The organism is Streptomyces sp. NPDC001852 (assembly GCF_042891825.1).
In the GTDB taxonomy this organism is placed as follows: Bacteria; Actinomycetota; Actinomycetes; order Streptomycetales; family Streptomycetaceae; genus Streptomyces.
Map to the genome: position 1 here is coordinate 57,508 of NZ_JBIATN010000027.1, position 55,227 is coordinate 112,734.

General features: G+C 72.0%; 38 protein-coding genes (1 of these 38 only partly in view). 16 read left to right on the forward strand and 22 right to left on the reverse strand.

Translation table 11 applies throughout. The features are described 5' to 3' along the window. Positions 1 to 1,296, reverse strand: the 5' portion of a protein-coding gene (locus ACFYZB_RS35300; RefSeq protein WP_351214253.1) for a sugar ABC transporter ATP-binding protein. It extends 294 nt beyond the left edge of the window; 1,296 of the gene's 1,590 nt are visible here — the first part of the coding sequence; it begins with the start codon at positions 1,294 to 1,296; its stop codon lies off the left edge, out of view. Between the two features lie 253 nt (positions 1,297 to 1,549). On the opposite strand from ACFYZB_RS35300, the gene ACFYZB_RS35305 reads away from it, so the two are divergent. After that, entirely contained in the window at positions 1,550 to 2,575 is a 1,026-nt protein-coding gene (locus tag ACFYZB_RS35305) for a LacI family DNA-binding transcriptional regulator (RefSeq protein WP_388765454.1), read from the forward strand. 282 nt (positions 2,576 to 2,857) lie between these two features. Here ACFYZB_RS35305 and ACFYZB_RS35310 read toward each other — a convergent pair whose 3' ends face one another. Beyond that, complete coding sequence (locus ACFYZB_RS35310) at positions 2,858 to 4,072, reverse strand: serine/threonine-protein kinase (RefSeq protein WP_388765456.1); 1,215 nt, start codon at positions 4,070 to 4,072, stop codon at positions 2,858 to 2,860. A gap of 285 nt (positions 4,073 to 4,357) precedes the next feature. After that, positions 4,358 to 5,830, reverse strand: a complete 1,473-nt coding sequence (locus tag ACFYZB_RS35315; RefSeq protein ID WP_388765458.1) for an MFS transporter — start codon at positions 5,828 to 5,830, stop codon at positions 4,358 to 4,360. 246 nt (positions 5,831 to 6,076) lie between these two features. Between ACFYZB_RS35315 and ACFYZB_RS35320 the strand changes: the two genes are divergently transcribed. The 5 genes from ACFYZB_RS35320 (at position 6,077) to ACFYZB_RS35340 (ending at position 9,989) form a co-directional block, all read left to right on the forward strand. Continuing rightward, a complete protein-coding gene (locus ACFYZB_RS35320) occupies positions 6,077 to 7,021 on the forward strand; it encodes a helix-turn-helix domain-containing protein (RefSeq protein ID WP_388765460.1) in 945 nt (314 codons plus the stop codon). 326 nt (positions 7,022 to 7,347) lie between these two features. Further along, entirely contained in the window at positions 7,348 to 7,836 is a 489-nt protein-coding gene (locus ACFYZB_RS35325) for a SpoIIE family protein phosphatase (RefSeq protein WP_388765463.1), read from the forward strand. Continuing rightward, entirely contained in the window at positions 7,770 to 8,951 is a 1,182-nt protein-coding gene (locus ACFYZB_RS35330; RefSeq protein WP_388765465.1) for a PP2C family protein-serine/threonine phosphatase, read from the forward strand. The genes ACFYZB_RS35325 and ACFYZB_RS35330 overlap by 67 nt, the downstream gene beginning before the upstream one ends. 27 nt (positions 8,952 to 8,978) lie before the next feature. Next, the gene (locus ACFYZB_RS35335; protein WP_351214335.1) at positions 8,979 to 9,053 is read left to right on the forward strand and encodes a cytochrome c3 family protein; all 75 of its coding nucleotides are present in this window, start codon (positions 8,979 to 8,981) and stop codon (positions 9,051 to 9,053) included. Between the two features lie 78 nt (positions 9,054 to 9,131). Next, a complete protein-coding gene (locus ACFYZB_RS35340) occupies positions 9,132 to 9,989 on the forward strand; it encodes a helix-turn-helix domain-containing protein (protein WP_388765467.1) in 858 nt (285 codons plus the stop codon). Positions 9,990 to 10,016: 27 nt separating this feature from the next. Here ACFYZB_RS35340 and ACFYZB_RS35345 read toward each other — a convergent pair whose 3' ends face one another. The 7 genes from ACFYZB_RS35345 to ACFYZB_RS35375 all read right to left on the reverse strand — a co-directional run bounded on the left by ACFYZB_RS35345 (position 10,017) and on the right by ACFYZB_RS35375 (position 16,969). Beyond that, positions 10,017 to 10,469 carry an NUDIX domain-containing protein gene (locus ACFYZB_RS35345; protein WP_388765469.1) on the reverse strand — a complete coding sequence of 151 codons (453 nt, stop codon included), beginning with the start codon at positions 10,467 to 10,469 and terminating at the stop codon, positions 10,017 to 10,019. Positions 10,470 to 10,501: 32 nt separating this feature from the next. Beyond that, on the reverse strand, positions 10,502 to 11,788 hold the full coding sequence (locus ACFYZB_RS35350) for an MAB_1171c family putative transporter (protein WP_388765471.1): 1,287 nt from the start codon (positions 11,786 to 11,788) through the stop codon (positions 10,502 to 10,504). 11 nt (positions 11,789 to 11,799) lie between these two features. Continuing rightward, the gene (locus tag ACFYZB_RS35355; RefSeq protein ID WP_388765472.1) at positions 11,800 to 12,276 is read right to left on the reverse strand and encodes a hypothetical protein; all 477 of its coding nucleotides are present in this window, start codon (positions 12,274 to 12,276) and stop codon (positions 11,800 to 11,802) included. Positions 12,277 to 12,560: 284 nt separating this feature from the next. After that, positions 12,561 to 13,577, reverse strand: a complete 1,017-nt coding sequence (locus ACFYZB_RS35360) for a 3-oxoacyl-ACP synthase III family protein (protein WP_388765474.1) — start codon at positions 13,575 to 13,577, stop codon at positions 12,561 to 12,563. Next, the gene (locus tag ACFYZB_RS35365; RefSeq protein WP_388765476.1) at positions 13,574 to 14,224 is read right to left on the reverse strand and encodes an SRPBCC family protein; all 651 of its coding nucleotides are present in this window, start codon (positions 14,222 to 14,224) and stop codon (positions 13,574 to 13,576) included. Before ACFYZB_RS35365 ends, ACFYZB_RS35360 begins: the two co-directional genes overlap by 4 nt. Further along, the gene (locus tag ACFYZB_RS35370) at positions 14,199 to 15,956 is read right to left on the reverse strand and encodes a thiamine pyrophosphate-binding protein (protein ID WP_388765477.1); all 1,758 of its coding nucleotides are present in this window, start codon (positions 15,954 to 15,956) and stop codon (positions 14,199 to 14,201) included. Before ACFYZB_RS35370 ends, ACFYZB_RS35365 begins: the two co-directional genes overlap by 26 nt. Next, positions 15,953 to 16,969, reverse strand: a complete 1,017-nt coding sequence (locus ACFYZB_RS35375; RefSeq protein ID WP_388765479.1) for a GlxA family transcriptional regulator — start codon at positions 16,967 to 16,969, stop codon at positions 15,953 to 15,955. Before ACFYZB_RS35375 ends, ACFYZB_RS35370 begins: the two co-directional genes overlap by 4 nt. Before the next feature lie 331 nt (positions 16,970 to 17,300). On the opposite strand from ACFYZB_RS35375, the gene ACFYZB_RS35380 reads away from it, so the two are divergent. Genes ACFYZB_RS35380 through ACFYZB_RS35405 form a run of 6 tightly spaced genes read left to right on the forward strand, consistent with a single transcriptional unit; the run spans position 17,301 to position 25,856 of the window. Continuing rightward, positions 17,301 to 18,563, forward strand: coding sequence for a phenylacetate--CoA ligase family protein (locus ACFYZB_RS35380; protein WP_388765480.1), 1,263 nt, complete (start codon positions 17,301 to 17,303; stop codon positions 18,561 to 18,563). After that, positions 18,560 to 19,849, forward strand: a complete 1,290-nt coding sequence (locus ACFYZB_RS35385) for an MFS transporter (RefSeq protein WP_388765482.1) — start codon at positions 18,560 to 18,562, stop codon at positions 19,847 to 19,849. Before ACFYZB_RS35380 ends, ACFYZB_RS35385 begins: the two co-directional genes overlap by 4 nt. After that, positions 19,846 to 20,982: a GNAT family N-acetyltransferase gene (locus ACFYZB_RS35390; protein WP_388765484.1), complete on the forward strand. Its 1,137-nt coding sequence runs from the start codon at positions 19,846 to 19,848 to the stop codon at positions 20,980 to 20,982. The genes ACFYZB_RS35385 and ACFYZB_RS35390 overlap by 4 nt, the downstream gene beginning before the upstream one ends. Then, positions 20,979 to 22,145, forward strand: a complete 1,167-nt coding sequence (locus ACFYZB_RS35395; protein WP_388765486.1) for an acyl-protein synthase — start codon at positions 20,979 to 20,981, stop codon at positions 22,143 to 22,145. Before ACFYZB_RS35390 ends, ACFYZB_RS35395 begins: the two co-directional genes overlap by 4 nt. Next, positions 22,142 to 24,694, forward strand: coding sequence for an acyl-CoA reductase (locus ACFYZB_RS35400; protein WP_388765488.1), 2,553 nt, complete (start codon positions 22,142 to 22,144; stop codon positions 24,692 to 24,694). Before ACFYZB_RS35395 ends, ACFYZB_RS35400 begins: the two co-directional genes overlap by 4 nt. A 58-nt stretch (positions 24,695 to 24,752) precedes the next feature. Continuing rightward, a complete protein-coding gene (locus ACFYZB_RS35405) occupies positions 24,753 to 25,856 on the forward strand; it encodes an alpha/beta fold hydrolase (RefSeq protein ID WP_388765489.1) in 1,104 nt (367 codons plus the stop codon). Positions 25,857 to 25,925: 69 nt separating this feature from the next. On the opposite strand, the gene ACFYZB_RS35410 is transcribed toward ACFYZB_RS35405, so the two are convergent. The 5 genes from ACFYZB_RS35410 to ACFYZB_RS35430 form a co-directional block, all read right to left on the reverse strand. Then, positions 25,926 to 28,859 carry a hypothetical protein gene (locus ACFYZB_RS35410; RefSeq protein ID WP_388765491.1) on the reverse strand — a complete coding sequence of 978 codons (2,934 nt, stop codon included), beginning with the start codon at positions 28,857 to 28,859 and terminating at the stop codon, positions 25,926 to 25,928. A gap of 12 nt (positions 28,860 to 28,871) precedes the next feature. Beyond that, positions 28,872 to 30,728 (reverse strand): HSP90 family protein, encoded by a 1,857-nt coding sequence (locus ACFYZB_RS35415; protein ID WP_388765494.1) that lies wholly within the window; start codon positions 30,726 to 30,728, stop codon positions 28,872 to 28,874. 49 nt (positions 30,729 to 30,777) lie between these two features. Further along, on the reverse strand, positions 30,778 to 31,764 hold the full coding sequence (locus tag ACFYZB_RS35420; protein WP_388765496.1) for a hypothetical protein: 987 nt from the start codon (positions 31,762 to 31,764) through the stop codon (positions 30,778 to 30,780). Between the two features lie 97 nt (positions 31,765 to 31,861). Beyond that, complete coding sequence (locus ACFYZB_RS35425; protein WP_388765498.1) at positions 31,862 to 33,199, reverse strand: phosphatase PAP2 family protein; 1,338 nt, start codon at positions 33,197 to 33,199, stop codon at positions 31,862 to 31,864. A 313-nt stretch (positions 33,200 to 33,512) separates the two neighbouring features. Beyond that, complete coding sequence (locus tag ACFYZB_RS35430; protein WP_388765500.1) at positions 33,513 to 36,131, reverse strand: LamG-like jellyroll fold domain-containing protein; 2,619 nt, start codon at positions 36,129 to 36,131, stop codon at positions 33,513 to 33,515. A gap of 396 nt (positions 36,132 to 36,527) precedes the next feature. Between ACFYZB_RS35430 and ACFYZB_RS35435 the strand changes: the two genes are divergently transcribed. After that, on the forward strand, positions 36,528 to 40,616 hold the full coding sequence (locus ACFYZB_RS35435) for a beta-galactosidase (RefSeq protein ID WP_388765502.1): 4,089 nt from the start codon (positions 36,528 to 36,530) through the stop codon (positions 40,614 to 40,616). A 62-nt stretch (positions 40,617 to 40,678) separates the two neighbouring features. Here the strand turns inward: ACFYZB_RS35435 and ACFYZB_RS35440 are convergent, their stop codons facing one another. The 5 genes from ACFYZB_RS35440 to ACFYZB_RS35460 all read right to left on the reverse strand — a co-directional run bounded on the left by ACFYZB_RS35440 (position 40,679) and on the right by ACFYZB_RS35460 (position 45,679). After that, entirely contained in the window at positions 40,679 to 41,116 is a 438-nt protein-coding gene (locus ACFYZB_RS35440) for a hypothetical protein (RefSeq protein ID WP_388765504.1), read from the reverse strand. Between the two features lie 52 nt (positions 41,117 to 41,168). Then, complete coding sequence (locus tag ACFYZB_RS35445; RefSeq protein WP_388765506.1) at positions 41,169 to 42,029, reverse strand: heavy metal-binding domain-containing protein; 861 nt, start codon at positions 42,027 to 42,029, stop codon at positions 41,169 to 41,171. Positions 42,030 to 42,042: 13 nt separating this feature from the next. Then, a complete protein-coding gene (locus ACFYZB_RS35450) occupies positions 42,043 to 42,984 on the reverse strand; it encodes a heavy metal-binding domain-containing protein (RefSeq protein WP_388765507.1) in 942 nt (313 codons plus the stop codon). Between the two features lie 124 nt (positions 42,985 to 43,108). After that, on the reverse strand, positions 43,109 to 44,650 hold the full coding sequence (locus tag ACFYZB_RS35455; protein ID WP_388765509.1) for an AMP-binding protein: 1,542 nt from the start codon (positions 44,648 to 44,650) through the stop codon (positions 43,109 to 43,111). A gap of 69 nt (positions 44,651 to 44,719) precedes the next feature. After that, positions 44,720 to 45,679 carry an alpha/beta fold hydrolase gene (locus ACFYZB_RS35460; RefSeq protein WP_388765511.1) on the reverse strand — a complete coding sequence of 320 codons (960 nt, stop codon included), beginning with the start codon at positions 45,677 to 45,679 and terminating at the stop codon, positions 44,720 to 44,722. A gap of 397 nt (positions 45,680 to 46,076) precedes the next feature. On the opposite strand from ACFYZB_RS35460, the gene ACFYZB_RS35465 reads away from it, so the two are divergent. Beyond that, complete coding sequence (locus ACFYZB_RS35465; protein ID WP_388765512.1) at positions 46,077 to 49,016, forward strand: SpoIIE family protein phosphatase; 2,940 nt, start codon at positions 46,077 to 46,079, stop codon at positions 49,014 to 49,016. Between the two features lie 53 nt (positions 49,017 to 49,069). Here ACFYZB_RS35465 and ACFYZB_RS35470 read toward each other — a convergent pair whose 3' ends face one another. Both ACFYZB_RS35470 and ACFYZB_RS35475 read right to left on the reverse strand, forming a co-directional pair. Continuing rightward, positions 49,070 to 50,656, reverse strand: a complete 1,587-nt coding sequence (locus ACFYZB_RS35470) for a Na+/H+ antiporter (protein WP_351214318.1) — start codon at positions 50,654 to 50,656, stop codon at positions 49,070 to 49,072. Between the two features lie 24 nt (positions 50,657 to 50,680). After that, a complete protein-coding gene (locus ACFYZB_RS35475; RefSeq protein ID WP_388765514.1) occupies positions 50,681 to 51,514 on the reverse strand; it encodes an SDR family NAD(P)-dependent oxidoreductase in 834 nt (277 codons plus the stop codon). Between the two features lie 372 nt (positions 51,515 to 51,886). On the opposite strand from ACFYZB_RS35475, the gene ACFYZB_RS35480 reads away from it, so the two are divergent. Both ACFYZB_RS35480 and ACFYZB_RS35485 read left to right on the forward strand, forming a co-directional pair. After that, on the forward strand, positions 51,887 to 53,602 hold the full coding sequence (locus tag ACFYZB_RS35480; protein ID WP_388765516.1) for an MFS transporter: 1,716 nt from the start codon (positions 51,887 to 51,889) through the stop codon (positions 53,600 to 53,602). 232 nt (positions 53,603 to 53,834) lie between these two features. Beyond that, positions 53,835 to 55,076, forward strand: coding sequence for an Ig-like domain-containing protein (locus tag ACFYZB_RS35485; RefSeq protein WP_388765518.1), 1,242 nt, complete (start codon positions 53,835 to 53,837; stop codon positions 55,074 to 55,076). Positions 55,077 to 55,227 lie beyond the last annotated feature (151 nt).

Genomic DNA, 55,227 nt, shown 5'->3' on the forward strand with positions numbered 1-55,227 from the left:
CAGCAGCACCGAGGGCTCGGTGAGCAGGCACTTGGCCAGCACCACCTTCTGCTGGTTGCCGCCGGAGAGGGTGCCGACCACGGCGTCCAGGCTGTGCGTCTTGGTGCGCAGCTCCGCGACCTTGCCGGCCGCTGCCGCCTTCTCCCGGCGGGCGTCCACGGTCCGCCACGGCCTGAGGTAGCGGTCGAGGGCGGCCAGGGTGGTGTTGAACCGTACGGTGTTGCCGATCACCAGGCTCTGCGCCTTGCGGTCCTCGGCGACCAGCGCGATGCCCCGGCGGATCGCCGTGCGGGGGGTGTGCGGGGTGTACGGGCGGTCGTTCAGCGTGATCTCGCCGTGCACGCGGTCGCCGGCCCCGAAGAGGGCCTCCAGCACCTCGCTGCGCCCGGCACCCATCAGCCCGGCGACGCCGAGGATCTCCCCGGCGCGGACCTCGAAGTGGACCGAGTGCAGCGGCGTACGGGTACCGCCGGGCGCGAGAGTCGTGGTCAGGCCCTTCACGCGCAGTCGCACCGGGCCGTCGGACCGCTGCTCCGCCGCCCTGGGGAACAGCTCGCCCAGGGGCCGTCCGACCATCAGCCGTACCAGCTCGGCACGGTCGGTGCCGGCGACCGGGCGGCGGCCGGCGAAGGTGCCGTCGCGCAGCACGGTCGCCGAGTCGGCGATCTCCTCCAGCTCCTCCAGCCGGTGCGAGATGTAGATCAGCCCGACGCCGCGGGCCGCCAGCCGGCGGATCACGGAGAACAGCCGCTCCACCTCCGCCTCGGCGAGCGCGGACGTCGGCTCGTCCAGCACCAGGATCCGCAGGGTGCCGTTCAGCGCCTTGGCCACCTCGACGAGTTGCTGCTCGGCGATGCGGCAGTCGCGGACCAGCCGGCCCGGGGGGACGGTGAGGCCGAGGTCGGCCAGCAGCTCCGCGGTGCGGGCGTGCATCGCCGTACGGTCCAACGTGCCGCGTGCGGTGCGCAGTTCGCGGCCGAGGAAGACGTTGTCGGACACGGACAGCTCGGGCACCAGGTTGAGCTCCTGGTGGATCATCGCGATGCCGTGCTGCTGGGCGTGTTTCGGTGAGTGGATCCGCACCGGCTCGCCGTCGATCTCGATGGTGCCCTCGTAGTCGGCGTGCACCCCGGCGAGGATGTTCATCAGCGTCGACTTGCCGGCGCCGTTCTCGCCGAGCAGGGCCACCACCTCGCCCGGATGGACGGTCAGTTCGACGTCGCTGAGCGCCCGGACGCCCGGGAACTCCTTGCTGATGCCCCGCATTCGCAGCAGGGCGGGCGGTGCGCCGCTCATGCCGCGCCGTCCGCGTTCATCCGCGCCATCGCGGACCTCCCATGGTGCACAGGTGACGTTCGTTGTGGGAAATCGATTTCAGAAGACCGCGCACCTCGCCCACTGCCACATGAGCATGCTGGTTCAGGAATGGCTGCTTCACAGCGGCGGAGAGGCCCGCGGATCCTTGAAATCCTTTTCAGAGGGAACGTAGGGTTTGCCGTCCGAGGGTGTCAAGAGTCCTGAACGGGTCGGGCAAGAGGTCGGAGGACCCATGACGACGATCAACGACGTGGCCCGGGCCGCCGGGGTCTCCCCCGCCACGGTCTCCCGGGTGCTGAACGGGGGCCGCGTCACCGCCGAGCGCGCCGAACGGGTGCGGCGCGCGGCGGCCGAGCTGGGCTTCGCCCCCAACCGGGTCGCCCGTTCGCTGCGGATGCGGCGCAGCAGCCTCATCGGACTGATCATCCCGGACATCGCGAACCCGTTCTTCACGGCGCTGGCCCGCGGCGTCGAGGACGCGGCCCAGCGCACCAGCTTCTCGGTGGTGCTGTGCAACACCGACGGGAACCTCGACAAGGAACGGCGTTATCTGGACATCGCCGTCGCCGAACGGATGGCCGGCGTCATCGTGGCCGCCGCGTCCCGCAGCCGCACCGACGTGTCCGCCCTGCAGAGCCGCGGCATACCGGTGGTCGCGGTGGACCGCCGCCCCCGCGGGGCCGGAGTGGACGCCGTACTGGTGGACAACGAGGACGGCAGCGCGGCCGCCACGGCCCACCTGCTGGCCCGCGGCTACCGGCGGATCGCCTGCATCACCGGCCCGCAGGGCGCCTCCACCGCGGAGGAACGGCTCGCCGGCTACCGCAGGGCGCTCCGCACGTTCCTGGACGACGGGCCGGGTGCTCCGGCCGGGGACGTGGACCGGCTGCGCGAGTACACCCGGCACGCCGACTTCAGGGCCGAGGGCGGGTACACGGCCATGGCCGGTCTGCTCGCCCTGCCGCTGCGGCCGGACGCGGTCTTCGCGGCCAACAACCTGATGGCCGCCGGGGCGTTGCAGGCGGTGCGCGAGGCAGGTCTGGAGCCACCCGAGATCGGTGTCCTGTCGTTCGGCGAGGTGCCCTGGGCGCCGCTGGTGCAGCCCGGCCTGACCACGGTCCGGGTGCCCTCGTACGACCTGGGCCGGACAGCGGCCGGCCTGCTGCTGGACCGGATCACCGGGACGGAACGGCCCCTGCGCACCGTGGTGTTGCGCACCTCCCTCCGGGTCGGACGGAGCACCGCGGGGCCGGTGTGATCCCGGATGTCGTACGGGCGCGCCGCGCCGGCCCTCCGGGCTCGCGGCGCCATGCTCCCGCCGGCGTCACCCGGCGAGAGGGCGTCGGCTCGGAACCGGGTGCCCGGAGTGCCGGCCCCTGGGCCAGGCCCTGTCGTCGAACCCCGTCGTCCGCCCGAAGGGCGGGCCCTGCGGCGTCAGGTGCGTGCTCTGGGGTCCCCCCGGCCGAAGGCTGGGAGAGGGAGATCGACGACGGGGCCCAGCAGCGCCCCCTGTCTGTTCCCCGCCGGCGAGACGCTCTGTTCAGTGGTGGGAGTGCGGTCCCCTGGCTTTCCCGGCGTTCCGTTCGGCCTTGCGCTCGTGGCCCCGGTCGTCACCGCGCCGGCGCGCAGGCGGCGCCGTGACGGTCGGGGGCGGTGTCCGGGGTGCGGGTGGGGAGGTGAGTGTTGCCGGGGCGGGGGAAGACGGCGACGACGGGGTGGGGTCGCCGGAATCGATCGACGCGCCCAGGGCTGCCGCGGCGGTGAAGAGGGCCAGGCCGACGCCGCAGAGTGTGGCTCGGGTGGCCAGTCCGCGGCGGCCCCGCGGACGGGAGTGCGCCGCATCCCGGGATGCACGGGGCTGCGGGCCGGGAGCGTGAGCGAAGGGCCGGGCAGGCAGGGTGGCGGGGCCGCCGCCCGGCTGGGCCGGGAGCGGGGTCCGGTGGCATGCGGCGAGCCAGTCGGCCGCCTGCTGGGCCGTGGGCCGGTGGGCCGGATCCTTGGCGAGCAGACGCAGCACGTAGTCGGACAGGGGCTGCGGTGTCCCGGGGCGCAGCCGGACGGGCGGCGGTGGGACGGCGTCGACGTGCTGCTGCACCACGGCCAGCGAGGTCGCACCGCGGAACGGGGGCCTGCCGGTGAGCAGTTCGTACAGCACGCAGCCGAGGGAGTAGACGTCGGAGGCGGGCTGGGCCGGGCGGCCGAGGGCGCGTTCGGGGGCGAGGTAGTCGGCGGTGCCGAGGATCTTGCCGGTGACGGTCAGGGAGCCGGCCGCCTCGTCGGCGAAGCGTGCGATCCCGAAGTCGGCGACCTTCGCCGTACGGTCGCCGGTCAGCATCACGTTGGCGGGCTTCACATCCCGGTGGACCACTCCCTGGCGATGCGCCGCGGCCAGACCGGCGGCCACCTGGGCGACGACGGCCGCCGCGTCCTGGGGTGCGAGGACACCGCGCAGGGACCGGTCCTGGGCGAGGCTCCAGCCCTCGACGAGCTCCATGACCAGGTAGAGCCGGCCTTGGTGGGAGCCGAAGTCGTACATGCCCACGACGTTGGGGTGGTTGAGCCGGCCCGCGGTCTGCGCCTCCAGGCGGAAGCGTTCGGCGTCCGCGGCGTCCTCGGCACACAGCAGCTTGACCGCCACGGGACGCCCGAGGAGCTGGTCCGCGGCCCGCCACACCTCCCCCATCGCGCCGCGCCCCAGCCGTTCCTGCAACTGATAGCGGTCCGCCAGCAGCGCCTGCACACCCACCTCGATCATCACGACGTTCTTGCTTCCGCAGACCCCCGGCCTCACGGGCTGGTGGCCGTTCGGCTGCGGGTGGCCGGGCGACCGCCGTACGGGGTGCCAGGGATCCCCTGGGTCCCGGGTCCACCCCCTACAGCGCACGGAAGCCCGGCGGCGTCACAGGTCGCAGGCCCGGCGGCGCGCTCGCGCCGGGTCTTCGCCCGGCCGGCCGGGCGATGCGACGGACTCCGCCCTGTGCTCGTAGTGCGCGTGGGTGTGATGCGGGGGCAGCCGCGGGGCGTGTGGAGTCGACGGGGATCAGCCGCGGCGCAGGAGGAGGCGGGAGAGGGCCGCGGTGGCGAGGAGAAGGGCGGCTACGGCGAGGAGGCCGGTGCGCATGCCCGGGAGGGAGAAGCCGCCGCCCGGGCCGGAGAGCAGGCTGCCGAAGAGGGCGACGGCAAGCGCACCGCCGGTCTGGCGGAAGGAGTTGAGCAGCCCCGACGCGGTCCCGGCCCGCTCCCGGGGGACGGCGTCCATCAGCAGCGCGGTCAGCGCGGGCACCACGAGCGCCCCGCCGATGCTCAGCGGCAGCAGCAGGACCAGCACGAGCCACACGGGAGTGTGTGCGGCCAGCGGCAGCATGGCCAGCATCGCCGTGATGAAGACCACCTGCCCGGCGACGATCACCGGGCGCCGCCCGATCCGCTCCGCCAGCCGCGGCGAGACCAGGTTGGTCGCGGTCACCACCGCCGACATCGGGACGAACATCAGCCCGGCCACGATCCCCGACATCCCGCGCAACTGCTGGTAGTACAGCCCCAGGAGGAAGATCCCGCCGTAGAAGGCGGCGTTGACGGCGAAACCGACCGCGAGCGGGACGGCCACCTCGCGGTCCCTCAACATGGCCAGCGGAACCATGGGTTGGCGGTGCCGGGCCTCCACCGCGCAGAAGGCGTAACCGGAGGCGACGGCGAGCGCGGCGGCGGCGAGTACCGGGCCGCTGGTCCAGCCCCGGTGCCCGCCCTCGATCACCGCGAAGGCCAGCCCGGCCAGGGCCAGTACGGCGGTGAGCTGGCCCACGCCGTCCAGGGCGGCGGGCCGGCGCGGGGAGCGCGGCACCCGGACCAGCAGGCCCAGGATCACCGCGCCCACCGGCAGGTTGAGCAGGAAGACGGCCCGCCAGCCGGCCCAGTCGGTGAGCAGCCCGCCCAGCACCGGGCCCGCGGCCATCGCCACCGAGCCACCGACCGTCCACAGCGCGATGGCGCGGGCGCGCGCCCGGGCGTCCTCGTACGCCTGCCGGACGAGCGCCAGCGAGGCCGGCATCACGACCGCGGCGGCGCCGCCCTGCGCCACGCGCGTGGTGACGAGCACGCCGATGCCGGGCGCGAGCGCGCAGCCGAGGGAGGCGAGGGTGAACAGGGCGACGCCCCAGGCGTAGGCGCGGCGGGCGCCGGCGCGGTCGGCGAGGGCACCTGCGGAGAGCATCAGGGCCGCGAACATCAGGGTGTACGCGTCCACCACCCACTGCAGCCCGGCCATCCCGCCGTCGAGGGAGCTCCGGATCGCGGGCAGCGCGATGTTCACGGCCGAGACGTCGATGGTGATCACGGTGAACCCGAGCAGAGAAGCGACCAGCGCGAGACCGCTGCGCCGCGGTGCGGCGGGGGCGGCGGTGGGTGGTGCGGCTGGTCGGGGCTGGTCCGGGTGTCGTCGCCAGGGTGTGTGTGCCGATGACCCGGGGGTGTGCCCGTGAGCGAGGGCGGCGGACCGGGAAGGAGTGCTCGGCATCGTGAATTCCTCACTTCTGCTGGTAATTGACGGCTGGTCGGCTCGTGTGGTGGCGGGCGGCACGGTCCGCCGGGGCCGCGGTCCGGTGTCGTGCACCCCCTGGGCCCCGGCGGACGGGCCGCCCGCTCCGGATCAACTCTGCGCCCGCGCACGGCCGTCCGGCAGACCGGGCGCTGCCCGGGGTGCCGCGTTCCAGGCCCTGACACGGCCCCCCAGGCTCCCCGCCCCACCTGCCACAATGGTCGGATGACAGCAGCAGCGGACGCGCGGGGCACCGAACTGGGCAGGTACCTGAAGGCCCGCAGGGCACAGGTGCGCCCGGAGGACGTCGGGCTCCCGAGCGGTGCGGGCGTGCGCCGCACTCCCGGACTGCGCCGGGAGGAGCTGGCCGCACTGGCGGGGGTGAGCGTCGACTACTACATCCGCCTGGAGCGCGGTCGGGAGACCAACCCGTCCCCCGCCGTCGTGGACGCCCTCGGCCGTGCCCTGCGGCTGCGCGGCGATGCGTACGAACGTCTGCACGAACTCGCGGAGCTGGCCTCGGGCCGGGTCTCGGAGCTGTCCGCCTGTTCGGACAACACCGTGCGCGACTCGGTTCTGCGCATGCTGGAGTCGGTGCGGCCGCTGCCCGCCTATGTGGTGAGCCGCTACAACCGCGTGCTGGCCGCGAACCCGCCCGGCCGGCGGCTGCTGCCCGGGCTCTGGGACTGGCCCGAGGAGCGGCGCAACGTGACCCGCTACGTCTTCCTCCACCCGGTCGGCCGGAAACTCTACGAGCCGTGGTTGGAGAACGTCGCCCTCTCGGTGGCCCATCTGCGAGCAGTCGCCGGGGCCGACCCGGACGACCCCGAGCTGACCGCGCTCGTCGGCGAACTCGTCTTGAAGTCACCGGAGTTCGCGCGCCTGTGGGAGCGCTACGACGTCTGTGAGCGCGGCGGCGGGCAGAAGACCTTCCGTCATCCGGTGGTCGGTCCGATGACCCTGACGTACGAGGTCATGCGACTTGCCCGGACGGGCGGCCAGCGGATGGTGGTCTACCAGGCGGTCCCCGGTACCCCGGACGAGGAGGCCATGTTCCGCCTGGAGTCCCCGGACGCCCGGCCGGAGTCCGCGCCCTCGGACGGTGCGGAGCCCGCCACCGAGCCGTGCCACGCCGACGTGGCGCCCCCGGCCCACGCCGCCGCCGGCTGAGCCCGTGGTGGCCCCGGCCACCAGGTGTCGGCCGGGCTGGGCGACCGGACCAGGCGCCAGTTCTTCGACACGCCATTGCCGGTCCTGCTGTCGACGAACGAGACGTGCATCGGCGCGCACCTGCGCGAGGAACTCACCACGGTCACCGTGCCCGCCCTGGTCGTCCAGGGCGACGCCGACCGCTCGGCGCCGATCGAGCAGACCGGCCGCAGGCCCCATGCCCTGCTGCCCGACTCCCGGCTCGTCGTGATCGAGGGCACGGGACACAGCCTCTGCATGAGCGACCCGGACCGCTACAACAGGGAACTGCTCGCCTTCGCGAACGCGTGGTCGATCTGCCGGCCGGGCCGCCGCTCGGCCTGGGCAGCCTGCCCTTCGAGGCGACGGAGCTCACCTTGCCCGAAAAGAGCCTGCTCGCCCTGTTCACCGACGGTCTCGTCACGGCCGGTGGCCGCGACTTCGACGACGGTGTGGCCGCGCTGCGGAGCGCTCTCGCCCGGCCCGCCGCCTCACTCGAAGCACTGGCCGACACCGTCCTGGACACGGTGTGTCCCGGACCGCACGACGACGACATCGCCCTGCTGCTCGCCCGCACGCAGGTTGGTCGCCCGGCTCACCCGGCGCTGGGGCACCCGCCACACACACGCGGGCAGGACGATCCGGGTCGAACAGTCGATCGGTGGGCCGCGACCGGCCCGTCGGCGGTGTGCGGTCGTGAGCGTGGCGTGACGGGTGCACTGTGGAAGATGTGGATGCCCGGCGACCCCTTGCCGGTCTGCGGCAGCCGTGGCGGTCGAGCCATGCGCTGCTGCTGATCCCGATCGTGCTCATCCTGGTGATCGCGGTGGTGGACCAACTGGTCCCGGCCGACATCCATCTCGGCCCGCTGCTGGTCATCGCCCCCGCGATCACCGTCTCGTTCGCCGGCCCCTGGCCGACGGGGCTGATCGGACTCCTGGCCGTGGGCGCGCAGGCGTACATCGGCTGGCACTTCGGCGTGCTGTTCAGCCGCAACGTACTCGTCCAGATCCTCGCCCTTGCCGTGCTGTCGGCCCTGACCGTGTTCTACTGCGTGATACGCGAGCGCCGCCGACGCCAGCTGGCGCAGGTCCGCATGATCGCCGAGGCGGCGCAGCACGTCCTGCTGTGGCCGCTGCCGGAGCAGATCGGCCCGATGAAGGTCGCCTGTCTGTATCTGGCCGCCGAGGCCGAGGCCCAGATCGGCGGCGACCTGTACGCGGCGACCCCCACCGACAACGGCGTCCGGGTCATGATCGGTGACGTGCGCGGGAAGGGCCTGTCCGCCATCGGCGAGGCCGCACTGATCATCGGGGCGTTCCGCGAGGCCGCCCACCACCACACCGCGCTGCCCGCACTGGCCTTCGCCCTGGAAGAGAGCGTGGCCCGCAACCTGCCCACGCTGGAGTCCGAGGAGGAGAGGGGCGAGCGGTTCGCCACCCTGATGCTCATGGAGATCCCCGACGAGGGTCACATCATCCGGATACTGAGCTGCGGCCACCCCCCGCCCCTGCTCCTCAGCCACGGCAGCGCCGTCGCGGTCCCGGTGCACCCGGCGCCCCCGCTCGGCATCCACGGGCCGGCGGCCAGGGACGACTACACGGTCGACGTGTTCTCCTTCGAGCCCGGCGACACCCTCCTGCTCTACACCGACGGGGTCATCGAGGCCCGTGATGCCGACGGCGTCTTCTACCCCCTCGCCGAGCGAGCCACCCGGTGGGCCGGCAGCAGCCCCGAGAAGCTGCTCCACCACATCCGCCGCGATCTCCTCGACCACGTCGGGGGAAGCCTCGGCGACGACGCCGCGCTCATCGCACTGTGCCGCACGCCGACCGGCACTCAGGGCCGTCGCCACGGGCACGGCTTCGATGTCGGCAGGTTCGGTCACGCCCGGGACCGGTCCGCTCGCTGAGCCGTACGAACGCGCAGGCCAGGCCTTGTGCCGGTCCGGGAGGGTGGGTGCGGTCGTTGCCACCACCCCCGTGGGCGGCAACGACCACACCTCGATCACTAGAAGGTGAAACTATCCTCTTCTGGTGATCTGATCAAGTGGCTAGAGTGGGCTCGCCCGCCGATCTGATGGAGTACCTGCATGCCCGAGCGCGCCTTCGACGGCCGTGAACTGCGCAACCGCCGTGTGCTCCTGCGCAGGTCCCAGTCCGAGTTGGGTGCGGCCCTGGGCGTGGGGACCAACGCCGTGTCGCGCTGGGAGACCGGTCAGGCCACTCCCCCGCCCGAGCGGCTTCCCGCCATCGCCGCGGCACTCGATGCGGGCCTCGACGACCTGTTTCCGCGCCTGGGACCGCCCAACCTCGCCGACCTGCGCTGTGACGCGGGCATGACGCAGGCCGACACCGTGACGGTCACGAGGACCCGGTCACCGATGTCGGTGCGGGCCGCCGAGCGTGGCAAGCGGCCACTGCCCGAGGCGTTTCACGAGGCACTCGCCCATGCGTACGGCGTCACCGTGCCGGAACTGCTCGCCGCCCAGAAGCGCAGCTTCGGTCACGTCGTGCCCGTGCGGGCCCCCGAGGGTGTGTCGGCGGCCTCGGTGGCCCACAAGCTCGCGCACCTGCGGGACGACGTGTTCCAGGGCGCGCTGCCGTCGGACGCCGAGATCGCCGACGAGGGCAACCGCAGATCCGGCGGGCCCGTGCTCACGGCGGCTCTGGTCGAGGCGCTGCGGCTGGGGACCTACGCCGGTCCCTCGGACGAGATCCTGGACGCCCTGGCACTGGCCCTCGATGTGCCGTCGGTGTTCTTCCGCAGCCCGGACCCCCAGATCGAACGACTGGTGGTGTCGACGCGCGCGGTGAGGAACAGTTTCACCGTGGAGGCGGCGCGCGGTGGCGAGCACGAGATTCCCGCCGCCGCGCGGGCCGAACTTCTGGACTTCATCAGCAGCACGATGGCCGAGATCCTCGGCCCCGATGCCGACGTGCCCGAGTGAGCTCCGCCCCCCGGCCTCCCCTCTCGGCTACCGGACGAACTCGCGGTAGGTGGTACCGCCCTCCGCGAGACATGCCAGCGCGGCCTCCCAGACCGGCCGCACGGCAGGCGGGATCTCGTCCGGCCCGATCTCGTCCGGTGCGCTGAACCGGTAGTCGGTCAGCTCGCTCTCCTGCAGGACGATGGAGTCCCGCTGCTCCTCGCCGAGGACTCCGCCGTCGAAGACGAAGTACATGTGGCCACCGGCCGGCGTCCGGACGAAGGCGCTCACCAGCAGCCGTCCGATGGCCTGGTCGATGCCGAGTTCCTCCAGCAGCTCACGGCGCGCCGCCTGGGCCGGCGTCTCACCCTTGTCGACGCCACCGCCCGGAAGGTTCCAGCCCGGCTTGTAGCCGGGCTTGACGATCAGGAACCGGCCCTCGCCGTCCCGGAGGACTGCCGCGGCGGACATCGTGGGACGGGCGGGGTTGGGGGGAGTCATGTGCAGTCCTCGGGGTTCTCGGAATCGGTTGGTCAACTGCGGCCGCTGAACTCGCCGGTGAGCAGGTCCTCGGCGTCGGCAGGGGTCGTGAGCCGGTAGGCGGATGCCAGGTCCCGCAGGTGGGTGACCTCGTCGTCGGGGGTGGCTCCCGGGTCGAAGGGATACGGCGCGCTCACGCCGGCCGGCTCGTGCGTGGGCTCATCGGCCGTGGCCAGCGCGGCGCGGATCCAGAGCGCCTCGGCCTGCACCTCGGTGGCGTGCTCGGGCCCGAGGTCGGTCCCGGCGCGCGCGAGGGCGCGCTCGGCGAGGTCGTGCGGAGCGTGACGTCTCAGCAGGAAGACCGCGTCGCGGATGTCCATGGCGAATCGGTCCAGGCGGGCCGGCAGCGACGGGTCCGGGCTGAAGAGCACGTCGCGTAGGGCGTCGAGCCGTGCCGCCTTCGCCGTGATGCGGGTGAAATACGTGCTGGGGCGGTGCCGGACGGCGTCCGGGAAGCGCAGTGCGAGCTGCCGCCATAGAGGATGGAGGTCCACGAGGCTGCGCAGGGCGTGGTACCGCTCGCGCGCGGCGTGCGTCGCCGGAGCTATGGCGCCGAGGCCCCAGAGCAGGAAGCACAGGTACAGGAGGGTGTCGGTCACCGTCTCCTGGGTGTGCTCGGTGCCGTCCGAAACCCGGGAGAAGGTGACCACGGTGAGGAAGGCGATGCGGATCACCGAGTAGACCGTCGTGATCAGCATGGCGGTGGACATCATCCGCAGGCCGTTGCGCAGGGAGCGGAACGGTGCGTCCTTGACGGCACCTCCCCACTGGACCGCGCACACCGCGGCCGCGACACCGGCGTACAGGTAGAACAGGCCCATGTACACGGCGAGGGCCGCCTGGCCGCGATACCGCTCGATGAAGAAGGGGGTGGCGGTGTCGGGCTTGCCCAGGAGGAAGAAGAAGATCACCCCCATCACCAGGACGGTGGCCACCGAGGCCCGGGTGGCGACGCGGTGAACCAGGGCGGACAGCCGGACGGCACGGGAGCGCTCGCCGTCCGGGCCCGCCGTGCGGTAGACCGCCGTGACGTAGCGGAGGATCACGCAGATGCCGATGATCGACAGCACGTGTTTCACGAAGTAGGCCAGGTCGGGCACATCGAGGCTGTCCAACGCGGTGATTCCCGCGGACGTGCGGCTCAGCCATGCGGCGGCGAAGGCCACGAAGGCCCCCCACAGCGACCGGTCCCGTGCGTGGCCCCTGACCGCCGACTTGGCTCTCAGGCCGGCCTGTATGAGGAGCAGGCCCGCGATGAGGTAGGCCAGGAGGTCGGACATGTTCGGGTCCTTCAAGTCTTGGGCCTGCCGTAGGTGAAGTCCTGGGCGAGGCTGCGCGTGGTCGGGTCGTCGATGGCGTGCTGGGTCTGCGCCAGCCGGTTGATGAGCGCGGCCGCGTCCTCGGCACGCTGTTCGACCCGGGTCTCGTACCGCCGACGGGCGGCGGCCTGCCCCGCGGCCACCAGGCGCTCGGCACGCTCGGCCGAGAAGTCGGTCAGCAACTCGTCGGTGCCGATGACACCGGTGGAGTCCTCCGCCCACAGGTGGACCAGCTCGTGCAGCTTGACCTGCCTCTCGTGCCACGGCGAACCGCTGCTGACGTGAAAGATCAGATCGAGAGGCCGCGTGTCGTGCCGGACGTAGAGACCGCAGATACCGGTGACACCGGCGATGTGGTCCGGCAGAGGCTTCATCACGATCCGCCGGCCGCGGGCTTCTTCCATGTTCCGGACCAGTTGATCGAGGTTGAAGGGCTCTGGCAGCGGCATCGAGGAGACGATCAGCTCCGTCTCGCGACGGAGCGCACGCCGTGATCTTCCACGCCTGATCATCCGCACGCAAGTTCCGCTCTCGCACCGCAACGGCTGCGGTTACTGTGGCCCGACCCTTCGGACGACACCCGGACGTTCAGTAAATTCCCCCCGATGTGTGGCGAACGGCTGCAGGGAGCCATGGGATCGGCCGCTTCCGCAGCCCGGATCTTGCAATGCTTCAGCGAGCATGTCAACGATCGTACTCAGCGCGGCCACCGGGCCGCTGCCGGCCGCGGCCGTCAACGTCCCTGCCCCCAGCGGAGTGCGGCGGCACCGGCGTAGTCCCCGGCGTGGGCGAATCCGGCCAGCACCACCAGGTCGCCCTCCCGGATCCGCTGGGAGCGGATCGCGTCGTCGAGTGTGACGGGCATCGCGGCGCCGAAGAGGTTTCCGCACCGGTCGAAGGTGTCGGGGTGGCGTTCGGCGGGCAGGCCCAGCGCATCACGCCAGTTGCGCAGGAAGGTGCGGTTGGGCTGGTTGGTGATCAGGCAGTCGATGTCGGTGGTGTTCCTTCCCAGGCGACGCAGCAGGTCTTGAACGGCCCGCGGCACCAGGCCGTTGCCCCGCTGCAGCACGTTGGCGACTCCGGCCTCGGTGAAACCGATGCGGACCTGGGCTTCCCCGGCCTCCCAGTACTTGCGCCCGTCGTCGCGCACCATGGCCATGTCGCCGGCATGGGCGGCGATGTGCCGGCTCTCGATCCCGAGGACCGGGGCGTGCGCGGAGGTGGTCACGTAGCCGACTCCGCAGCCGTCGCCCGGGATGGCGGCCTGGGACAGACCGCGCACCTGTGACTGGGTGAACAGCTGGCCCGCGGCGCTCTGCGCGTTGCAGATCAGGGCCGTACGGGCGTCGTCGTGCAGCAGGATCTGCCGGGCCAGGTCCAGCATGTGCACGAAGGAGGCACAGCCGGCGTTGGCCACGTCGATCAGGTAGCGCGGCGCCAGGCCCAGTCGGCGGGCCACTTCGGTGCCGGCGCCCACGAAGGGCTGGTCCGGCAGCTGGCTGTGCACGAGCAGGACGTCGACGCGGCGGACGGCCGCGCGGCCGTGCCGTTCGATCAGCGGCTGGACGGCACGCTCGATCATGTCCGCGTTGGTCTCGTCCGGCGCCACGTGGTGGCGTAACGGGGGGACTTTGAACATCGGGCTGTCGCGCAGCCTGTCCTCCGCCGCCGGGTGCTCGGTGAAGAAGGCGGCGGGGACGGGCTCGCCGGGGAGGTAGGCGGAGACGTCGGTCAGGCTCACCGACGTCACGGGGCCACCTGCTTCGCCGGGGAGCTGCTGACCGGAAGACCGTTGCGGTGCCGGTGCTCCAGAATGGCCTTGAGATTGTGCATCTCGAGGGTGTGACCGGCGTAGAACAGGTCCCAGTACTCACCCACCCAGCGCCGGCCGGGGTGCGGTGCCAGGCCGGGGTGCGGATTGCGCCGGTAGTACGGGTGGCGGCAGTTGGTCCAGGTGATCACCGATCCGGGGCGGCCGAGGACGAGGGCGGCCGGAACCACCCTCATCAGGTAGACCATCCACAGTTCGTCGCCCTGGTCCCACGCGCAGTGGTAGTCGACGGTCATCGCGCCCGGGTGGGCCTCGGTCCGGCAGTAGATCCGGGTGCCCTTCTCCAGGAGGTCGTGGCCGACCCACAGCCCCGGCGTCCCCGCGGGTTCGAACCCCCGCAGGCTGCACGTCCACTCCTGGAGGTGGTGGCCGCGGCTGAGATAGTCGTACGTCGCCCGGGGCGGGCAGTCGACGTACTCCTGGATGGTGCAGTACTCGCCGTACACCTGCTGGTGCGGGTAGGCGTCCGAGGTCATCTCCAGGCAGCGGGCGGCCAGTTCCTCGGGGCTGGTGTTCTCCACCCGCACGAGTCCCGGGATGTCAGCCAACGTGGATCGGTCGGTCATGTGTGAGCTTCTCCTCGTCGTGGGTCGGCCGGTGTCCGGGCGCGTCGGCGGCGCCCGGACCGGCTGGGGATGCGGTCAGGAAGGGCTGGAAGGGGGGTGTCTCGCGGTGGTCGAGGTCCATGGCGACCAGGGCCGGACCGCCGCCTTCGTTGCTGTGCAGCAACGCGGATCGCAGCTGTGCCGGGTTGCGGGCCGAGGCGACGCGCAGCCTGGGGAACATCGCCGAGGCGCCGGCGGCGATACGGGACGGGTGGAAGACGTTCTCGGCGCGGGCGCCGCCCTGGAAGACCTCCTCGCGCGTGACGCACATCGCGTGCGCGTTGTTGTTCAGGACGACGAAGGTGACCGGGGCGTCGTACTCGAGGGCGGTGTGCATCTCCATGCCGTGCATGAAGAAGGCGCCGTCGCCGGCCACCACGTAGGTCCGCCGGCCCGTGGCCAGCGCCGCGCCGATCCCCGCGCCGAAGGTGTAGCCCATGCCTCCCATCCCCACCGCCACGACGAAGCGGCCGTCGCGGGGCGCCGGCAGCGCGTGGATGGCGGCGGCCCCGACGTTGCCGGCGTCCACGAACACATGGGCGTCCTGCGGCAGCGCCTCGGCGATAGCGCCGACCACCGCGGCGTAGCCGGGGTTCGGACCGGGATCCGGGGGGAGGCGCAGGAAGGACGGCGGGTGGTGGGCCGGGCAGGCCGGGGGTCGCGGCGGCAGACCGCGCCGCAGCGTCCGGAGGCTGCCGGCCACCGGCCCGAGCAGGGGGATTCCCGGGACGAAGGGCGGCTCGGGATCGACGCAGACCACGGGCATCCCGGTGAGGAGCGGCTCCAGCCTCCCCCGCGCCAGGACGGGCAGGCGCGTGCCGACCAGCAGGCAGGCGTCGGCCCGGCGCAGGCAGTCCTCGACCTCGGGATGACCCATCACCCCTGTCACGCCCACGAACCGGGGGCCGCGGTTGTCGTAGACGTCCTTGGCGTCCGGCGACACGGCCACGCAGGCGCCCAGGTGCCGTACCAGGCGGGCCAGTTCCGCCCGCGCGCCCGTCCCGGCCGCGCCTTCGCCGGCGATCACCATGACGTGGGAGGCTTCCGCCAGCACACCGAGCGCCTCGGCCAGGCGGGCGGGATCGGGCCGCGGGTCGGCGGGCGTGTGCGGCGCCCCCGCGGTCTGCGCTGCGGGTCCCGTGACGGCAGGCGCCCCGAGGTGTCCCTGCTGGACGTCCTTGGGCAGGAGCAGCACGGCGGGGCCCCGGGGCTCGGTCTGTGCCACGGTGATCGCGCGGGCCAGCAGCCCGGGGATCGCGTCGGGTTCGGTCACCCGGGCGCAGAAGCGGGAGACGGGTGCGAAGACGTCCAGGGCGTCGAAGGAGCCCGCCGAGCCGCTGGAGTCCTGGAAGGCGCCCCGGCCCTCCTGGAAGGTGGGCGGCTGTCCCACCAGGGCCAGCAGCGGGATGCGGGAGGCGTGGGCCTCGGCCAGACCTGGAACCAGGTTCATCGCACCGCCCCCCGACGTGGCCGCGACGACGCCGAGGGATGCCGTGGTGCGGGCGTACCCGTCCGCCATGGTGACCGCGGAGAACTCGTGCTTGGCCACGACACCGCGCAGGCGGCCGGGGGCACGGTGCACCGCCTCGTACAGGTCCTCGATGTTGGCTCCGCCCACGCCGAACACGTACCGGACTCCCATCCGCTCCAGTTCCGCGGCGACGTGGTCCACGAGACGCATCCGGCAGGTCATGCCGACCTCCGTTCCGCCCACGCCGGCCCGGCTGCCGGGCCGGCGTGCGTCCGCAGCTGGAAGTGGTGCCGGTACTGTGCGGGGGTGAGGCCGACGACGGAGGCGAACGCGCGCAGGAACGTCTCGATCGTGGTGAATCCGCAGCGGCCCGCGATCTGACACACCGACAGGTCGGTCGCCTCCAGGAGCTGACGGGCCCGGGCGATGCGTAACCGCCGCACGTAGTGGCCCGGTGTCATCCCCACCGCCCGCGCGAAGACCCGGGCGAAGTGACGTGGGCTCATGTTCGCGCGCCGGGCGAGTTCGGACACCGGCAGCGTGCGGTGGAGGTTCTCCTGGATCCAGTCCTGAACGGCCCGGATCGGCTCCTGTTCGGTCAGCTGTGCGTCGAGAACCATGCTGAACTGGGTCTGGCTGCCGGGCCGTTTGAAGTACAGCACCAGGTATTTCGCCACCTCCAGGGCGCATGCCGCCCCCAGGTCGTCCTCCACGAGGGCCAAGGCCATGTCGATGCCGGTGGAGACCCCCGCCGAGGTGATGTAAGGGCCGTCCCGGACGTAGATCGGCTCGGTGTCCACCGTCACCGCGGGGTAGCGACGCGCCATCTGGTCCCCGAAGGCCCAGTGCGTGGTGGCCCGTCGCCCGTCGAGGAGCCCGGCCTCCGCCAGCAGAAAGGCCCCGCCGCACACGGAGGCCACACGTCGGGACCGTGCCGCGGCGCGCCTGATCCATGTGACGAACGGCGTATCGGCCAAGGCCTCTTTGAGTCCGGGCCCACCGGGCACGAGCAGGGTGTCGATCGCTCCCTCTGCGGCCTCCAGGGGGGCGGCCTGTACGACGAGACCCGCGGAGGTGGCCACTGACGGGGCATCAGGGGAGACGCACTGCAGGCGGTAGGCGCTGCCACGCTCGGCCGTCAGGCGGTTCACGGTGTCGAAGACTTCGAGCGGTCCGCTGAGGTCCAGGGTCTGGGCGCCGGGGTAGACCACGATAACAACACGTCGTTGCCTCATGGTGACAGCCTGTTCCGGACGGAGGACCGTCCGCAATGACACACCGTTGACGATTTCTGCCACGCGCCGGTTCCACTGCCGTTACCGCGGGTTCCATAAATGCATTTTCTGGAACGCTCAACCTTTCCTTATGGACCGGCCGCCTTCTGTGACGGCCGTCTCCGTCACGGGATGGAACCGAGTAGGCCGGAGACGCGTCCGGCTGCGGCGGAGCGAAGTCCGGTAGGGACTTTGCGAGTTGACGCAAGGGCGTTTCGAATGGTGAGATGCCTGGCAGATTCTCCATTGATTTCGGAGTGAACCACTTCCGCAGGCTGTCGAGCAGGAATTGATGCCGGTTCAACCTCTCGCGGAGCTCATACGCTTCGCGCGTCAAAACTCTCCCTTCTACCAGGAGCTTTACGCTCACCTCCCCGATCACGTGGCACATCTCACGGACCTTCCGGTGGTGCCGCAGTCGGATTTCTGGCGGGCCAACTCACCCCGTGACAACAAGCTGCTGACCGCGCCGCTGGACGAAGCCGTCGTCTTCCGCAGCGGCGGCACCACGGGGTCCCCGAAGTTCTCGTACTACACCCGCACGGAATGGCGGGAATTCACCGCTGCGTTCGGCGCCGGACTCGTCACCGCGGGATTGCGGCCGGGTCACCGGGTGGCCGACCTGTTCTACGCGGGAGACCTTTACGCCAGTTTCAGCTTCGTTCTCGATTCCCTGCACCGTTCTCCGGTGGAAAACGTACGGCTGCCCATCGGCGGGGCGGCGCCCTGGGAATCCACCGCGGCCACCCTGGAGGAGTTCCGGGCGCAGGTCGTCGCCGGCACGCCGACCACGCTCTGCGCGCTGGCCGAACGGCTCACCTCCGCCGGCCGCACCCTGCCGGAGGTGGAGCTGCTGTTCTTCGGCGGCGAGTGCCTGTTCGGAGACCAACTGCCGCTCCTGAAGGCCGCGTTCCCCCACGCCGAGGCCCGTTCCCTGGGCTATGCGAGCGTGGACGCCGGACTGCTCGGCGAGGCGGTACCGGGCACCGACCCGAGAGTGCACCGCGCGTTCACGCCGTACACGGTGGTGGAGATCGTCGACGACGAGGCCGGCCTGCCGGTCGCGTCCGACGGCGTACCGGGACGGCTGGTCGTGACCGACCTGCGCAGACGGCTGATGCCCGTCCTGCGTTACCCGGTCGGCGACCGGGCCGCATGGGTGGACCGGGAGGCGGGCGTCTTCCGGATCCTCGGCCGGGCCGAGGAAGGAGTGCGGGTCGGCCCCGTCTCGCTGTACACGCAGGACGTGCACGACATCGTCACGGCGACCGACGTGGCCGGCCGGGTGAGCGGACTGCAACTCGTGGTGCGCCGCCGGGACGGCCGCGACGGCCTGCTGCTGCGGTTGGCGACGGGGGAACCCACCGGCTCGGACGCGGCGTTGGGCGAGGCCGTCGTCAAGGCGGTGCTGGAGCAGCGTCCGCTCTATGCGAGCGCGACCACGGCCGGGCACGTCAATCCGCTCGCCGTCGAGTGGGTGCGCCACCGCGACCTGGCCGTCAACGCCCGTTCCGGCAAGCTGATCCGCGTGGTCGACGAACGGCCGCACGCATGAGCACCCCCGCCCCGCGCGCACGGCGTCTGCCCCTCGTGCTGCGCAACCCGTCCTTCGGCAGGGTCTGGGCCGGTCAGGTCCTCAGCCAGGCGGCGTGCAGGATGTTCCAGGTCGGCGCGGTCTGGTGGCTCGTCGGGATCACGGGCGGCGATCACCGGGGGCTGGACTCCGGCCTCTTCCTGATGGTGAGCAGCCTTCCGGCGGTCGTGCTGGCCCCCGCCGTCGCCCGTGTCGTCGCGCGCCACGCCCACCGCACGGTGCTGGCCACGGCGACGGCCACGGCGGGCGTCGTCGGCGCGGCCACGGCCGCGTGGGCGTACACAGCCGCGCTGCCCATGGCCGCGCTCTACGCGGCAGGGCTGGCGCTGGCGACCTGCCAGGCGGTCTTCGACCCCTGTCTGACGACCTCCGTGCCCGAGCTGGTCGAGGACTCCGACATCGAGGCGGCCACCGCGTTCGAACTGTCCACCCAGTCACTGGCCGGGCTCGCCGGCGGGCTGCTGGGCCCGCTGGTGGTGGACGCGGGCGGACTGGCGGGCGTGGTGGCCGGGTGCGCCGGCGCCTACCTGTCGGCGGCCCTCCTGATCGTCTCGGCCCGCTTCCCCCGGGCCACGGCGAGCGACGGTCCGGCGGGCGAGGACGCGCCCCGGCCGCGGACGCTGCGCCGGATCCTGGCCGGCCTGCCGTTCGTCCGCCGCGTGCTGCTCTGCTTCGCCGCCGCCAACGTCTTCACCACCGCCGTCTACGTCGTGATGCCCCTGTACACACGGGGCGCCCTGCACGCGACCGGCTCGACCGCCGCGCTGCTGGAAGCGGCACTGGGCGCCGGCACTCTCCTCGGATCGTTCACCGGCGGGCGCGTTCCGGGCCGTCCGATCACCGTGGGCAGCGCGTGCCTGTCCGGCATGGCGGCCGCGCTCGCCCTGCCGGGCGTGTGCACCGGGCGCGGCGTGGCGGTCGGCTCGCTGCTGGTCGTCGGCTGGTGCGTCGGCGTCATCGGCGTGCGGTTCGTCGCGTTGTTCCAGCGGCGGGTACCCGCCGCGGACAAACCGGGCTTCTTCGCGGTGATGCAGGCGCTGCTCGGCGCGACGTTCCCCGTCTCCTCGCTCGTCTTCGGCGCGCTGGGCGACCAGCTGACGGCCCGCACGCTGTGCCTGGTACAGGGTGCCGGTCTGCTTCCGGTCGCGGTGGCGCTGTGGTGGCTGGGCGGCCGCGCCGACGACGCCGTCCCGCGGCGGCCCGGCCGGCCCGCCCACCCGGCGGCGCTGACGGGAGACGCGTCGTGACCGTGGTGCTCAGGCCCGCCGCGGTCCAGGACGTCGCGGAGCTGCGGCAGTTGTACTTCGACGTGTACGGGCACGGCTATCCGGTGCCGCTCGGCAGCGACCCGGCCGTCATGCGCCGGCTGATCAGCGACGGCACCGCCCACTGGCTCACCGCCCGCACGGGCCGCGGCGACCTGGTCGGCTCCGCCGTCGTGCAGACCGACGCGGGCAGCCGGGTCGGCAAGCTCGTCGGCCTCGCCGTTCACCCCGTGCACCGCGGCGGAGGACTCGCCTCCCGGCTGACCGGCGCGGTGTGCGGGGAGGCGTTCGGTACCGGTCGGCTGGACTCGGTGTACGCCACCGTGCGGGTCGTCACCGAGGGCCCGCAGAACGTCGTCGTGCGCAACGGCTTCCGGCCGCTCGGCCTGATGCCCAACGCGGTCGAGGTCGAGGGATGCGAGACTCTGGCGCTGTTCGCCCGCTACGCGGACGGCGTGCTGGAGCGCCGGGCCCCGGTCGAGCGGATACCGCAGCGCCTCGCGGCACTGCTGTCCGCGGCGGCCTCGGGCATCGGCATCGACTACGCCGGGGCCGGACGGATCGCCACCCCGCCCGAGCCGCGCGTCGTCACGGGGGCCGAGCCGATCGAGCTGATCGCGGCCCCGGCCTTCGTCCGCCGCCGTTTCCTGGAGCGGTTCCCCGGCGCGGGCGACCGTTTCTTCCCCCTGCACACGCCGAACTCCCTGCTGGTCGCGGCCGACGGCGGGTTCGAGGCGTACGCCGACCTCGATCCGGTGGCGGGCAGTTGCGCCCTGGTCGCCGTCCACCCGCGCCCGGCGGCCGTGGCCGGCGCGCTCGAGGCGTTGATGACGGCGGTCACCCGGGCCGGCGCGGACTACGCCGAGGCGCTGCTGCCGCTGGCCGATGCCGAGGCCCTGGACGTCTTCCTGGCGTCCGGGTTCGTGCCGAGCGCGGTGTACCCGGCGATGCGCCGCATCGGCGACCGCTTCCACGACTACGTGGTGCTGTCCCGCACCAGCCGTCAGATCGACTTCAGGACGACGGCCGTCAGCGCGTTGCTCCAGCCGTACCTGAGGGCCTACCTGACCGCCTGGACCGCCACCTACCTGCCCCTTCACGAGGTGTCCCGATGAACCCCCATCTCGCTCCCGTCGAGGTCCCCGACCCGGCGGCGCTCGGCCACGTACAGCGGCTGTGCGACCTCAGGTCGCCGTACGCCGCCGGAACCGAGGCCGACGAACTCTTCGCCGCCGCGATGGCCGAGGCCAACGCCTGGCACGCGGGACGCTCCCCGTTCTTCGCCTCACTCCTTGCGGATCCGCCGGAGGAGGCGGCGCCCACGGTCGGCGAGCGGGTACGCGCTCCGCTGGTGCCCGCCGCGTTCTTCAAGCGCCACGAGGTGCTGTCCATCCCCCGCGACGACGTCTTCCTGCATCTGACGTCCTCGGGCACTACCGGCCAGAAGTCGCAGATGTTCTTCGACGAGTGGACCATCCGCTCGGCACAGCGCATGGTGGCCCGCATCTTCGACCACTACGGCTGGATCACCCCGGACCGGCCGGTCAACTACCTGCTCTACAGCTACGAACCGGCGCCGTCGCTCAAGCTCGGCACCTCGTTCACCGACAACTACCTGTGCGACTTCGCCCCCGCCCGGCACACCACGCACGCGCTGCGGCACACCGGTGCGGGCCACGAGTTCGACGTGCACGGCTGCATCGCGGCGCTCCGGCGGTACGCGGAGGACGACGTACCGGTGCGCATCCTCGGCTTCCCCGCGTTCCTGCACTTCACGCTGGAGCGGATGAGCGCCATGGGCCTGCCGCCGCTGCGGCTGCCGGAGGGTTCGCTGGTGGTGCTGGGCGGCGGCTGGAAGGGCCACGCCGACCGGCAGATCGGCAAGGAGGAGTTCTACGCGGAGGTCACCGAAGTCCTCGGCATCCCCGGTGAACGCATCCGCGACACCTTCGGCTCCGTCGAACACTGTGTGCCGTACGTCGAGTGCACACACCACCGTCTCCATGTGCCGGTGTGGTCGCGCGCGGCCGTCCGCGACACGGCGACACTGCGCCCGCTGCCGTACGGGGAGCGCGGCTTCCTGCACCTGGTGAGCCCGTACATCACCTCCGTACCGGCGCACAGCGTCGTGATGGGCGACCTCGCCTCACTGCACCCGGGCGAGGAGTGCGGCTGCCCGCTGTCCACCGACTGGTTCACCGTGCACGGCCGGGCCGGGGTGAGCCGTAACCGCAGTTGCGCGGTCGCCGCCGCCGAACTTCTGAAGGGAACGCCGTGACCACCTCCGTACCTCATCTCTGGCAGGGCGAGTTCGTCGACGACGCCGAGGCCGGCCGGCGGCTCGCCGAGCTGCCCGAGCTGACGGGGCGCGTCGTCGCCCGTCCGCTGCCCACCGACGTGGTGATCGGCGCCTGTGCCACGGTGAGCGCCCAACTGACCGACCCGGCCTCGGCGTTGCACCTCCGGCTGGCGGCGCACCTGCCCGCGGACGAGGCCGGCGCCGTCCTCGCCGACCTGGCCGCGGCGCTCACCCGGCAGGCCCTGGAACGCAAGCTGCGCCGGGAGCTGGGCCGCCTGCGCCCGGAGCGGCTGACCCGGCCGGACGCCCGCCGGACGGTGTACGAGGCCTGGGCCCCCGTGGGCCTGCTGGTGCACATCGCCCCGGGCAACGCCGCCACGGTCGCGCCGCTGAGCGTCGTCGAGGGCCTGCTGGCGGGCAACCTCAACGTGCTCAAGACCAGCGGCTCCGACACCCCGCTGGCCGTCGAACTGCTCGCCGCGCTCTGCGCCGCCGATCCCACCGGGCTGATCGGCGAGCGGGTGGTGGCCCTGCGGTTCCCCTCGTCGCGCCGTGAGTGGCTGCGGGCGCTGTGCGGGCAGGCCGACGCGATCGCCGTGTGGGGTGGCGAGGACGCCGTGCGGTCGGTGAGCGAACTGGCGCCGCCCGGCTGCCGGGTCGTCGAGTGGGGACACCGGATCTCCTTCGCCTACCTGACGCGCGACGCGGCGGCCGACGTCACCACCCTCGACGCGCTCGCCGAGGACGTCTGCCGCTTCGAGCAGCAGGCGTGCTCCAGTCCGCAGGTGGTCTACCTCGACACCGAGGACAGAGCGGAGGTCTTCGCGTTCGCCGGGACGTTCGCCGAGCGGCTCGCGAAGGTCTCCGACGCCCGGCGGGCACCGCTGCCGGGCACGGCCGAGCAGGCCGAGATCACGACCGTGGAACAACTTGCCAGGCTCGAACGGCACCTGGGTCTGACCCGGGTGATCAGCGCCGGTGACGGCACGTGGCGGGTGCTGGCCGACACCCGTCCCGCGCTGACCGCCTCGCCTCTGCACCGCAGCGTCTGGGTGAAGCCGCTGCCGCGGCGCGCGGTCACGGCGACCCTGCGGCCGATGCGGCGGTACCTGCAGACCGCGGCGATCGGCGGCGGACCGGCGGATGTGGCCGAGCTGTCGCGAGCCGTGCTGGCCGCGGGTGTCACCCGGGTCACTCCGGTCGGCTCCATGCTGGAGGGCTACGAGGGTGAACCGCACGACGGCGTGTACGCGTTGCAGCGTTACAGCCGACGGGTGAGCGTCCGCGCGGGCGAGGCGGCGTTCCGCACGGTGCCCTGCCTGGACGACCTGGTGGCGCCGCCCGTGCCGGCCCCGCCGCCGGCCGGGCCGCTTCTGGGCAAGGAGGACGTGCAGCGGGCACTCGCCTCGCTGCCCGACGTGTACGCGCACCTGTACTTCCGCAGCGGGGGCTCCACGGGCGCCCCGGCCCTGTCGGTGTTCACCTGCGACGACTACGACAACCAGATGGGGGCCGCCGCCGACGGGCTGCTCGCGGCGGGATTCGACCCGGCCCGGGACCGGGCCGCCAACCTCTTCTACTGCGGCGGGATGTACGGAAGCTTCATCAGCTTCTTCTCCATCCTGGAGCGCCTGAACGCCACACAGGTCCCGATGGCCGCCGGACCCGACCACGCCCAGATCGCCGACGCGCTGGTCAGGCACCGGGTGGACACCGTGTTCGGCATGCCCTCCTTCCTGTGGCAGCTGTTCCACGCCGAGGCGGACCGGCTGCGTGCCTACGGCGGCATCCGCACCGTGTTCTACGGCGGTGAGCACTTCACGGCGGAGCAACGCCGGGTGCTGACGGACGAGTTCGGCGTGCAGGTGATCCGTTCGGCCGCGTACGGCAGCACGGACCTGGGTCCGCTGGGCTATCAGTGCACCGCGTCCGCAGGGGCGGTCCACCATGTGCTGACCGACCTGCACACGCTGGAGATCCTCGATCCCCACGAGGACGTACCCGTGACACCGGGTGAACCCGGCCGGCTGGTGTTCACCTCGCGGGCGCGAACCGGGCAGCGGCTGGAGCGCTACGAGATCGGCGACCTGGGACGTGCCGTGGCGGGCCCGTGCCCGTGCGGCAGCCACACACCGCGTCTGGAACTGCTCGGCCGCTACGGCGATGTGGTGCGCGTCGGCACGTACTTCTTCAACTACCGGCGCTTCGTGCAGACGGCGCAGGAGCGGCTGGGTTACCGCGGTGAGGTTCAGTTGCTGGTCGCCCCCGGTTCTGGCCGCGAGCGGCTGACGGTGCGCCTGGACGAGGCGTACGCGTCCGACGCCGACGCCGCGCGGGCGGCCTTCGTCACCGGGGTGGCGGAGGTGGCCTCGGCCGAGGCGGAGGAACTGCTGGCGTTCGCCGTGGAGGTCGTACCGGGTTCCGCGTTCGAGCGCACCGCGGCCAGCGGCAAGCTGCGCACGGTGGTCGACCTGCGCCGCCAGGCGCGGAGTCACACGCACGGCGTCCGGCTACACCCGGCGGAGTAGACCCGGTGGCTCCCCCCGCAGGATGACCGCGGGTGTGCCATGGGTGATGCTGTGGGCTGTGACAGCTCATCTTCGCCGAGCGGGAGCCGGCGCCGGAGACGGACACGGAGAGGGCGCCGGAGACGGGGGCGACCGTCCGGCGTCCGCTCCGCCCTCGCTCCCTGCCGAGCGCGCGCACCGGCCACGCCGCTCCCGGCTGCGGCGGTGGCTGCGGCGCGCCGCGCTGGGCTGTGCCGGCGTGCTGGTGGTCGTCACGGCGGCCTCGTTCGTCTACAACGGCGTCACGGCCGGGCGCGCCGCGCCGCCGCGGGGGCTCAGGTACGTGCAGGCCGCCGACATCCGCACGCGTTACCAGACCTGGGGCACGGCGGGCCCACCCGTCGTCCTGGTGCACGGCGCCTTCGAATCCGTGGATACCTGGTCGCGCCTCGCCCCGCTGCTCGCCCGCGACCACCGGGTGTACGCGCTGGACCTGACGGGCGCCGGATACAGCCGGCGCCACGGCCCGTACACCGTCGGCCATTTCACCCGGCAGCTCCTCGGCTTCCTGGACGCCATGCACCTCGGCGGTCCGGGCGAGCGCCCCCTGCTGGTGGGGCACTCCAGCGGAGCCGCCGTGGTCACCGAGGCGGCGCTCCGGGCCCCGGGCCGGCTCGGGGGTGTGATGCTCCTCGACGGCGACGCCCTGGACACGGGCGCCGGGCCACCGCCGGCCTTCAAGTACGTGCTGATCGACCCGTACCGCACCAGCCTTCTGCGGCTCGGGCTCGGCATCGACGCGGTGATCCGCAGCCTGTACGACGCACAGTGCGGGCCCCGCTGTCCGCGCCTGGACGCCGCCGGTCTGGATCAGTGGCGCCGCCCGCTGCGGGTGCCGGGCGCGGAGAGCGCGCTGTGGAGCATGCTGGCCGCCGGGGTGCCGGGGCTGCCCGCCGACCAGGTGGCCCGGCTCGCCGGGGTGCATCTGCCCAAGTCGGTCGTGTTCGGCGCCCAGGACGACGTGTTCAGCCGGCAGACGCCCCAGGAGACCGCCCGCCGGATCGGCGCACCGCCCGCGATGCTCATCCCCGGCGCCCGGCACCTGACGATGATCTCCAGCCCCGAGGCCGTCGCGAAGGCCGTGGACGGACTCACGGCGGCAGCGGTCGCGGCATCCCGGTGACCCCGCCCCTGCCCGCGGTTTCCCACGGGTGCCGGGGCGCGCTGTCGCCCCGGCACCGCGACCACCGTGTCACCCCTTGTCGCGCAGCCGGGCCGCCAGGGAGGTCAGCGACTCGGTCTCCTCGGTGTGGCCAAGGGCGGTGAGGCGGGAGACCGCCGCGTCGAGGCGGGTCAGGGCGGGGGCGGGGCGTTCCAGGTAGATGCCCTCCACGGCACCCGCGAGCCGGACGCACTCGGCCCACTCCCCCGCGTGGTCCGCGTCGGGTCCCGGTTCGCCGAGCAGGGTGAGGGCCTTGTCCAGGGCGGTCAGGGCGGTCTCGTACTCGCGGGCGTAGGCGTTGACCCGTCCGTGTTCGTAGGCCAGGGCAGGGTCCAGGGAGCGGCCGCGGGCCTCGTACCCCGCGGCGCGGGCCTCGTCGGCGATCCTGCCCGCGTCGGCGAGGAAGGCGAGGGCGTCGGCCAGGCCCTCGGCGCCCTGCTGCTGGGCCTGGAGGCGGGCGAGTTCGCGCAGGCAGCCGCTGAGCTGCCCGTAGCGCGGGGCCAGGACGTGGGCGGCGAGGGCCTGGTCCGCGGCCTCGCGGGCGCGGCCGAACTCGCCGGACTCGGCGAGGAGTACGGCGGTCTCCGCGGCGATCATGGCGTGGCTCCCGGGGTCGTCGTCCCAGTCGGCCGATTCGGCCGCGAGGGCGGCGAACTCCGCCGTGGCGGCCTTGAGGTCCTCGCCCGCGTGCAGCGCGCGGGCGCGGGTCAGGCGCAGCTGGGCGACGAGCCGGTCGTCGAGCTTTCCGGCGGCGACGTCGGGTTCGGCCAGGAGGGAGTCGAGCAGGGCGATGCAGTCCTCGACCCGGCCCAGGTCGAGGCTGAGCTGGGCGGCGTTGCTGTAGGTGCAGAACGCGTCCGTCCGGTTGCCGTGGCGCAGTTCCAGCTCTGCGGAGCGCGTCAGGTGCCGCAGTGCCTCGTCGGGGCGGCGCAGGTGCATGCAGGCCTGGGCCAGGTCACCGTGGAGGCGGGCGGTGTCGACCGTGTCGGACGGCCAGTCGGCGGCGAGTCTCAGGCCCTCGGTCAGGTCCGCGTGCGCGGCCTGCGCGTCCCGCAGGCCCAGCTGGATCCGGCCGCGCAGGCCGAGCGTGCGGGGCAGGTGCCAGGCGGGGCCGTGCGCCGTCAGCCGGTCGAGGAGGGCGTCGATCTCGGTGACGGCGGCGGCCAGATCGCCGGAGAGGGCGTGCGTACTGGCCCTCAGCAGCAGGGCGCCGGAGACCTGTCCGGCGATGTCGTGCCGGGTGGCGAAGGCGAGCAGCAGGTCCACCTCGGCGAAGAGCGGGGCGAGGTGCTCCTCGTTCCCCGATGTCTGCAGCCGCAGGCCGAGGGCGCTCGCCCGCAGCCGCAGCAGACGGGCCTCCTGGTACGGGGCGAGGGCGGGCGTCTCCTCGTGCAGGCGGACGAGGGCCGCGTGGGCATCGGTGAGCGCGGCGGCCTTCGCCTCGGCTCCGTCGGCGCGCTCCGCGGGGATCTCGCCGGTGGGGAGCAGGGCGCAGGCGCGCGCGAGGGCCGCGTGTCCCGGCGCTCCGGCCTCGTCGTACCGGCTCGCGGCCTCCTCGTACAGGGCGGCGGCTTCCTCGAACCGGTCCTTCTCGCCCGCCCGGCCCGCCTCGTCGGCCAGCAGATCCGCGTGCAGCCGTACGAGCGGCCCCACGGCCGGGTCGTCGGGGTGGGCGTAGTCGGGGGCGGCGACGAGAGTGCGCAGCCGTGCCCAGCAGGCCACCGCGTCCGGATGCCCCTGCTCGTCCAACGTCCGTGCGCGGAGGATGAGTTCGGGCAGCGACTCGGGGACGGCGGGGGTCGTGCGGGCGGCGGGCGCGGCAGCCGGGGCGGCCGGGGCCACGTCGTCGAGGCCGCGGGTGCGCAGGGTCAGTTCCAGCGCGTCCAGGAGGGGGGCACGGTCGAGGCGGGCCCTGCGCCGGTCGGTGTGGGCCGTGGTTCCGTTGCGGGCGTCGAAGCGGGCGGCGAGGTCGTCGGCACGGCCGCGCACCTCGGCGCGCAGGCCGGTCACCGTCCAGGTGCGGCCCGCGTATCCGGCGGCGGGCAGTTCGCCGTGGCCGAGGGATGCGACGCGCTGGAGGAGGACCTCCACGCCGGTGAGGAAGCCGAGCTGGTCCAGCGGCGAGTCGACCTCGTCGAACAGGCTCCGGTTCTCGGCGAGCAGTTCCAGGCCGCGCGCCTCGTTGCCGGTCAGCGCGCAGAACTCCAGGTGCCGGCCGACCTCCCCGGACATCGAGGGGTTGCAGCGACAGGCGCGGTAGCCGACGAGGTGCAGTTCGCGGGCCTGGTCGGTGCGGCCGGTGCGCAGCAGGGGAAGCAGCGCGTAGGAGACGGAGCGGGCGGGCTCCTCCTGGCAGGATTCCTTCCCGGCCAGGACGGGCTCCCAGGTGCCGAGCGCCCGCTCGTCGTCGCCCGCCGCGAGGTGGTACAGGGCGCGCTCGCAGATCTCGCAGGCCTCGCAGTCGCTGAGCCGGGTGCGGGTGCGGGCCGCCCACAGCTCGTAGGCGAGGTCGGTGTCCTCGCCGACGTGTGCGGCGAGTTGGTACGCCTGTCCGTAGTAGGGCTGGAGGCCGAGGCCGGCCTTCTCGTACCGGTCACGCATCTCCGTCAGCCACTGGCGCAGGCTGGCCAGCGGGATCTCGGGCAGCTGGCGCAGGGCGTGGGCGACCCACTTGAACCGCCAGAACAGCGTGTGGCGCAGGCGCTCGTCGAAGACGTCGGGCTGCTCGTCGAAGAGGGTGAGCAGACGGGCGAAGGCTACGGGTGACTTCCTCGGTTCGGAGCCGTAGTTGTACGCCTTCTGGAGTGCGAGGAGCGCATGGATGAGCGGGACGGGCTCGGCGAACTGCTCGGCGGAGTCGACGAGTTCCTCGGCCGTGACGGTGCGGGTACGGCCGTAGGGGCGCCGGTCGTTCTCCTGCAGCGCCTGGTACAGCTCGTCGGTGGTCTGGGGTGCGGTCGGCATCGTCGGCGGTCCTTAGCTGTCCTTGCGGAGGGCGTGGGCGAGGAGGTCGAGGAAGGAGCGGTTGATGAGGCTCGACTCGGCGGGCCTGAGCGGGCGCCGGGACAGCATCGCGGCCTGCCCGTAGAGGGCTTCCGCGCTGGTACGGGCCAGTTCGGGCTCGTCGATGGTGACGGCGGTGCGGACCAGCGGATTGAGCTGGTTGAGGATCAGCTGGGCCCGCGGAGCCTCCTGGCGCAGGTGGCCGAGGATGTCGCCCCACAGGCCGCCCTGCTGTTCGCGGGCGAGCTGGGAGCGGGTCCGCTCGTGCCGGGCCTCGCGGCTGTCGAGGAGGAGGGCGGGGGCGGAGGCCGGCTGGAAGGTGCGCAGCGCGACGTCGCAGTCGAAGACGGCGAGGGCGTCGCGGGCCAGGGCGAGGTAGGCCGCGGCGGCCAGTTCCGTCTCCCGGTCGACGGGGTCGAGGTGGGCGGTGAGCGTGGCCGGGTCCAGGTCGGCGACACTGACCTCCGGCCTGATCTCGGGCAGCCGGTGGACCAGTTCACGGTCGTAGGTGTAACCGCCGTTGACGACGCCGAGCCCGGCGGCCGAGGCGATCGCCGCGACCTGGCGGAACTCCTCCACGCTGGAGGTCACGAGCACGGTGCGGTGGGTGCGCGCGAACTCGTCCAGCGTGGCGTTCCCGTCGGTGGTCTCGAACGGCAGCCACGGCAGCAGCATCCGCAGGATCTCGTCGTCGTGCACCGCCAGCGACTTCACGGCCAGGTGGTGGGTCCGGAGGAAGCGGGCGAGGAGGTCCGGGTCGCCGGCGGCGGTCCGGGCGATCCACGCGCGCAGCCGTTCGGCGAGGGCGTCACGGACCGCGGCGAGGGTGTCGTCCTCGTACAGGGACTCGCGGGACGCCGTCGGGCGCAGGCTCTCGGCGTCGACGACGCAGCGGACGAAGAAGGCCCACTCGGGCAGGATCTCCACGGCCTGCTCGGACAGCAGCATGCCCTTGACGTGCACGCGGTGGCCGTGGCGGCGCCCGGCCGGCACCGCCTCGGGCAGCACGCACGCGATGCCCTTCAGGCCCACGGCCGGCAGGTCCAGCTCGATGGTGTCCAGCGGCGTGAACCCGAAGACTTCCTCGCCGTACGCGGCCAGCGCGCGGGAGCGTGCGCCCGGCGTGGGGTACGTGCGCGTCCAGGGGGCGGGCTCGGGGTTGACGGATGCGCCCGGAGCGCCCCGGCCGCCTGTGCCGTCGTCGAAGGTCACCGGGTGACGGAGCAGGGAGCCGAAGTGGCGGGCCAGCGCGTGCACCTGTGCCGGGCGGGTCCACTCCCCCGTGTCGGCGCGCGGCGTCAGTGTGACGGTGGTGCCGGGGCGGTGGCGGGCGGAGGCGGGCAGGGCACGGACGGTGTAGCTGCCGTCGCCGCGTCCCCGCCACTCCACGGCGGAGGCGTCGGGGGTGCGGGCGGAACGGCTCAGGACGTGGATCTCGTCCGCGACCAGGAAGCAGGAGAGCAGGCCGATGCCGAACTGGCCGATGAAATCGGCGCGTTGCTCGGCGATCTGCTCGCTGCGCTTGCTGCTGCGGCCGATCGTGGCGAGGAAGGTGTGCACGTCGGCCTCGGTGAGACCGACGCCGTCGTCCTCGACACGTACCACCGAACCGTCGGCGTACAGGCGGATTCCGAAGGCGTCGGCGGGCGCGGCCGGTTCGAGGCCGTGCCGCGCGGTCAGCGCGTCCACCGCGTTCTGCAGGAGTTCCCGCAGGTAGACGCGGGGGCTGGAGTAGAGGTGGTGGGAGAGGAGATCGACGAGGCCGCGCAGATCCACCTGGAAGGTGCGGTCGGCGCCGGCCGGGCTCAATGGGGTGTCGGGGAGAGTCATCGGGCAGTCCGGGTGGGGTGGGAGTGGAGTGGCTGGCGGGGTGGCGGGGTCAGGCGTTGCGCCGGGCCCGGGCGTACATCTCTTCCGGCTTCGCCATGTACCTCCAGGGCCACGAGGTGTAGGCGCCCTGCAGCTCACGGAAGACGCGCGGCAACGCGATGCGCTCGGAGGCCAGGGACAGGGCCATGGCAAAGATGTTGAAGTCCTCCTGCCAGCCCGGGCGACGCACGTAGGCGGGGTGGAGGATGCTGCGCTCGGCCGCCTCCAGCAACTCGTCCTGGATCTCGGGGGCGATGAGGCAGTTCTTACGGTCGGACTCGACCCAGTCCTCGATGTGCGCGATGGCGATCACACAGCCGAGGCGGTGGCCATCGGGTGCCCCGGCGAACGCCTCCCGGGCGAACGCCAGGGCCTCGCCCGGCTCGCCGCCCCACCGGGGCTGACGTTGCGACACCCACTCGACGTGGGTCTCCAGGTCCAGCGGAGCGCGGCGCAGGGCGGCGTCGAGCCGGGTCTCGTTGACGGCGGGGCCCAGCGACATGCCGCGGCCGGAGGTGAGCAGGCGGCGCCACGGCGTGACCCAGTCCGGCCGCAGCTCGGCGGCCTCGAACAGCTGCTCCTCGGCGATGTGGAGCCGCTCGTGGAAGACCCGCCACTGCTCCTGCGTGACGTCCACGGCACGCGCGCGGGTGCGGGCCTCCCAGCCCCAGTGGACGTGGCGGGCCCCGGATATCAGCAGGGCCGTCGCCCGGTGCTCCTTGTCCTCCTCCACGGCCCGGCCGATCCAGTCCTGCACACCGTCCAGGTCGGCCAGCTCACCGAGGACTTGATGGTCGCGGCCGAGATCGAAGGGGGCCAGCGCCTCCCTGACCGCGGCCCAGTCACCCGCCTCGGCCGCCTCCACCAGCGCGAGCACCCGCGTGTCTCCGAGTGCGCGCAGCGGGTACATCCCGTTCTTCTGCCTGCGCGGGACGGGAAGGGCGTACGGATCCGCCGCCGGTCTCTCCCCACCCCTGCCGAACAGCCTGTCGAACATGCCGCGCCCTCCCCAGGTCCCGCGTGATCGTCGGGTGCAGCATAAGCGGCCCCACCGACACCGCTTCCACAGGGTTTCCACCGGTCTTCACGTCAGGTCACGGGACCTGTTCTGCTGCCTGACCAGGCTGATGAGGCTCGAACTGGTTCGGGATCGGGGCTTTCGGCCGCCGCGCGGCCTCGGGCACCGGTTCCACTCGACCGGTGGTCCGTATGTAGCCGTGGACCACTGAGGTCATCGCCAGGATGAGGAGTGGCCCGAACACCAGCGGATGTCGGGCCATCTGCAACGGCAGGCAGCGGTACGACACCAGGAGGGCGGTGAAGACCGTGGCGCCGTGGACGACCAGCTGGATTCCTGACCGGTCCCAGCCACGGTCGAGCGAGCGCAGGGCTGCCTCGATGGTGAGCGCGAACACCACGCCGGCGACGAGATCCACGCCGTAGTGGTAGCCGAAGGCCAGCGTCGCGGCGAGCGTGGCAACCAGCCAGAACGTCCCCGCACCTCGCAGAACCCGTGGGCCTTTGCGGGAGTGGATGAAGATCGCGGTGGCCCACGCGGTGTGCAGACTGGGCATGCAGTTGCGGGGGGTGATCTCGTCGTACGGCATCGGGTGCGGGGGGTGGATCGGTGGTGGCGTGTCCGGCCACAGGTTGGCCGCCGCCCAGTGCACGCCGCCGGTGCCGGAGGCCCCCGGGCCGTAGGCGAAGACCGGTCCGACCACGGGGAAGATCATGTAGATGGCAGGTCCGAGGAGACCGATCACCAGGAAGGTGCGCACCAGATGGTGGCTCGGGAAGCGCCGCTCGACCGCCACGTTGCGCAGCTGGTACAGCGCGACGACGACAGCGGCCACGGCAAGCTGGGCGTAGACCAGGTGGAGGAGATGGGTGCCGATCGGGCCGGTGGCCCTGAGCATCCGGCCTGCCGGCCACGACAGGTTGCCCAGCGCGTGATCCGCGGTCGCCACGTACTGGTCGAGCACCGCCGGGCGGCTCTTCGACGTGAGGAACAGCCAGGTGTCACCGGTCTTGCGGCCGGCCACCAGCAGCAGGCCCAGCCCGACGCCCTTGAGCAGCAGGACGCGTTCCCGGCCGGTGCGGCGCGTGACAGCGATGACCGCACAACCCAGCATCACCCACAACGCGCCATTGCCGAAGAAATGACCGTCGGTCATCTCGGCGCCCACTGCCCACCGCACCAGCACGAAGACGACGTCGATGCCGATGGCGACACCGGCCGCGATGAACCGTTGCCGCCAGGTGAGCACCACCATCATCAACGCCAGACCGCCGTACAGCGGCCCGGGTTTCGGAGCGAATACCAGCCCGTTCACCTGGTCGGTGATCGGCCCGGGCTGACCGTAGTGGCGTGCGGCGATCTCCAGCGTGACGAGGACTCCGAGGGCCGCCACAGCCGCTGCGGCCCACAGCACAACTCTGCCGTTTATTCGCGAAAGTTCCCGCGATGCTCTGGATCTCAATCGTTTGGCCCGGTTTGCTCGTTTGGGGATAGACAGAGGAACAACGGGCGATGAGGGCAATCATCGCGAGTTCGAACATGTTAACGGAACGATGCCGGTGGGTTACGCGGCCCTCCCGGGCAGACGCCGGCCGTTGAACTAGTCGAACTCCTCGTCTACGCGCCATACGCGCAAGCGGCCGCCGGGGAACTGTCCGGCGGCACATCCGTCGCCGGTACTGAAATCCGTCGCCCGACGCCCCACCGGGGCGTCGGGCAGTGAGCGATCAGGTCAGGACGAGCTCCAGCACGGTGACCGAGAGCGGCGGCACCGTGCTGGTGAAGGACGCTGCCGCGCCGGTGACGGTGCTCGTCCTGGGGACCAACGTGTCGGGTTCCGTCAGCGTGTTGGTGGTGGTGCGCGAGGGGCCGGTGAGGACCGTCGCGGTGGCCTGCCTCCTGACCCCCTTGGCCAGCCCCTTCAGCTCGACCGGCACGTTCACCTTCTCCGTCCCGCAGTTGACGACCGCGAGGTAGAGGCGGTTCCCGGAGCGGGTGGCCACCGTGGCGAGACCGGGCAGCGCACGTGCGGTGGCCGGAAGCACCGCCTTGCCGATCCTGCTCGTCAGCATGTGCTGTGCCCAGTAACTGGGCGACACATAGCTGGTGAGGTTGTCGTAGGCGATCAGGTTCGTGGCCCAGACGTTGTTCTTGACGTGCGAGAAGAGCGGCGCGTAACACTCCATGAGGACCTGGTCCGAGTTCCGGATCAGCCCGGCCAGCCAGGCGGCGTCGCCGAGCGCCGCGTCGAGGTCGGGGGTGGGACGGCCCTCCTGGGCGGCCCACTCGCCGACGAACACCTTCGTCGAGTTGCGGTCCCGGTTGTCGTACTTGTGGGTGGAGGCCTGGGCGGCGGACGGCGCGAGGTAGTAGTGCTCGTCGATCAGGTCCGGCGTGCGGCTCGTCACGGACGTCGTGGCGATCAGCTTCAGATGCGGGTACTTCGCCTTGATGGCGTCGTGGAAGGCCGCGAACCGCTCGTCGTACGACCCCGAGGTGTCGAGCCAGTCCTCGTTGCCGATCTCCACGAACTCCAGCGGGAACGGCTCCGGATGTCCGTCGGCGGCACGCCGTGCGCCCCAGGTGCTGGTGACGGGACCGGTGACGTACTCGATCTCGTCGAGCGCGTCCTGCACGAACGGCTTCAGCGCGTCGCCGGTGACGTGTTCGCCCCTGAGCGAGTAGCCGGCGTACACCGCGAGGACCGGCTGGGCGTGCAGGTCCTCCACCCATTGCAGGTATTCGAGGAGTCCGAGGCCGTCCGTGGACCAGTAACCCCAGGCGTCGTCCTTGTGGCCGGGGCGCTCCCAGACCGGGCCGATGGTGTTCTTCCAGTTGAACCGCGTCGCAATCGTGTTGCCCTCGAGGAAGTTCCCGCCGGGGAAGCGCAGGAACTTCGGCTTCAGCGCGACCAGTTTCTCCATCAGGTCGATGCGCAGGCCGTTGGGCCGGTCGTGGTAGGTGGGCGGGAAGAGGGACACGTGCTGCAGCCACAGGGTCTCGCCCGCTGCGGCGGGGTCGGCCGTGGTCACGGTCAGCCGTGCGTCACCGGTCACGGGGGCGCGCGAACCGGTGCGCAGGGTCAGCTCGAAGGGGCGGTCGGGGAAGCCGGTGCCGATGTGGGGCACGCGGGCGGACGCGTACACCGTCGCGCCGTCCGCCGACTCGATGGCCACCGTGAGCGGGCCGATGCGTCGCGACGCCTTGGCGAACAGCCGGGCGGTGTACGTGGTGCGGGGCCGCACCGGTATGCCCCAGTAGCCGTCGTTGGCGACGCCGGCCCGGTTCCCGGCCCCCGTGCCGCTCGGCAGCACCACCTTGAGGGAACGGTTGAGCGCGACGTTGAGCGGGGTGGTGGAGTCGAGTGCGAGGGTCGTCCCGCCGACGGTGGACCAGTGGACGGGCGAGGTGTCGTCGGCCATCATCGAGCGGTTCTGCACCAGTTCGGCGTAGATGCCGCCCTCGCCGGAGTGGTTGATGTCCTCGAACATCAGACCGGGGAGGACGGGGGACACGGCGTGCGCGGGGTTGCCGACGTCCACGCTCAGCAGCGGCGTGGTGGTCTCCACCGGGACCCCGGCCAGCGCCGCGACCTGCTCGGAGGTGAGGGCGGACGGGAACATCCACACGTCGTCGATCAGCCCGTGCCACTGGTCGACGTGCCCGCCGCCGTAGAGCGCACGGCCGACGGCGGTGTCGCCGCTGCCCGCCCAGCCCGCGGTGTAGGCGGTCTCCCCCTCCAGCACGCCGTTGACGTAGAGGCGGATGACGCCGGCGGTCGGGTCGCTGACGCCGGCCAGGTGGATCCAGGTGCCGGCGGTGGGCGCCGAAGCAGCGGCCGCCACCGCGGCGTTCTGGGTGGCGTCCGAGCCCAGCCGGGCGAAGGCGAAGGTGCCGGTGTCGTCGCGCAGCCCCAGGTAGAAGGAGCTGACGACCTTGCCGTCGATGCTGACGGCGGTCTGGTAGCCGCCGAGTTGGGCGAGGTTGACCCAGGCGCCCACCGAGAAGGCCTTGGAGGTGTCGAGGGCCGGCCCGGACGCCGTGGCGTTGCCGCCTGCCGCGAGGCTCAGGCTGTGGGCGCCGGCCTTGCCGGTGCCCCAGCCGGCCGCGCCCTGGAGCGTCGCGGTGCGGCCGTTGCCGGAGGAGTCGGCGGCCGAGGTGCCGGAGCCTTCGTCGAAGCTCCAGTGGGCGGCCGCGGCGGGGAGGTCCGCCGCGGTGGCGCCCGCGGTGGCGCCGGTGAGTCCGGCGGCCCCGGCGGGAGCGGCGGCGGCGAAGGTCCCGGCGAGGGAGGCGGCGCCCAGGACGGTGAGAACGGTTCTGCGGGGCACTCCGGCTTCTGAGGGCATGCGGCTCATTCCTTTGTGACGGACCGTTGCACGGCCAACGTTGTTCGATATACCGGACATCGATCGGTACTTCGAGCAGCAGGGATCTTAGGATGCCGGCGAGGCCCGTCAACACCCCCTGCACGGCAATGGTTTTCAGGCGGATCCCGGCCGGCGCGGCGCGACCGCGCCCAAGGTCTTGCGCTGCCGCCGTCGGCCCGCAACACTCCTCACGCCAACAGATTCGCACATAACTCAAAGCCCTGAAGCCGCAGTTCTGTTGCAATGGGTGGCATTCGGCGGGCGATCACCGTGCTGGAGGACCAGATGAAGGCTCAGGGCTCGGGTCACCGGGCAGCCAGACGTCGCTTGTCGATCGCTGCGGCCATCGCCCTGGTGTGTGGCGTAGGCGCAGGTGTGCAGCCCGCGGCGGGCGCCGTCAGGACCTCCGCCGTCACGCCGTCTGCCGTCAGGACCACCTCCGCCGCACCGGCTGCCGCGGCCTCAACCGCGCCCCACTCGGTGACGTACGACGGCTACTCGTTCCTGATCGACGGGAAGCGGACGTACCTGTGGTCGGGAGAGTTCCACTACTTCCGGCTGCCCAGCCAGGCCCTCTGGCTCGACACGCTGCAGAAGATGAAGGCGGCGGGATTCAACGCGGTGTCGCTCTACTTCGACTGGGGGTACCACTCCCCGGCACCCGGCGTCTACGACTTCACCGGCGTACGCGACGTCGACAAACTCCTCGACATGGCCAACGACCTGGGCATCTACGTGATCGCCCGCCCGGGCCCGTACATCAACGCCGAGGTCGACGGAGGCGGCTTCCCCGGCTGGCTCTCCACCAGGGCCGGCAACACCCGCACCTCCGACCCGGAGTACCTGAAGTACAGCGACGAGTGGCAGACACGCATCGACCGCATCATCCAGCGCCACCAACTCACCAACGGCACCGGCTCGGTCATCGAGTACCAGGTGGAGAACGAGTACTACCACGGTTCGGCGGCCGGCCGTACCTACATGAAGCACCTGGAGGACAAGGCGAAGGCCGACGGCATCACGGTGCCGCTGGTCGGCAACAACAACGGCACCTTCAACTCCGGTGACGCCGCCCTGGACGTGGACGCCGCCGACTCCTACCCGCAGGGCTTCAACTGCTCCGATCCCGGCAAGTGGAACGGCGTTCCCGACATCAGCTACGACCATGTGGCCGGAAAGCCGCTGGCCACCGCCGAGTTCCAGGGCGGTGCCTTCGACCCGTGGGGCGGCCCCGGCTACGACAAGTGCGCCCAGCTCATCAACGACCGGTTCGCGGACGTGTTCTACAAGCAGAACATCGCGGTCGGCGCGACCTCGCAGAGCTTCTACATGACCTACGGCGGCACCAACTGGGGCTGGCTCGGCATGCCGGAGAACTACACCTCGTACGACTACGGCGCCGCCATCCGCGAGACCCGCCAACTCGACCCGAAGTACGACCAGGACAAACTGATCGGCTACTTCACCCATGCCGTCAGCCCCCTCACCAAGACCGACGCGCTGCCCGCCACCCCCACCGACAACCCGGGGATCGTCGACACCGCGCGCGCCAACCCCGACACCGGAACGCAGTTCCATGTCCTGCGGCACGCCGACTCCACCGCCACGAGCAGCGACAGCGCCCATGTGACGATCGACCTCGGCGCCCACCCCGGCTACACCTACGACGACCCGGACAAGGCCCTGGCGTACACCGGCAGTTGGTCGCACGTCGGCGCGGAGCAGAACTACACCGGCGGCGACTACCAGCACACCGAGTCGTTCTCGAACACCGCCGGCGACAGCGTGACCGTGCCCTTCACCGGCACCGGCGTGAAGTGGATCAGCAACCTCGACACGAACCACGGCATCGCCGACGTCTACCTCGACGGCACCAAGGTCAAGACGGTCGACACCTACGGCGCGTCCAAGCAGAACCAGTACGTGGCGTACCGGGCGAGCGGCCTCGCCAAGGGACCGCACACCCTGAAGATCACGGTGACCGGCACCAAGGGCTCCGCCGCCTCCGGCACCTTCGTGACGGTCGACGCCATCGACGTGACCACCGGCTCCGCCGCGACCGCCCCCGTCTACACCGTCCCGCAGCAGCCCGGCACCGCCCTCACCCTGAACGGCCGCGAGTCCTCGATCATCGTCGCGAACTACGACCTGGGCGCCACCCGCCTCCAGTACTCCACCTCGCAGCTGATGACCGACGCCACCATCGCCGGGCGTGACATCGCGGTGCTCTACGGCGACCACGGCTCGGACGGCGAAACGGTCCTGCACTCTGCGGCCAAGCCGACGGTGACCTCCTCGGGCGGCACCGTCGACTCCGCCTGGGACCCGGCCACGGGCGACCTGCGCCTGAACTACCGGCACACCGGCCTGACCCGGGTCACCGTCACCGGCGGCAGCCACCCGCTGACCTTGCTGCTCGCCGACACCGCGACCGCCAAGACCTTCTGGCGTCAGGACACCCCGCAAGGCCCGGTGCTGGTCCGCGGCACCCACCTGCTGCGCGGCGCGTCGTACTCCGCCACGACCGCCACGACGCTGAACCTGACCGGCGACACCGGCACGGACGGCTCCGTCGAGGTCTTCGCCGACGCCGATTCCCTGACCTGGAACGGCAAGCCGGTCCACACGAAGGTCTCGGCGGGCGGCAGCCTCACCGGCACCGTGCCCACCGCCGCCCCCGTCACCCTCCCCGCCCTGACCGACTGGAAGCACCGGCAGGAGTCCCCCGAGGCACAGCCCGCCTTCGACGACTCCGCCTGGCAGGTGGCCGACAGGACCACCACCCACAGCACCACACAGCCGGGCAGCCTCCCCGTCCTGTTCGCCGACGACTACGGCTTCCACACCGGCAGCACCTGGTACCGCGGCAGGTTCACCGGCACCGGCAAGGAGACCGGCATCACCCTGGCCACGCAGAGCGGTGGCAAGGCCGCGGCCTCCTCGGTCTGGCTCAACGGCACCTTCCTCAGCAGCTCCACCACCGACGGCCAGAAGACCTACGACTTCCCGGCCGGGGCGGTCAAGGCCGGCGCGGACAACGTGATCTCGGTGCTGACGGTCGACATGGGCCACGAGGAGGACTACAACGAGTCCAACGGCAACAAGGCCGCCCGCGGCCTGACCGGCGCGCTCCTCGACGGCAACCCGCTGAACACGGTCACCTGGCGGCTGCAGGGCGTCCGCGGCGGTGAGACCCCCGTCGACACCGTGCGCGGCCCGCTGGCCACCGGCGGCCTGTACGGCGAACGGGCCGGCTGGATGCTGCCCGGCTACCCCACCGGCGACTGGACCCCGGCCACCCTGCCCGCCACCGACACCACCCCGGGCGTCTCCTGGTACACCACCGACGTCGCCCTGGACCTCCCCAAGGGACAGGACACCTCGCTCGGCCTGACCCTCACCGACGACCCGTCGCGCAGGTACCGCGCCGAGATCTACGTCAACGGCTGGGACATGGGCAACTACGTCAACTACCTCGGCCCGCAGCACAGCTTCCCCGTCCCCGACGGCATCCTGAACCCGAACGGGAACAACCGGATAGCCATCGCCGTGTGGAACCTGGACGGCTCCACCGGCGGCCTCGGCAAGGTCGCGCTGACCGACTACGGCAGCTACGCGTCCTCGCTGAGGGTCACGCCGAACGACAGCCCGCGCTACGACCGGACGCGCTACGCCATGCCCGCCGCGCCGGGCGCGCACCTCACCCTGAACACGCCCGGGTCGGCCGGTGCCGGGCAGCACTTCACCGCCACCGCGACCTTCCAGGTGCCCGCCGGCGCCCCCACGGCCTCCGGCGTGACGGCGCGCCTCGCCGCACCCGACGGCTGGACCGTCTCCCCGAAGCCCACGCCCACCACGGCCGGGCGGATCGCGCCCGGCGCCTCCGTCACCTTCAGCTGGGACGTCACCACCCCCGCCGACATGGCGAAGACCAGCGCCCTGAAAGCCACGGCAGCGTTCGTCCGGCGCCACCGGTCCGCCACCGTCACCGACGAACGGATCGTCGCCGCCGTCCCGCCCCCGCCGCCCGCCGGGACCGACCAGGTCAGCGACCTGCCGTTCCTGTCGGCCGGCAATGGCTGGGGCCCGGTCGAACGCGACCAGAGCGTCGGCGGCACCGCGGCGAACGACGGCACACCGCTCACGCTCGCCGGCACCGTCTACGCCAAGGGCCTGGGTACCAACTCGCCCAGCGACGTCATGGTTCACCTCGCCGGACGGTGCAGCAGGTTCACCGCCACCGTGGGCGTCGACAACGGCGACCCCGGCACCGTCACCTTCTCCGTCCTCCTCGACGGCAAGGTCCTCACCACCACCCCCGTCCTGAACGGCAAGTCGGCGCCCCTGACCATCGACGTCCCCGTCACCGGCGGGCAGGTCCTCGACCTGTCCGTGGGGGACGGCGGCGACGGCAGCGGCAACGACCACGGCGACTGGGTGAACCCCGTGCTGACCTGCGGATGACCTCGAAAGGAGGTGGGCCGGGACCGGCCACCGGCGGGCCGGTCGGTGCTCGGGCGGCGGCGTTACTGCCCGAGCACCAGCCGTTCCAGCGCCGCCCGTGCCCGCGCGTCGGACCGCGCGCGGGCCGCGACCGCGAGCGCGAGCTCGCGCACCCACTCGTCGAGCGCCACGGGGCGCCGCGACAGCACCACGCCGCGGACCTCCTTGCACACCTCGCCCTCGGGATGCCCGCCCGCCAGGTCGAGCACGAGACGCTGCTCACCGAGGGAGACCTCGACCCGCTCGACGCGTCCGTCGCGCCCCGCGAGCCGGTCGGCCAGGCCCCGCCTGCGCTCGACGGCGACGGAACCCGGCGGCAGCGCCTCCGCAAGGGTCCCGGTGAGCACCTGGGCGTAGACCTCCAGGTCGGCGGCGTCCCTGCGCAGCGCGGCCGTCAGCAGGTCGACGGAGTCCGGTTCCCCGCCGGGTTCGAACGGGACGGGGTCGTGTGGCGAGGTCATCGCGGGGGCCTCTCGTGGTGTGCGGTCGATCCGAGTCTGCTGGGCCGGGCGCTCAGCCGTCCAGGCTGAGCACCATCGTCGGGCGCTCGATGACATGGTCCTCGCGCAGGGGCCGCACCGCCGTGCCGATCGCGAAGAACTCGGTGGTGTGACCGCCCCAGCGGTGGTTGTGCGCGTTGAGCTGAACGCCGACGATGCCCTCCGCCCGCAGCTCCTCCGCCTCGTGCTGCATCCGCGCCATCGCCAGCTCCCGCGCGTCGTACAGGGCCTGCGTGAACTGCTCGATCTCCACGTTCTTGCCGATGTTGGAGAACATCTGCCCCATCCGCTGGTGCGCGATGTGGTAGACGCAGGTGCCCATCACCATGCCCAGGGGGGCGTAGCCGGCACGGATGAGCGTCCAGAAGTCCTGACCGTTGAGGTCCGAGGTGAACGGCTGGCCCTTGAGGTTGCGCCAGCTGCCGCCGTTGCCGCCCGGCGCCGGGTGATCGGCCTTGACGGCGGTGCCGATCGCGATGAACTCCGCGATGTCGTTGCCGAATTCACGGGCCTCGACGCTCAGCCGCACGCCGACGATGCCGTCCGCGCCCAGCTGGGCCGCCTCCGCCTCCATACGGGTCATCGCCAGCTCCCGGGCGTGGTACATCGCCTGGCTGAGCGTCGTCAGCTCCTGGTTCTTTCCCCAGCGGCCCAGCTGGATGCCCACGTGGTAGATCGAGCTGCCCAGCACGAGGCCGATGGGCCGGAACCCCGCCTCGCGGACCAGCAGGAACTCGTTGACCGACAGGTCGCTGGTGAAGATCGAACCCGGCTTGCCCGGCTGCAGTTCGGCGAGCCGCCGCATCGCGTCGGCCGGCACACCCTGGGCGGACATGCCGTCAGAAGTGCCGTCGGCGGGGTTGAAGACGGTCATGAACGGGTTCCCCTCATCGCATGTCGGTGGCGGTGCTGCGCATGGTCCGCCGGCGTCGTTCCGGGTCGAGCGGCATCACGGTGAGTGTGCGGGGCGGCTGCTCGCGCACCGTGAAGCGGGCGACGGTGGTGCCCAGCAGCGTCGCCTCGGCCACGTGGTCCTCCTGGTCGTCGTTGCTCCTGCGCATGCACGGCTCGCCCCAGATGCGCAGGCGGCCCGCGGAGAGGATCACGCCGTCGCCGCCGCGCCGTCCCGTCTGCGCCCACAGGTGCGCACGGGCGTCGGAGCGCACTGCCTGGACGAGCTCGCTCCAGCCGCCGACCTCGGTGTTGCTCCAGGAGCGCGTCTGTGCGCGGATGCCGTAGTCGTCGTGGCGTACGCCGATCGACATTCCGTACAGCAGCTCCACCGGAACCCATCCCGCGGTCATCAGCTTCGCGAACGCCTGGCCGTCGAGGTGGCAGGTGAACGGCTGCGGCGCCCGTACCGTCCCGGCCGCGCGCACCGCGGTCCCGATCACCTTGAACTCCAGGCAGTGGGGCTGGGCCGGGAAGGGCGCCACGGTCAGCTGTGCCGCGACGACCCCGTCGCCGCCGAGGGCCGAGCACTCGGCGGTCATCCGGTCCAGGGCCGAGCGGCGCGCCCGGTCGAGCACCTCGACGAGCCCGGCGGACGGGGCGCCGCGTCCGGAGAGGGCCAGGGGCGCCGGGGCGCTGCTGAAGGCGTACTGCATGCCTCCGTAGAGACAGTCGTGATAGCCCCAGTACCGGCCGCTGCGGCCCACGTGGTAGACGGCCGAGCCCATGACCTGGCCCACCGGCTCGAACCCCACGGCGCGCAGCGCGGCGAACTCACCGGTGGACAGCGCCGAGGACCATGTCCCGCTGCTCCGCACCTCCCCGATGCGCGCGGCTGCCGCCGGGGGCAGTCCGGCCCCCGTCCATTCCCCGCTCATGGACACCCACTTCCCGCTTCGGGCCCCGCCCGAGGGCGCACCGGCTCGAGTCTATGCCCGGCCGCCCGGGGCACCACCCCCGCCCGGTACACCGTGTGAAGCCGGACTGCCACGAGACCGGCGGTCAGTTGACCTTCCGGTTCCGCCCGGACCAGTACGGCTCGCGGAGCTTGAACTTCTGGATCTTGCCGGTGGCCGTACGCGGGATGGCGTCGCGGAACTCGACACTCGTCGGCGCCTTGTAGCCGGCCATGCGCTGCTTGCAGTGGGCGATGATGTCGGCCTCGGTCGCCGTGGCCCCCTCGGCGAGCACCACGAGGGCCTTGATCGTCTCGCCCCACCTCTCGTCCGGCACGCCGATGACGGCGACCTCGGCGACCGCCGGGTGGCCGAAGATGACGTCCTCCACCTCGATCGACGACACGTTCTCGCCGCCGGTGATGATCACGTCCTTCTTCCGGTCGGTGATCGTCAGGTGACCGTCGGACTCGTCGATCCTGCCACCGTCGCCGGTGTGGAACCACCCGTCCTCCAGGGCCACCGCGGTCTCCTGCGGCTTGTCCCAGTACCCGTCCAGCACGACGTTCGACCGGGCCAGGACCTCGCCGGTCCCGGAGACCTTCAGCCTGACTCCCAGCGCGGGCAGTCCCGCACGGGACAGTTTGCGCGCCCGCTCCCCGGCGGGCAGTCCCGCATCCGCCGGCCTGGACCGGTTGAACGTGAGCAGCGGGGACGTCTCGGTCAGGCCGTAGATCTGCGTGAACTCCCAGCCCAGTTCCTCCCCCACCCGCTGGATCAGCGTGCTCGGCGGCGGAGCCCCCGCGCACACGATCCGTACCCGGTCACGGCCGGGGATCTCCCCCTCCCAGGAAGCCGCCGCGTCCAGCACCGCCTTCCACACCGCCGGCGCGCCGCACATGAGCGTCACGCCGTGCCGGTCGACCCGGCGCAGGATCTCCGCGCCGTCGACCTTGCGCAGCACCACCTGCTTCACGCCCAGTCCGGCCATCACATACGGCATGCCCCAGCCGTTGCAGTGGAACATCGGCAGCGTGTGCAGGTAGACATCGCGCTCCCACACCCTGGTGTGCAGCCCGAAGGTGACCCCGTTCACCCAGATGTTGCGGTGGGTCAGCTGCACCCCCTTCGGGCGGGCCGTGGTCCCTGAGGTGTAGTTGATCGTGGCGGTGGCGTCCTCGTCCGGTTCCGACCACGGGCGGGGGGCCACGCCGAACCGCATCAGCTCGTTCTCGGTCTGCTCCCCGAGGACGAACCGGTGGCGCGCCTTGACCCCGGACAGCGCCTCGTCCAGCTCCGGGTCGACGAGCAGCACCGACGAGCCGCTCTGCCGCACCACGTACTCGACCTCGTCGGGCCCCAGGCGGAAGTTGACCGGCACGCAGATGCGACCGCTCATCGGCACCGCGAACAACAGCTCCAGCAGCCGTGCGGAGTTGTGGCTGACCACCGCCACCCGCTCACGCTCGCCCACGCCCAGCGCGTCCAGCCCCGCCTGCCAGGCGCGCACCCGCTCGCCCAGCCGCCCGTACGTCGACTCCGGTACCGGCACACCGGGCTGATCCGGCTCGTCCACCACACCGGTGTCGGAGGCGAAACCCAGCTCGGCCCGCTCGAGGAAGTCGGCGACCGTCATCGGAACACGCATAGCTCACTCTCCTGCATCCGGAACGACTGGTTCATGCGGAAGACCCGTGCTTGCCACGGGTCTACCCAGTCAGCCGCTCGTGCCGACCACACCGCCGCTCGCGCCCGCCGCGTCGAGCAGATGGCCCGCCACGGTGCGCGCGCCGTCGTCGCCGATGAGTACGGTGTAGTGGTTGACGCCGGCCACCCGGTGCGTCGCCGGCCGGGCGGGGGCGAGGCCGGCGGCGGCCAGCCGCTGCTCGTCGTACAGTCCCTGCGGCTCGTCCATCAGGCCCCGCTCGGCCCACAGAAGCCGGGCGGGAAGCTTCAGTTGACCTGCCGCGGCCAGTACCTCGGGATCGCACAGCACCTGTGTGCCGTCGACGCGCACGGCGTCGCGGACGCAGGACGAGCGCAATCGCGGTTCCGCGCCGACGAGGTCGCGTTGGACGTAGGCGTCCGCCCACGGCGACCACGAGCCGGAAAAGGCCGGATGATCCCGCCAGTAGTCACGGTAGGCCTGCCGGTCGGGGAAGGTCATCGCCAGCCGGCGCATCGCCGGGCCGATGACGGCGTCGAGGAGCGCGTCGGGGTCCAGACGGGTCGGTGCGGGGAAGCCGATCCCGCCGTCGACGAGGACGAGCGAGGCGAACCTCCCTGGATGGTGTACGCCGGTGAACGCGCTGACGAAGGCGCCCATCGAGTGGCCGGCGAGCACCGCACCCTGCAACCCGAACGCGTCGGCGAGCGCGGCCACGTCCGCGGCGTGTGCCGCGATGCCGTACGGGCCGGGCAGCGACCGGCTGCCGCCCCGGCCGCGCAGATCGGGCGCGATGAGAGTGGCCCGGCCCGCGAGGTGGTGGGCGACCCGCGCCCAGGAAAGCGCGTTGGCGGTGATGCCGTGCACCGCGAGCACGACGGGGGCGCCCGCTTCGGCCGCGGGCCAGCGCAGCACGGCGAGTTCGCCGCCGCTGACGGGCACGCTCAGTTCTTCGTACGGATCAGCCTCCGGCCCGGCCTTACGGCGACCGGCCTCGTCGTGACGCGTCATGTCGGTGACTCCCCATCTCCTCGCGCGTGCCGCGCACGATAGGGGCCTGCAAGCGGATCCGACATGTGCCCGGCGCATGCAGGTGGCCTCGGATTCGTGTGATGAGTCCACGTGGTCGAGCTGCATGCTTACAGAAAGTGGGGCCAATGCCACAGACAGTCGATCCATTGCGAAAACCTTCCAGGGCGGATTAAATCGCCTAAATTCATCCGGATTAAGATGGATCCGGCGAATCAGATCGCTGTGTCCCCATACGATCACATCCAGCCCAGCCGCCGAGCGGCGAGCGGAGGCGACAGTCGGCATGGTGAATCCCAGAGGCAGCGATACGCAGGGCATCGGAACGTCCATGCCCCGAACCCCCCGTCCGCTGCACCAGCCGGAGGAACTGCGAACCATGCAGACTGTGCGGCCCTTGGAGCGACACCGCGTGCGCATGCGGCTGCTCGACGCCGTGGACGAAGAGCGGCGCGATGTCGAAGTGCTGCTGACCGCACTCCAGCAGGCGGTGGCCGAGGTGCACGGCCTGGGCGGCATGGTGCACCTTCCGGGCGGCGGCATGAGTGGCGTCCTCTACCTGGTGGCCGACAGCGGCCTGCCGGAGTCGATGACCCGCCCCTGGCTGATCATCCCGGTACGGGGCGCGGCGCCGCCCAGCCGGGCCGCCCTCGACAACACCGTCACCTGGCAGCGCGACCTGGCCCCGCCCGACCCGGTCCCCGGCCGGGACCCCGCCGCCCTGTGGCCTTCCGGACTCCCCGCCGGCATCGGTCACCTGGCCGTCCCCATTCCGGGCCGTGGCCGGCGACGCGGCGCGCTCTCCGTCCTCTTCGCCCCGGGCGCCGAACCCGGCCCGTCGGAGCGCGCGTTTCTGAACGAGGTGGCGGCCTGGATGTCCGGAAGGCTCAAGTCGTCCGGGATCCTCAATCCGTCCCCCACCCTGCTGCGCGCCCTGGAAAGCGGGTCGGGACCCAAGGAGGCCCCCCCACGGCACGAGGAGGGGGTGCCGTCCATCGCGTACACCTGGGACCTGCGCACCGGCGAGCTGACCGCCGACGGGCCCGTCGAGGAGGTGCTGGCCGGCGTCGATCCGGATGTGATGTACGGCGGCATCGAGGCGTGGGCGGCGCTGATCCACCCGGACGACCTGCCGGCGGCGGTGGCCGGCTTCGACACGGGCATCCAGCTGCGCGGCGGCTTCCAGAACGAGTACCGGATCCGGCGCCAGGACGGCACCTACCTCTGGATCGAGGCCCGCGCCCGGACCATCACGGACGAGGAGGGGGTACCGGTGAAGGTGCTCGGCACCCTCCGGGACAGCAGCGAAACGCATGCCGCCGCCGAGTCGGTGGGGCAGGCCCTGCGGCACATGAGCGACGGCTTCGTCTCCCTGGACACGGAGTGGCGCATCGGATTCCTCAACCATGCCGCCGAGCGGCTCCTGGGCTCAGCGGGAGACGTGGCCGGAGCCCTGCTCTGGAACATTCCCGCGGTACGTGTCGTACCGGGGCTGGAGCAACAGTGCCGGGCCACGGCGGCCACGGGCCGGCCGGCCGGATTCGACATACCGGGCCCGGACGGGACGTCCTGGTACCACCTGCGGCTGGTGCCGGTGCCGGAAGGCCTCACGCTCTACATCACCGACACCACCGAGCGGCATCTGCGGGAGGCCGAGCGGGCCGACGCGGAGCGGGCGTCCGCGGAGCGGGCGGCCCTGGTGCAGCGGATCACGCGGGAGCTGGCCGAGGCCGTCACGGCCCAGGACGTGATGGCGGCGGTGGCCGACGGCGTGATGACCCCCCTCGGGGCCACCGGACTGGTCATGCTCGGCACGGTCGGCGACCGGCTGACCGTGGTCGGCTCCCGGGGATACACGGAACGCTTCACCCGGCTGCTGGACGGGCGCTGGTCGGTGCGGGACACCATGAATCCGGTGGGCGACGCCCTGCGCACCCGCACCCCCCTCTGCATCTCCTCCCCGGAGGAGTTCCTCAAGAGCTATCCGGGGACCGAGACCCTGGTCCGGGAGGGCGCCAAGCAGGCGTGGGCCTTTCTGCCACTGGCGGTGTCGGGGCGCGAGATCGGCGCGGCGGTGATCTCCTTCGGCCGGCCACGGGTACTGGACGACGACGAACGAACGCTGCTGACCGCGCTCAGCGGACTGATCGCGCAGGCCCTGGAGCGAGCCGGGCTCTACGACGAGGCGACGACCCGGGCCCGTACCCTCCAGCGCAGCCTGCTGCCGCAGGCGCTGCCGAAGCTGCCCGAGCTGACGACCGCGGCGCGCTACCAGCCGGCCAAGCAGGGAGCCGATGTCGGCGGCGACTGGTACGACGTGATCCCGCTCTCCGCGGCCCGGGTGGCACTCGTGATCGGCGACGTCATGGGCCACGGCATGGCCGAGGCCGCCACCATGGGAGGGCTCCGCACGGCCGTGCGCACCCTCTCGGAGCTGGAGCTGCCGCCCGACGAGATACTCGGCCACCTCAACGACATCGTCGGCGACCTGGGGAACGATGCCTTCGCGACCTGTCTGTACGGCATCTACGACCCGGTGAGCCGGCGTCTGTCGTACGCCAGCGCCGGCCAGCCGCCCCCGGCGGTGGCCCACCCCGACGGCACCGTCACCTTCCTGCCCATGACCCCGGACCCGCCCCTGGGGGTGGCCGCCCCGCCCTTCGAAACCCACGAGACCGTACTGCCCGCCGACAGCCTGCTCGCCCTCTACAGCGACGGTCTGGTCGAGAGCAAGGAGCGGGACGTCACCACGGGCATGAGCCACCTCGCCGAGCTCCTCTCGCGGTCCGTGCGCGCCATGCCGACCTCATCGCCCGACGCGTCCGACCTGGACGCTCTCTGCGCCGACCTCACCTCCGCCCTCCTCCCCGCCCACGGCGCACTGAGCGATGACGCCGCCCTGCTGCTGGCCCGCGCCCACCCGCTGAACGCGGAGAACGTCGCCGAGTGGCCGTTGCCCGAGGATCCGGTGGCGGCCGGCCAGGCCCGCGACCTGGTCCGCGCCCAGCTCAGTGACTGGGGCCTGTCCGACGAGGACCTGGTCATGACGACCGAGCTGCTGGTCAGCGAGCTGGTCGGAAACGTCGTCCGGCACGCCTGTGGCCCCATCCGGCTGCGCATGCTCCGCAGCCGCGCACTGATCTGCGAGGTCTCCGACGCCAGCCTCACCACGCCGCACATCCGCCACACCTCCGCCACCGACGAGGGCGGCCGCGGCCTGCAGCTCATCTCCGCACTCTGCGAGCGCTGGGGCACCCGCCACACCCGCACCGGCAAGTCCATCTGGACCGAACAGCCCCTCCCCGAGCCCGGCCGGTGACCCGAGTCGGATTCGTCGGCAGCAGGTGGCGGCGAGGGTGACCGGGCCGGGGGTCAGTCGCGGGGGCGCAGGCTGGCTTCTTCGAGGTCGAGTTCGTACTGGATGCGGCGCCGGGTGGCGTTGCTGATCTTGTTCTCTTCGTAGAGGTGCTGGAGCTCGGCCGCCTCGATGGCGATGAGTGTCCGGCGAATCTCGCGGTAGGCGTCGGCAGGACGGGCGTCCGGGTCACTGTAGTGGGCGTCTTCCACTTGGTGAATGCGCGCTTCCAGATGACGGCGGGCCTGTTTCAGGGCGGCCTGCGCGGCGGCACCCAGTTCGCCGAGCTCATCCAGATCTCCCAGCTGCTTGAGCTCGTCGAGAGCGGCATGGGCGATGTGCCGGCGGGTCCGCGCCTCCTCGCGAGCGGTGTGCTCCGGTTCCAGAGCGATGCCGGAGCGACGCACGACCGGGGCCAGGGTGAAACCCTGGAAGACGAGAGTGAGCGCGACCGTCCCGGTGGTGAGCGTGAGAATGAGCGCCCGGTGGGGCAGCGGCGCCCCGGTGTGGGTGACCAGGGGGATGGAGAGCGCGGCCGCCAGCGGCATGACGCCCCGGGTGCCCGCCCAGGACAGGACGGCCGGAACGCGCCAGGACAGGCGGTTGTCGCCCATCCTGTGCCGGCCGTGGATCAGGGCGGACAGCGGGAAGATCCACAGCAGGCGGATCGCCAGGAGAGTGAAGGCGATCACCGGCACCCACAGCGGCCAGCCGTGCTCGTCGCGCGCGAGATGGCGGACGGCGGAGGGCAGCTCGAGGCCGATCAGGGCGAAGACGACGCTCTCCAGCAGGAAGGTCACGGTGTCGTAGACGGCGTGGACCTGGAGGCGGACGGAGGCGTTGCTGAGCTTGTGGCCGGTGCTGCCGAGGACGACCCCGGACACGATGACGGCGGTCACGCCGGAGGTGTGCGACTCCTCCGCGATGACGTAGGAGGCGTAGGGGGTGACCAACGCGATGACGGTCTCCAGCATGGGGTCGTCGGTCCGTCTGCGGATCAGCGTCACCAGCGCGGCGACCGCCGCACCCATGAGGGCTCCGCCGCCTGCGAGAACCAGGAACTGCAGGGCCGTCCCGGACACGCTGATGGCGCTGCCGGTCACCGCGGTCACCACGGCGACCTTGTACAGGACCAGCGACGTGGCGTCGTTGAACAGGCTCTCCGCCTGCACCAGGGCCTGCACGCGCGGCGGGAGGGACAGACGCCGGCCGAGCGCGGTGACGGCCACGGGGTCGGTGCTGGCCAGGGCAGAGCCGAGGATGAGCGCGGTCGCGGCGGTGAGCGGGGTGAGGGCGGCGGCCACGTACCCGACGGCGAGGGCCGAGACGACGACCAGACCGAAGACCAGTCCGCTCACGGGCCGCCATACGGCGCGCAGGTCGCGTACGGAGATTTCCCCGGCCGAGGCGTACAGCAGCGGAGGCAGCACCAGCACGTTGATCACCTGAGGCGGCAGACGCACCTCGGGAACCCAGGGCATCAGCCCCACGACCAGACCGGCGATCACGAGGAGTGACGGAGCGGGCAGGCTCCAGCGCCGGGCACCGGTCGCCACCGCCGTGGCCAGGACCACGAGCAACAGGACGACGGTCAGGCCGGTCATGGATGGTTCCCAGTGGGTCGGCGGTCAGTGTTCCTGGGCCGTGGGGCGGACCATGATCTCGTTGACGGCGACATGCGGGGGCTGAGTGATCACGAAGGTGATGGCACGGGCGATGTCCTCGGCTTCCAGCCAAGCGTTCTGCGGCATGCCGCGGGCGGCGGCGGCCCCGGGGCCCGTCGCCATCTCCGTCACCGTCAGACCCGGCTCGATCAGCCCCACCCGTAGGCCCCTTCCCGTCACCTCCTGACGCAGCGCCTCGCTGAACGCGCCCACCGCGTGCTTCGTCGCGGAGTACACAGCGTTGTTCCTGCGCGCCACCCGGCCTCCGACCGAGCTGACGTTCACCAGATCGGCGACCCCGCGCGGGCCGTTCGCCGCCGCGCGGAGCAGATGGGGCAACGCTGCCTGCGACAGGTGCAGGACGGCGTTGAGGTTGAGATCGACCATCCGCTCCCACTCCGCGGGGTCGCCCTCCCCGACGGCGCCCATGGCCACGTATCCGGCGTTGTTCACGAGCACGTCCAACCGCCTGCAGCGGTCCACGGCGTCCTCGACGGCCCGACGTGCCTGCGTCGCGTCCTCGAGGTCGGCGGTGAGCACGCTGCACGAGCCGCCCCGATCTCGGATCACTGCGGCCAGGTCCTCCAGCCGCCCGGTACGGCGGGCGACCACCGCCACGGCGGCGCCCTGCCGCGCCAGCATCAGGGCGGTGGCCGCACCGATGCCGCTGGACGCACCCGTCACCAGCGCCGCACACCCCGCCAGTGGCGCATCGCCCTCGGCGACGGCGGCGCCCGGCGTCGTGACGCCCTGATCCACCGCTTCCGCGTGCCCGGCCTTCGGATCCCTCACACTCATGATCACCCTCACAGGTCATCGCGCCCGTGGCCGGCCGAGATGCCGCGAACCCCGCACCTCGGCCCACCGGCGAGGTCCCCCCTGCTCTTCGAAGCTTGCACCACACAGTCCAAGACCGCCTCCGCGCGGACGGGCAGCGCAAGGAGCCCCCACGACTCCCCCGGCGCGAGGTCACGTTTCGGTATCCCCACGCACCCCTCTAGGCCGTACCGACTGGTCGGTACTAGCCTCTGCGCACATCTTCCCCGTCTCGACAGAGACCCGGGTTCCGGCCCACCCGGCCGAACAGTGCTCGTGCCCGCCGCACCGCAAGGCGTGCGCTGTCCACACCCACCGCACCGGGCCCATGGGCCCGACCCCAGGAGCCGCCGCATGACCGCCATGCCCGCTTCGCCCGACGACACGAATCTCAGGCCGGCCGATACCGGTACCGGCACGCCGGAAACCCCCCACCGCGCCGCCCGGTTGTGGCGCCGCGAGTTGGACCACTACCCCGTCACCTCACGCCGGATGGCGTACCTGGGGATCGTGGTGGTGACCACCGTGGTCCTGTACTACGCCCTCTACGTGCAGTACGCGGTCGCCACGTCGATCATCACGCACTTCCACATGACCTACGGCTACTTCGTGTGGGTCAGCGTCATCGGCAACGCGGTCGGTGCCTTCGCCTCGCTGGTGGCGGGGCTCGCCGACCGATGGGGCCGGGCCAACATGGTGGTCTACGGGCTTCTCATCGCCGCCCTGCTCAGCCTCCTCGGCCTGCCCAGCGCCCCGGACAAGACCACCTACCTGGTGCTCTTCGCCGGCCTCAGCTTCATCGAAGGCATCGTGCTGGTGGCCACGCCGGCACTGATCCGGGACTTCTCCCCACAGCTCGGCCGAGCCACCGCGATGGGCTACTGGACCATGGGCCCGGTCATCGGGAGCCTGGTCGTCACCGTCGTCACCAGCAGCACCCTGTCCTTCGCCGGCTGGCAGGACGAGCTGCGCTACTCCGGCTGGGCCTGCCTCGGTGTCTTCGTGCTGGCGCTGGTGGGGCTGCGTGAGCTCTCGCCCCGGCTGCGTGACCAGATCATGGTCAGCCTCCGCGACCGTGCGCTCGTCGAGGCGCGGGCCAAGGGCACGCATCCGACGGCGGCGGCCGCGGGCCACTGGCGGCAGATGCTGCGGCTGGACGTCGTCGGCTCGGCCACGGCCGTCAGCCTCTTCCTCCTGCTCTACTTCGGCGCCGTGGGAAACTTCGTCGTCTATTTCGCGGCGACCTTCGGCTACAGCGAGCAGCGCACCAACGGGCTGGCCAACTGGTACTGGGCGGCCAACGCGGTGGCACTGGTGGCGGCGGGGCTGCTCTCCGACAAGCTGAAGGTGCGCAAGCCCTTCATGATCGTCGGAGCCGTCGGCTCGATCGCGGTCACCGCGCTCTTCGCCCTGCGCGCGACACAACCGCACACCGGTTACTACACCTTTGCCGCACTGTTCGTCGCCATCGGTGTGCTCACCGGCGTCACCTACGCGCCCTGGATGGCGAGCTTCACCGAGACCGTGGAGAAGCACAACCCGGCCGCCACGGCGACCGGTCTGGCCGTGTGGGGATGGATCATCCGGGCGGTGGTCGCGATCTCCACAGCGTTCGTCCCGGTCGTGGTGACGTCGGCCACGCCACTGGTCGAGCACGGCGCCCAGGTGAAGGCCGCCGGCGTCCAGGCCGCCCCCGCGCTGGCCGTCATCGACGCGCACCCCCGGCTCTTCGCCAGACTCGACGCCTACCCTCCGACCGCGGTCCCGCCGGCACTGGCGGCCCAGGCGGCGCACGAGGTCGGGGCCGACGGCCTGGCGACCGTGCACAGGGCCCAGCCGCAGTTGGCGCTGCTGCAACGCTACGGATCCCAGGTGAAGAGCGCCGCGGCCCAGGGCCCCGGACAGTGGCGCACCTGGTGGCTGATCTGTGTCGCCGGGCAAGTGATCTTCCTGCCGTTCATCTTCGCCATGGCCGGCCGCTGGAGCCCGCGCAGGGCCCGCGACGAGGCGGAGGAGCACCAGCGCGCCGTGGACCGTGAGCTGGCGGCCCTCGCCGAGGAGGGCGACTGATCCTGCGGCACCCTCCGGCCCGGGTGGGCAGCCCTGGCGCTGCCCACCCGGGCCGGCCGGCACCAGCCGATGCGGCCCGCTTCCGCCGCGGGCGTCCCTGCCATGGCCTGCGCCGGGCGGCGGGCGTGGACCGACTGCCCACGAGGCGTGGCATTCACCACAAATCACTCCCTTCAGGCCGGATGAATGCATAAAGGTGGTTCTTTCAATCCGGTTGCGATGGGAGAAGCGTTTGATCACGGCACGTAAGCGACGCACCGGGCTGATGGCCACGGCCGGCGTACTCGGCGGCGTACTCGCCGTCACGGCCCTCGGCGGGACCAGCAGCGCTGCGACCGGCCGCGCCGACGCCGGGAACCACCCGACCGCGCAGGCGCGGCTGGTTCGGGCGACCGCCCAGGACGCTTCCGACGCCCGAATAAGGATCACGCCCGGTCAAGGTGCCTACAACATCGGGATCAACACCCCCGTCGGAGTCACCGTCAGCAACGGCCGGCTCACCAAGGTGACCATGACCGCCGTCGCGACCGGTGCCGAGATTCCGGGCACACTGTCCGCGGACGGCACGTCCTGGAAGCCGGACGGCGTGCTGGAGCGGGCCACCAGGTACCAGATCGCCGCAGAGGCCGAGGACGCCAAGGGCCGCTCCGCCACCGCGAACGCCACGATCACCACGGCCTCGCCGGCCAACGACTTCATCGGGCACCTCTCCCCCGAGAACGGCTCGACCGTCGGTGTGGGCATGCCGGTGACGTTCGCCTTCGACCAGCCCATCAGCGACAAGGCCGCCGTGCAGTCGCAGATCCGGGTCGGCTCCAGCAGCGGCCAGCGGGTCGTCGGCCACTGGCTCGACGACGACCGCCTGGACTTCCGCCCGGAGAGCTACTGGAAGCCCGGCTCCACGGTCACCGTCAGGCTCACCCGCCACGGCGTCCAGAGGACGGTCACGTTCAAGATCGGCCGCAGCCAGATCAGCACCGTCGACGCCCGGACGAAGCAGATGACCGTCGTACGGGACGGCAGGACGATCAGGACCATCCCGATCTCGTCCGGCAGCTCCGAGCACCCGACGTACAACGGCCGGATGGTCATCTCCGAGAAGTTCCGGCAGATCCACATGAACGGTGCGAGCGTCGGCCTCAAGAAGAAGGACGGCAAGCCCGCGTACGACATCGAGGCCGTGCCGCACGCCATGCGCCTGACCGACTCGGGCACGTTCATCCACGGCAACTACTGGGGTGCCGACTCGGTCTTCGGCAAGGTCAACACCAGCCACGGCTGCGTGGGCCTGAAGGACGTCATCGGGGGCGGCGACGGCAGGCAGCCCGCCGCCTGGTTCTTCGACCACTCGATGACCGGTGACGTCGTGGTCGTCAAGAATTCCGCGGACAGGACCACGCTCGCCCCGGACAACGGCCTCAGCGACTGGAACATGCCGTGGAGCGAGTGGATCTCGGGCAGCACGACCGGCTGACGCCGCGTCGCTCCACGCACAGGAACATGCATCCCTTCCGCCGGGGGGGGGGCGGCCCCCCCGCCGGCCCCCCCCCCCCCCGGCCCGGGGGGGGCGGGGGGGGGGGGGGGCGCCCCCCACCCCACCGCCCGCCCCCCCCCCCCCGCGCGCG

What these genes read in the sequence shown, in the direction of transcription:
- ACFYZB_RS35305 (WP_388765454.1), top strand. Translation starts at nt 1,550, where the DNA reads ATGACGACGATCAACGACGTGGCCCGGGCCGCCGGGGTCTCCCCCGCC.
- ACFYZB_RS35310 (WP_388765456.1), bottom strand. Translation starts at nt 4,072, where the DNA reads ATGATCGAGGTGGGTGTGCAGGCGCTGCTGGCGGACCGCTATCAGTTG.
- ACFYZB_RS35315 (WP_388765458.1), bottom strand. Translation starts at nt 5,830, where the DNA reads ATGCCGAGCACTCCTTCCCGGTCCGCCGCCCTCGCTCACGGGCACACC.
- ACFYZB_RS35320 (WP_388765460.1), top strand. Translation starts at nt 6,077, where the DNA reads ATGACAGCAGCAGCGGACGCGCGGGGCACCGAACTGGGCAGGTACCTG.
- ACFYZB_RS35340 (WP_388765467.1), top strand. Translation starts at nt 9,132, where the DNA reads ATGCCCGAGCGCGCCTTCGACGGCCGTGAACTGCGCAACCGCCGTGTG.
- ACFYZB_RS35345 (WP_388765469.1), bottom strand. Translation starts at nt 10,469, where the DNA reads ATGACTCCCCCCAACCCCGCCCGTCCCACGATGTCCGCCGCGGCAGTC.
- ACFYZB_RS35350 (WP_388765471.1), bottom strand. Translation starts at nt 11,788, where the DNA reads ATGTCCGACCTCCTGGCCTACCTCATCGCGGGCCTGCTCCTCATACAG.
- ACFYZB_RS35355 (WP_388765472.1), bottom strand. Translation starts at nt 12,276, where the DNA reads ATGCCGCTGCCAGAGCCCTTCAACCTCGATCAACTGGTCCGGAACATG.
- ACFYZB_RS35365 (WP_388765476.1), bottom strand. Translation starts at nt 14,224, where the DNA reads ATGACCGACCGATCCACGTTGGCTGACATCCCGGGACTCGTGCGGGTG.
- ACFYZB_RS35370 (WP_388765477.1), bottom strand. Translation starts at nt 15,956, where the DNA reads ATGACCTGCCGGATGCGTCTCGTGGACCACGTCGCCGCGGAACTGGAG.
- ACFYZB_RS35375 (WP_388765479.1), bottom strand. Translation starts at nt 16,969, where the DNA reads ATGAGGCAACGACGTGTTGTTATCGTGGTCTACCCCGGCGCCCAGACC.
- ACFYZB_RS35380 (WP_388765480.1), top strand. Translation starts at nt 17,301, where the DNA reads ATGCCGGTTCAACCTCTCGCGGAGCTCATACGCTTCGCGCGTCAAAAC.
- ACFYZB_RS35385 (WP_388765482.1), top strand. Translation starts at nt 18,560, where the DNA reads ATGAGCACCCCCGCCCCGCGCGCACGGCGTCTGCCCCTCGTGCTGCGC.
- ACFYZB_RS35395 (WP_388765486.1), top strand. Translation starts at nt 20,979, where the DNA reads ATGAACCCCCATCTCGCTCCCGTCGAGGTCCCCGACCCGGCGGCGCTC.
- ACFYZB_RS35410 (WP_388765491.1), bottom strand. Translation starts at nt 28,859, where the DNA reads ATGCCGACCGCACCCCAGACCACCGACGAGCTGTACCAGGCGCTGCAG.
- ACFYZB_RS35415 (WP_388765494.1), bottom strand. Translation starts at nt 30,728, where the DNA reads ATGACTCTCCCCGACACCCCATTGAGCCCGGCCGGCGCCGACCGCACC.
- ACFYZB_RS35420 (WP_388765496.1), bottom strand. Translation starts at nt 31,764, where the DNA reads ATGTTCGACAGGCTGTTCGGCAGGGGTGGGGAGAGACCGGCGGCGGAT.
- ACFYZB_RS35430 (WP_388765500.1), bottom strand. Translation starts at nt 36,131, where the DNA reads ATGCCCTCAGAAGCCGGAGTGCCCCGCAGAACCGTTCTCACCGTCCTG.
- ACFYZB_RS35440 (WP_388765504.1), bottom strand. Translation starts at nt 41,116, where the DNA reads ATGACCTCGCCACACGACCCCGTCCCGTTCGAACCCGGCGGGGAACCG.
- ACFYZB_RS35445 (WP_388765506.1), bottom strand. Translation starts at nt 42,029, where the DNA reads ATGACCGTCTTCAACCCCGCCGACGGCACTTCTGACGGCATGTCCGCC.
- ACFYZB_RS35450 (WP_388765507.1), bottom strand. Translation starts at nt 42,984, where the DNA reads ATGAGCGGGGAATGGACGGGGGCCGGACTGCCCCCGGCGGCAGCCGCG.
- ACFYZB_RS35455 (WP_388765509.1), bottom strand. Translation starts at nt 44,650, where the DNA reads ATGCGTGTTCCGATGACGGTCGCCGACTTCCTCGAGCGGGCCGAGCTG.
- ACFYZB_RS35460 (WP_388765511.1), bottom strand. Translation starts at nt 45,679, where the DNA reads ATGACGCGTCACGACGAGGCCGGTCGCCGTAAGGCCGGGCCGGAGGCT.
- ACFYZB_RS35465 (WP_388765512.1), top strand. Translation starts at nt 46,077, where the DNA reads ATGCAGACTGTGCGGCCCTTGGAGCGACACCGCGTGCGCATGCGGCTG.
- ACFYZB_RS35470 (WP_351214318.1), bottom strand. Translation starts at nt 50,656, where the DNA reads ATGACCGGCCTGACCGTCGTCCTGTTGCTCGTGGTCCTGGCCACGGCG.
- ACFYZB_RS35475 (WP_388765514.1), bottom strand. Translation starts at nt 51,514, where the DNA reads ATGAGTGTGAGGGATCCGAAGGCCGGGCACGCGGAAGCGGTGGATCAG.
- ACFYZB_RS35480 (WP_388765516.1), top strand. Translation starts at nt 51,887, where the DNA reads ATGACCGCCATGCCCGCTTCGCCCGACGACACGAATCTCAGGCCGGCC.